This is a genomic window from Streptomyces gamaensis (assembly GCF_042656465.1).
Taxonomy (GTDB): Bacteria; Actinomycetota; Actinomycetes; order Streptomycetales; family Streptomycetaceae; genus Streptomyces; species Streptomyces gamaensis.
Genome location: NZ_JBHSPB010000023.1, coordinates 1 through 53,638, shown reverse-complemented (window position 1 = coordinate 53,638; position 53,638 = coordinate 1). Strand labels below are relative to the sequence as shown.

Annotated in this window: 56 protein-coding genes (1 of these 56 cut by a window edge); 27 read left to right on the top strand and 29 right to left on the bottom strand. The window is 71.4% G+C overall.

Annotation, left to right across the window (positions count from 1 at the left end; translation table 11 throughout):
- The 3 genes from glnA to ACFP1Z_RS28220 all read right to left on the bottom strand — a co-directional run.
- A protein-coding gene (gene glnA, locus ACFP1Z_RS28230; protein WP_390320490.1) for a type I glutamate--ammonia ligase crosses the window boundary here: on the bottom strand, positions 1-1,086 show its 5' portion. Its footprint begins 276 nt before the window's first position; the window shows 1,086 of its 1,362 coding nt (coding positions 1-1,086); the start codon lies at positions 1,084-1,086; its stop codon lies off the left edge, out of view.
- A gap of 125 nt (positions 1,087-1,211) precedes the next feature.
- A complete protein-coding gene (locus ACFP1Z_RS28225; protein ID WP_390320489.1) occupies positions 1,212-2,093 on the bottom strand; it encodes an alpha/beta fold hydrolase in 882 nt (293 codons plus the stop codon).
- Between the two features lie 142 nt (positions 2,094-2,235).
- On the bottom strand, positions 2,236-3,711 hold the full coding sequence (locus ACFP1Z_RS28220) for a glutamate/gamma-aminobutyrate antiporter GadC (RefSeq protein WP_390320488.1): 1,476 nt from the start codon (positions 3,709-3,711) through the stop codon (positions 2,236-2,238).
- Positions 3,712-3,860: 149 nt separating this feature from the next.
- On the opposite strand from ACFP1Z_RS28220, the gene ACFP1Z_RS28215 reads away from it, so the two are divergent.
- The 3 genes from ACFP1Z_RS28215 (at position 3,861) to ACFP1Z_RS28205 (ending at position 7,830) form a co-directional block, all read left to right on the top strand.
- Positions 3,861-4,325 (top strand): hypothetical protein, encoded by a 465-nt coding sequence (locus ACFP1Z_RS28215; RefSeq protein WP_390320487.1) that lies wholly within the window; start codon positions 3,861-3,863, stop codon positions 4,323-4,325.
- 68 nt (positions 4,326-4,393) lie between these two features.
- Positions 4,394-6,013, top strand: a complete 1,620-nt coding sequence (locus ACFP1Z_RS28210; RefSeq protein ID WP_390320486.1) for a multicopper oxidase family protein — start codon at positions 4,394-4,396, stop codon at positions 6,011-6,013.
- Between the two features lie 68 nt (positions 6,014-6,081).
- Positions 6,082-7,830, top strand: coding sequence for an NAD+ synthase (locus tag ACFP1Z_RS28205; protein ID WP_390320485.1), 1,749 nt, complete (start codon positions 6,082-6,084; stop codon positions 7,828-7,830).
- Between the two features lie 61 nt (positions 7,831-7,891).
- Here ACFP1Z_RS28205 and ACFP1Z_RS28200 read toward each other — a convergent pair whose 3' ends face one another.
- From ACFP1Z_RS28200 to ACFP1Z_RS28190, 3 genes are all read right to left on the bottom strand, one after another.
- Complete coding sequence (locus ACFP1Z_RS28200) at positions 7,892-8,911, bottom strand: endonuclease/exonuclease/phosphatase family protein (RefSeq protein ID WP_390320484.1); 1,020 nt, start codon at positions 8,909-8,911, stop codon at positions 7,892-7,894.
- Between the two features lie 242 nt (positions 8,912-9,153).
- A complete protein-coding gene (locus ACFP1Z_RS28195; protein ID WP_390320538.1) occupies positions 9,154-9,744 on the bottom strand; it encodes a TetR/AcrR family transcriptional regulator in 591 nt (196 codons plus the stop codon).
- A gap of 23 nt (positions 9,745-9,767) precedes the next feature.
- Complete coding sequence (locus ACFP1Z_RS28190) at positions 9,768-11,408, bottom strand: MFS transporter (RefSeq protein ID WP_390320483.1); 1,641 nt, start codon at positions 11,406-11,408, stop codon at positions 9,768-9,770.
- Between the two features lie 162 nt (positions 11,409-11,570).
- On the opposite strand from ACFP1Z_RS28190, the gene panB reads away from it, so the two are divergent.
- The 3 genes from panB to ACFP1Z_RS28175 all read left to right on the top strand — a co-directional run bounded on the left by panB (position 11,571) and on the right by ACFP1Z_RS28175 (position 14,434).
- Entirely contained in the window at positions 11,571-12,440 is an 870-nt protein-coding gene (gene panB, locus ACFP1Z_RS28185; RefSeq protein WP_390320482.1) for a 3-methyl-2-oxobutanoate hydroxymethyltransferase, read from the top strand.
- A gap of 132 nt (positions 12,441-12,572) precedes the next feature.
- Positions 12,573-13,601 carry an ATP-binding cassette domain-containing protein gene (locus tag ACFP1Z_RS28180; protein ID WP_390320481.1) on the top strand — a complete coding sequence of 343 codons (1,029 nt, stop codon included), beginning with the start codon at positions 12,573-12,575 and terminating at the stop codon, positions 13,599-13,601.
- A complete protein-coding gene (locus ACFP1Z_RS28175) occupies positions 13,598-14,434 on the top strand; it encodes an ABC transporter permease (protein WP_390320480.1) in 837 nt (278 codons plus the stop codon). Before ACFP1Z_RS28180 ends, ACFP1Z_RS28175 begins: the two co-directional genes overlap by 4 nt.
- 55 nt (positions 14,435-14,489) lie before the next feature.
- Here the strand turns inward: ACFP1Z_RS28175 and ACFP1Z_RS28170 are convergent, their stop codons facing one another.
- Positions 14,490-18,545 (bottom strand): AfsR/SARP family transcriptional regulator, encoded by a 4,056-nt coding sequence (locus tag ACFP1Z_RS28170; protein WP_390320479.1) that lies wholly within the window; start codon positions 18,543-18,545, stop codon positions 14,490-14,492.
- A 149-nt stretch (positions 18,546-18,694) separates the two neighbouring features.
- Here ACFP1Z_RS28170 and ACFP1Z_RS28165 point away from each other — a divergent pair, with 149 nt between their 5' ends.
- A complete protein-coding gene (locus ACFP1Z_RS28165) occupies positions 18,695-19,498 on the top strand; it encodes a site-2 protease family protein (RefSeq protein ID WP_390320478.1) in 804 nt (267 codons plus the stop codon).
- An 81-nt stretch (positions 19,499-19,579) separates the two neighbouring features.
- Here ACFP1Z_RS28165 and ACFP1Z_RS28160 read toward each other — a convergent pair whose 3' ends face one another.
- Both ACFP1Z_RS28160 and npdG read right to left on the bottom strand, forming a co-directional pair.
- Positions 19,580-19,780, bottom strand: coding sequence for a hypothetical protein (locus ACFP1Z_RS28160; RefSeq protein ID WP_390320477.1), 201 nt, complete (start codon positions 19,778-19,780; stop codon positions 19,580-19,582).
- Positions 19,781-19,905: 125 nt separating this feature from the next.
- Entirely contained in the window at positions 19,906-20,634 is a 729-nt protein-coding gene (gene npdG, locus ACFP1Z_RS28155; RefSeq protein WP_390320476.1) for an NADPH-dependent F420 reductase, read from the bottom strand.
- A gap of 106 nt (positions 20,635-20,740) precedes the next feature.
- Between npdG and ACFP1Z_RS28150 the strand changes: the two genes are divergently transcribed.
- The 3 genes from ACFP1Z_RS28150 to ACFP1Z_RS28140 all read left to right on the top strand — a co-directional run bounded on the left by ACFP1Z_RS28150 (position 20,741) and on the right by ACFP1Z_RS28140 (position 23,987).
- Complete coding sequence (locus ACFP1Z_RS28150; RefSeq protein ID WP_390320475.1) at positions 20,741-21,373, top strand: hypothetical protein; 633 nt, start codon at positions 20,741-20,743, stop codon at positions 21,371-21,373.
- A gap of 71 nt (positions 21,374-21,444) precedes the next feature.
- Positions 21,445-22,776 (top strand): MFS transporter, encoded by a 1,332-nt coding sequence (locus ACFP1Z_RS28145; RefSeq protein ID WP_390320474.1) that lies wholly within the window; start codon positions 21,445-21,447, stop codon positions 22,774-22,776.
- 761 nt (positions 22,777-23,537) lie between these two features.
- A complete protein-coding gene (locus tag ACFP1Z_RS28140; RefSeq protein WP_390320473.1) occupies positions 23,538-23,987 on the top strand; it encodes a hypothetical protein in 450 nt (149 codons plus the stop codon).
- A 613-nt stretch (positions 23,988-24,600) separates the two neighbouring features.
- Here the strand turns inward: ACFP1Z_RS28140 and ACFP1Z_RS28135 are convergent.
- Positions 24,601-24,900: a DUF397 domain-containing protein gene (locus ACFP1Z_RS28135; protein ID WP_390320472.1), complete on the bottom strand. Its 300-nt coding sequence runs from the start codon at positions 24,898-24,900 to the stop codon at positions 24,601-24,603.
- Entirely contained in the window at positions 24,860-25,792 is a 933-nt protein-coding gene (locus ACFP1Z_RS28130; RefSeq protein WP_390320471.1) for a helix-turn-helix domain-containing protein, read from the bottom strand. Before ACFP1Z_RS28130 ends, ACFP1Z_RS28135 begins: the two co-directional genes overlap by 41 nt.
- 133 nt (positions 25,793-25,925) lie before the next feature.
- Here ACFP1Z_RS28130 and ACFP1Z_RS28125 point away from each other — a divergent pair, with 133 nt between their 5' ends.
- Positions 25,926-26,150 carry a hypothetical protein gene (locus ACFP1Z_RS28125; protein WP_390320470.1) on the top strand — a complete coding sequence of 75 codons (225 nt, stop codon included), beginning with the start codon at positions 25,926-25,928 and terminating at the stop codon, positions 26,148-26,150.
- A 142-nt stretch (positions 26,151-26,292) separates the two neighbouring features.
- On the top strand, positions 26,293-26,496 hold the full coding sequence (locus tag ACFP1Z_RS28120) for a hypothetical protein (protein ID WP_390320469.1): 204 nt from the start codon (positions 26,293-26,295) through the stop codon (positions 26,494-26,496).
- A gap of 73 nt (positions 26,497-26,569) precedes the next feature.
- Here the strand turns inward: ACFP1Z_RS28120 and ACFP1Z_RS28115 are convergent, their stop codons facing one another.
- Positions 26,570-26,701, bottom strand: coding sequence for a hypothetical protein (locus ACFP1Z_RS28115; RefSeq protein ID WP_390320468.1), 132 nt, complete (start codon positions 26,699-26,701; stop codon positions 26,570-26,572).
- Between the two features lie 169 nt (positions 26,702-26,870).
- On the opposite strand from ACFP1Z_RS28115, the gene ACFP1Z_RS28110 reads away from it, so the two are divergent.
- Complete coding sequence (locus ACFP1Z_RS28110; protein ID WP_390320467.1) at positions 26,871-27,230, top strand: hypothetical protein; 360 nt, start codon at positions 26,871-26,873, stop codon at positions 27,228-27,230.
- 71 nt (positions 27,231-27,301) lie between these two features.
- On the opposite strand, the gene ACFP1Z_RS28105 is transcribed toward ACFP1Z_RS28110, so the two are convergent.
- Positions 27,302-27,544 (bottom strand): hypothetical protein, encoded by a 243-nt coding sequence (locus tag ACFP1Z_RS28105; RefSeq protein WP_390320466.1) that lies wholly within the window; start codon positions 27,542-27,544, stop codon positions 27,302-27,304.
- A 60-nt stretch (positions 27,545-27,604) separates the two neighbouring features.
- On the opposite strand from ACFP1Z_RS28105, the gene map reads away from it, so the two are divergent.
- Positions 27,605-28,462, top strand: a complete 858-nt coding sequence (gene map, locus ACFP1Z_RS28100) for a type I methionyl aminopeptidase (protein ID WP_390320465.1) — start codon at positions 27,605-27,607, stop codon at positions 28,460-28,462.
- A gap of 132 nt (positions 28,463-28,594) precedes the next feature.
- Entirely contained in the window at positions 28,595-29,260 is a 666-nt protein-coding gene (locus ACFP1Z_RS28095) for a biliverdin-producing heme oxygenase (protein WP_390320464.1), read from the top strand.
- 91 nt (positions 29,261-29,351) lie between these two features.
- Here the strand turns inward: ACFP1Z_RS28095 and ACFP1Z_RS28090 are convergent, their stop codons facing one another.
- Both ACFP1Z_RS28090 and ACFP1Z_RS28085 read right to left on the bottom strand, forming a co-directional pair.
- Positions 29,352-30,983: an HtaA domain-containing protein gene (locus ACFP1Z_RS28090; RefSeq protein WP_390320463.1), complete on the bottom strand. Its 1,632-nt coding sequence runs from the start codon at positions 30,981-30,983 to the stop codon at positions 29,352-29,354.
- Positions 30,984-31,080: 97 nt separating this feature from the next.
- Complete coding sequence (locus ACFP1Z_RS28085) at positions 31,081-32,499, bottom strand: HtaA domain-containing protein (RefSeq protein WP_390320462.1); 1,419 nt, start codon at positions 32,497-32,499, stop codon at positions 31,081-31,083.
- A gap of 129 nt (positions 32,500-32,628) precedes the next feature.
- Between ACFP1Z_RS28085 and ACFP1Z_RS28080 the strand changes: the two genes are divergently transcribed.
- The 7 genes from ACFP1Z_RS28080 (at position 32,629) to ACFP1Z_RS28050 (ending at position 40,522) form a co-directional block, all read left to right on the top strand.
- Positions 32,629-33,675 carry a heme/hemin ABC transporter substrate-binding protein gene (locus ACFP1Z_RS28080; protein ID WP_390320461.1) on the top strand — a complete coding sequence of 349 codons (1,047 nt, stop codon included), beginning with the start codon at positions 32,629-32,631 and terminating at the stop codon, positions 33,673-33,675.
- Between the two features lies 1 nt (position 33,676).
- On the top strand, positions 33,677-34,936 hold the full coding sequence (locus ACFP1Z_RS28075; RefSeq protein WP_390320460.1) for a FecCD family ABC transporter permease: 1,260 nt from the start codon (positions 33,677-33,679) through the stop codon (positions 34,934-34,936).
- Between the two features lie 132 nt (positions 34,937-35,068).
- Positions 35,069-35,929, top strand: coding sequence for a heme ABC transporter ATP-binding protein (locus ACFP1Z_RS28070; RefSeq protein WP_390320459.1), 861 nt, complete (start codon positions 35,069-35,071; stop codon positions 35,927-35,929).
- 168 nt (positions 35,930-36,097) lie between these two features.
- Positions 36,098-37,228 (top strand): iron uptake system protein EfeO, encoded by a 1,131-nt coding sequence (efeO, locus tag ACFP1Z_RS28065; RefSeq protein ID WP_390320458.1) that lies wholly within the window; start codon positions 36,098-36,100, stop codon positions 37,226-37,228.
- 43 nt (positions 37,229-37,271) lie between these two features.
- The gene (efeB, locus tag ACFP1Z_RS28060) at positions 37,272-38,582 is read left to right on the top strand and encodes an iron uptake transporter deferrochelatase/peroxidase subunit (protein ID WP_390320457.1); all 1,311 of its coding nucleotides are present in this window, start codon (positions 37,272-37,274) and stop codon (positions 38,580-38,582) included.
- Between the two features lie 69 nt (positions 38,583-38,651).
- Positions 38,652-39,506, top strand: coding sequence for an iron uptake transporter permease EfeU (gene efeU, locus ACFP1Z_RS28055; protein ID WP_390320456.1), 855 nt, complete (start codon positions 38,652-38,654; stop codon positions 39,504-39,506).
- Between the two features lie 5 nt (positions 39,507-39,511).
- A complete protein-coding gene (locus ACFP1Z_RS28050; protein ID WP_390320455.1) occupies positions 39,512-40,522 on the top strand; it encodes an SCO2278 family lipoprotein in 1,011 nt (336 codons plus the stop codon).
- 208 nt (positions 40,523-40,730) lie between these two features.
- Here the strand turns inward: ACFP1Z_RS28050 and ACFP1Z_RS28045 are convergent, their stop codons facing one another.
- Positions 40,731-41,447 (bottom strand): bifunctional DNA primase/polymerase, encoded by a 717-nt coding sequence (locus tag ACFP1Z_RS28045; protein ID WP_390320454.1) that lies wholly within the window; start codon positions 41,445-41,447, stop codon positions 40,731-40,733.
- Positions 41,448-41,575: 128 nt separating this feature from the next.
- Positions 41,576-42,190 (bottom strand): TetR/AcrR family transcriptional regulator, encoded by a 615-nt coding sequence (locus ACFP1Z_RS28040; RefSeq protein ID WP_390320453.1) that lies wholly within the window; start codon positions 42,188-42,190, stop codon positions 41,576-41,578.
- Between the two features lie 170 nt (positions 42,191-42,360).
- Between ACFP1Z_RS28040 and ACFP1Z_RS28035 the strand changes: the two genes are divergently transcribed.
- Both ACFP1Z_RS28035 and ddaH read left to right on the top strand, forming a co-directional pair.
- A complete protein-coding gene (locus ACFP1Z_RS28035; RefSeq protein ID WP_390320452.1) occupies positions 42,361-42,537 on the top strand; it encodes a DUF6243 family protein in 177 nt (58 codons plus the stop codon).
- A gap of 120 nt (positions 42,538-42,657) precedes the next feature.
- Entirely contained in the window at positions 42,658-43,479 is an 822-nt protein-coding gene (ddaH, locus tag ACFP1Z_RS28030; protein ID WP_390320451.1) for a dimethylargininase, read from the top strand.
- Positions 43,480-43,584: 105 nt separating this feature from the next.
- Here ddaH and ACFP1Z_RS28025 read toward each other — a convergent pair whose 3' ends face one another.
- On the bottom strand, positions 43,585-44,604 hold the full coding sequence (locus ACFP1Z_RS28025; RefSeq protein ID WP_390320450.1) for a small ribosomal subunit Rsm22 family protein: 1,020 nt from the start codon (positions 44,602-44,604) through the stop codon (positions 43,585-43,587).
- 564 nt (positions 44,605-45,168) lie between these two features.
- Positions 45,169-46,434 carry a multidrug effflux MFS transporter gene (locus tag ACFP1Z_RS28020; RefSeq protein WP_390320449.1) on the bottom strand — a complete coding sequence of 422 codons (1,266 nt, stop codon included), beginning with the start codon at positions 46,432-46,434 and terminating at the stop codon, positions 45,169-45,171.
- Between the two features lie 202 nt (positions 46,435-46,636).
- Here ACFP1Z_RS28020 and ACFP1Z_RS28015 point away from each other — a divergent pair, with 202 nt between their 5' ends.
- A complete protein-coding gene (locus tag ACFP1Z_RS28015) occupies positions 46,637-47,053 on the top strand; it encodes a hypothetical protein (RefSeq protein WP_390320448.1) in 417 nt (138 codons plus the stop codon).
- Between the two features lie 40 nt (positions 47,054-47,093).
- Here the strand turns inward: ACFP1Z_RS28015 and ACFP1Z_RS28010 are convergent, their stop codons facing one another.
- From ACFP1Z_RS28010 to ACFP1Z_RS27975, 8 genes are all read right to left on the bottom strand, one after another.
- Positions 47,094-47,861 (bottom strand): transglutaminase-like domain-containing protein, encoded by a 768-nt coding sequence (locus ACFP1Z_RS28010; RefSeq protein WP_390320447.1) that lies wholly within the window; start codon positions 47,859-47,861, stop codon positions 47,094-47,096.
- A gap of 61 nt (positions 47,862-47,922) precedes the next feature.
- Positions 47,923-48,423 carry a hypothetical protein gene (locus ACFP1Z_RS28005; RefSeq protein WP_390320446.1) on the bottom strand — a complete coding sequence of 167 codons (501 nt, stop codon included), beginning with the start codon at positions 48,421-48,423 and terminating at the stop codon, positions 47,923-47,925.
- Between the two features lie 101 nt (positions 48,424-48,524).
- Positions 48,525-48,998, bottom strand: a complete 474-nt coding sequence (locus tag ACFP1Z_RS28000; RefSeq protein WP_390320445.1) for a hypothetical protein — start codon at positions 48,996-48,998, stop codon at positions 48,525-48,527.
- 106 nt (positions 48,999-49,104) lie between these two features.
- Positions 49,105-49,257: a hypothetical protein gene (locus tag ACFP1Z_RS27995; protein WP_390320444.1), complete on the bottom strand. Its 153-nt coding sequence runs from the start codon at positions 49,255-49,257 to the stop codon at positions 49,105-49,107.
- A gap of 36 nt (positions 49,258-49,293) precedes the next feature.
- Positions 49,294-49,578, bottom strand: a complete 285-nt coding sequence (locus ACFP1Z_RS27990; RefSeq protein ID WP_390320443.1) for a hypothetical protein — start codon at positions 49,576-49,578, stop codon at positions 49,294-49,296.
- Positions 49,579-49,640: 62 nt separating this feature from the next.
- Entirely contained in the window at positions 49,641-50,474 is an 834-nt protein-coding gene (locus ACFP1Z_RS27985; protein ID WP_390320442.1) for a helix-turn-helix domain-containing protein, read from the bottom strand.
- Entirely contained in the window at positions 50,458-50,985 is a 528-nt protein-coding gene (locus ACFP1Z_RS27980; RefSeq protein WP_390320441.1) for a DUF6879 family protein, read from the bottom strand. The genes ACFP1Z_RS27985 and ACFP1Z_RS27980 overlap by 17 nt, the downstream gene beginning before the upstream one ends.
- A complete protein-coding gene (locus ACFP1Z_RS27975; RefSeq protein WP_390320440.1) occupies positions 50,969-51,175 on the bottom strand; it encodes a hypothetical protein in 207 nt (68 codons plus the stop codon). The genes ACFP1Z_RS27980 and ACFP1Z_RS27975 overlap by 17 nt, the downstream gene beginning before the upstream one ends.
- 153 nt (positions 51,176-51,328) lie before the next feature.
- Between ACFP1Z_RS27975 and ACFP1Z_RS27970 the strand changes: the two genes are divergently transcribed.
- Complete coding sequence (locus tag ACFP1Z_RS27970) at positions 51,329-51,730, top strand: hypothetical protein (RefSeq protein WP_390320439.1); 402 nt, start codon at positions 51,329-51,331, stop codon at positions 51,728-51,730.
- Positions 51,731-51,746: 16 nt separating this feature from the next.
- Here the strand turns inward: ACFP1Z_RS27970 and ACFP1Z_RS27965 are convergent, their stop codons facing one another.
- Entirely contained in the window at positions 51,747-52,115 is a 369-nt protein-coding gene (locus ACFP1Z_RS27965; protein WP_390320438.1) for a hypothetical protein, read from the bottom strand.
- Positions 52,116-52,384: 269 nt separating this feature from the next.
- On the bottom strand, positions 52,385-52,585 hold the full coding sequence (locus ACFP1Z_RS27960; RefSeq protein WP_390320437.1) for a hypothetical protein: 201 nt from the start codon (positions 52,583-52,585) through the stop codon (positions 52,385-52,387).
- A 123-nt stretch (positions 52,586-52,708) separates the two neighbouring features.
- On the opposite strand from ACFP1Z_RS27960, the gene ACFP1Z_RS27955 reads away from it, so the two are divergent.
- Positions 52,709-53,515, top strand: coding sequence for a hypothetical protein (locus tag ACFP1Z_RS27955; protein WP_390320435.1), 807 nt, complete (start codon positions 52,709-52,711; stop codon positions 53,513-53,515).
- Positions 53,516-53,638 lie beyond the last annotated feature (123 nt).

The window sequence follows — 53,638 nt, the reverse complement described above, 5'->3', positions numbered from 1 at the left end:
GGCCGCGAGCAGGACCGCGTAGGTCAGGTACGGATTCGCGCCCGAGTCGATGGAGCGGACCTCGACGCGCGTCGAACCGGTCTTGCCGGGCTTGTACATGGGGACCCGGATGAGGGCCGAGCGGTTGTTGTGGCCCCAGCAGATGTAGGAGGGGGCCTCGCCGCCGGCGCCGGCGGTGCGCTTGGAGCCGCCCCAGATGCGCTTGTAGGAGTTGACCCACTGGTTGGTGACGGCGGAGGTCTCGGCGGCGTGCCGCAGGAGGCCGGCGATGAAGGAGCGGCCGACCTTGGAGAGCTGGTACTCGGCGCCGGACTCGTGGAAGGCGTTGCGGTCGCCCTCGAAGAGCGACAGGTGGGTGTGCATGCCCGAACCCGGGTACTCGGAGAAGGGCTTGGGCATGAACGTCGCGTGCACGCCCTGCTCCAGGGCGACCTGCTTCATGACGATGCGGAAAGTCATGATGTTGTCGGCGGTCGACAGGGCGTCCGCGTAGCGCAGGTCGATCTCCTGCTGGCCGGGCGCGCCCTCGTGGTGGCTGAACTCGACCGAGATGCCCATGGATTCGAGCATGGTGATCGCCTGGCGGCGGAAGTCCATGCCGACGTTGGTGGGGGTGTGGTCGAAGTAGCCGGAGTTGTCGGCGGGCACGGGGCGGGTGCCGTCGACGGGCTTGTCCTTCAGCAGGAAGAACTCGATCTCGGGGTGGGTGTAGAAGGTGAAGCCGAGGTCGGAGGTCTTGGCGAGGATGCGCTTGAGGACATACCGGGGGTCGGCGTAGGACGGCGAGCCGTCGGGCATGAGGATGTCGCAGAACATCCGCGCCGTGCCGGGGGCCTCGGCGCGCCAGGGCAGGATCTGGAAGGTGCCCGGGTCCGGCTTGGCGATCATGTCGGACTCGTAGACGCGGGCGAAGCCCTCGATCGCGGAGCCGTCGAAGCCGATGCCCTCGTCGAAGGCCTGCTCCAGCTCGGCCGGGGCGACGGCGACGGACTTCAGATAGCCGAGGACGTCGGTGAACCACAGCCGCACGAACCGGATGTCGCGCTCTTCCAGGGTGCGGAGCACGAACTCCTGCTGCTTATCCATGTCTACCTATCCTTGCAGGTCGGACGGCTCCTGACGGCGGCGTCGGCGACGGCCGGGACTTGAGTATCGCCGCTCCGGGTTACCGGGGGGTTTCCGGCCGGAACCGGCTCCCCCGTGCATCGTACTTATGCCCGGATCGGTGGGTTGGCCAGCACGGCGGCGGCGACGGCCTGCGGACGGTCGTACATCAGCAGGTGTCCGGCGGGGGCGACGGCCTCGAAGCGGCCGTCGAGGAGCTCGGCCAGCGCCCGCTGCCGCTCCAGCCAGCGCCGCTCCAGCCAGGAACCGGTCCCGGGGGAGGCGGCCAGCACGGTCACCGGTACGGGTGGCAGGGGGTGCCGCTCGCGCAGCGCGTGCAGCTCGGCGGCGACGTCGCGGTAGCGGGCGTTCTCCATGAGCAGGGCGCGCGCCACCCGGCCCGTGCCGTACGTGCGCCGCACCAGCTCGGCGGGGGCCGGGTCCTGGCCGGTCACGGAGGAGGCGCGCACGGACAGGGCGCGCAGGGAGGGGCCGAGCGCGCGCGGCAGGCCGGCGGCGGCCAGGACCCGGCCGCGCGCCTCGGCGGCGGACGTGCGCAACTCGCGGGCGGGCGCGGGCCGTACGTCCTCCTCGACGCTGCCGTCGACGAGGACGACACCGGCGGTGCGCCCGGGGTGCAGGCGGGCGAACGCCTCCGCGTGGAAGCCGGCGAGGGAGTGGCCGACGACCGTCACCGGGCCGCCCAGGCCCAGGGCGTCGAGGACGCCCGCTATCCGGTCCGCCTCCCCCGCCGCCGTGGGCGGCTCGACGGGCGGGGCGCTGAAGCCGAGGCCGGGGCGGTCGAAGCGGACGACCGTGCGGTGCGGGGCGAGCAGCGGCACGACGGGCTCCCAGTCGAACCAGCTCATGCCGAGCCCGGGGCTCAGCACACAGGCCGGGCCCCGCCCCTCGCGCACCACGTGCAGCGGGACGCCGCCGACCCGCAGCATGCGCCCCGGCGGGCGCTCGATGCCGTCCGTGCCGCCCATGCCGTGCGTCCCCCTTCGGTCGTGCCTGCTCACCGCGCCAACGGACGGTCGGGGCGTGCCGGTTCCCGGGCCCGCGCGGTCCCACGCGAACCGTACCGGCCCCGGGGACGTCCGTACGCGCCCGCGGACCGCTCCCCGTCGGCTAGCCTTCGGCGGGTTCGCGGTGCTCCGCCGCCACCCAGTGCGGTTTGCGCAGCGCCAGGAACGACAGCGGCGCGAGGAAGCCGATCACCAGCAGGCCGCCGCCGACGGTGAGCAGATAGCTCCACACCGGCTGGTCGCCGAACTGCTCCGGCGGCAGGAAGCCGATGCACATCGCCGCCAGGGAGGACAGCAGGCCCACGCCCGCGACGAGCGGCAGGGCGGGGACGCGGAAGCCGCGCGGGCGCTCCGGCTGGGTCTTCCGCAGCCGCACGACGGCGGCGAACATCAGCAGGTACACCACGAGATAGATCTGCGCGGTGATCACCGAGAAGATCCAGTACACGCTGGAGACGTTCGGCACGAAGGCGTAGAGCAGCGCGATCAGGGTGGTCAGCCCGCCCTGGGCGACCATGATGTTGCGCTGCACGCCGTGCTTGTTGAGCCGCTGCAGCGCGGGCGGCAGATAGCCCTCCTGCCGGGCCACCATCAGCAGGCCCTTGGACGGGCCGGCCAGCCACGCGAGCATGCCGCCGAGCGCGGCCGCGACCAGCATGACGGCGACGACCTTGGTGAGCCAGCCGACCCCGAAGTGGTCGAAGAAGCCCTGGAACGCCTGCATCACGCCGCCGGTCAGCGTCAGGTCCTCGCCGGGCATGACCCAGCTGATCGCCAGCGCGGGCAGGATGAAGATCAGCAGCACGAGGCCGGTGGCCGCGAAGACCGAGCGCGGGAACTGCCTGCCGGGCTCGCGCAGCGAGGAGACGTGCACGCCGTTCATCTCCATGCCGGAGTACGACAGGAAGTTGCCGACGATCAGTACGAGGCTGCCCAGGCCCGTCCACGGCGGCAGCAGGTGGCCGCTGTCCATGGGCGCGGCGGGCGCGTTGCCCTGGCCGAGGAAGACCAGCCCGAGGACGACCAGGACCACGCCGGGCACCAGCGTGCCGATGACCAGGCCCAGGCTCGACAGGCCCGCGACCGCCTTCGTGCCGCGCGAGGAGATCAGCACGCCCGCCCAGTAGACGACCACGATCACGATCGCGACGTAGACGCCGTTGTCGGCCAGGCGCGGGTCGACGACGTAGGCGAAGGTACTGGCCACGTAGGCCAGCAGGCTCGGGTAGTAGGCGATCGTCATCGCGAACTGGCACCACACCGCGAGGAAGCCCAGCGGCTTCGACGACAGCCCCTCGCTCACCCACCGATAGACGCCGCCCGTCCACCCCGAGGCCAGTTCGGCCGAGACCAGGGCGGTCGGCAGCAGGAAGACGAGGGCGGGCAGGAGGTAGAGGAAGACGGCCGCGAGTCCGTACAGCGCCATCGACGGGGCCGGGCGCAGATTGGCGACGGAGGCGGTGGTCATCATCGCGAGGGTCACCCACGAGATGAACTGGGTCCGCGTCGCGGCGGGGGCGGGGGCAGGGGCAGCAGCGGTGAGGGGACGTTCGTCCCGCACCTGTTCCGTGCTGGTCATGTGGGGTCGAGCGTTCCTTCAGGGCTGTGCAGAGAGCTGTGCGGAAAGTTGTAACGACCCATAATCCAGCCTTGGGGACCCTGCGCGCACATCGGATACCCGCAGGGGGTAGGGTCGCGCCGCGAGGTCACGACGGGCGGAGAGGCGCGATGCACGAGCAGCGGGGGGCCACCGCGTGGTGCGGTCGGCTGCTGCTGTTCGCGGCGCTGCTGCTCGGGATCGTGACGATGCACACGCTGGGGCACCCGCGGCACGATGCGGCTGCCGCCGCGCACGGTTCCGGGGCGCACGCTGGATCCGCCGCGCAGCACGCGCACGAGACCGAAGCACACCAGGCCGTGCCTGCGCTGCACGCTGCGCCCGTGCGTCCCGCACCGGAAGGCGCCGCTCAGCCCGCCCCCGGCGGGCTCGGTATGGACCCCTCGTCCGTCTGTCTCGCCGTGCTCGGTGCCGGGCTGCTGCTCCTCGTGCTGCGCGAGCTCTTCCGTGCCGCCCAGCGGCGATTCCGCGCGCCCGGAGTCCGCATCCGGGCAGCGCTGTTGCGGGCCCTGTGGCCCATTCCGCCCCCGCCCCGGGGCAAGTCCCTCGCCCGGTTGTCGGTGCTGCGTACGTAGGTCGCGCCGGCGCGCTCGCGCCTGCCCGTACGTACCACCAACCGGCAACACCCGAAAGGGACTTCACCATGCGTACCCCCACCCGCCGTTCCGTCCTCGCGGCCGGTGCCGCTCTCGCCGGGGGCGGTCTGCTCGCCGCCTGCGGGAAGGGCTCCGACGGCGCCTCCCCCACCGCGTCGGCGGCGTCCGCCGGCTACGTCGCCCCCGACGGGCCGGAGGTCGCGGCCGCCGAGGCGCGGCGCGGCTCCGGGCCCGTACGGGAGGCGGCGCTGACCGCGACGCGCGCGCGGCTCGACCTGGGCGGCGGTGTCGCCGTCGACTCCTGGGCGTACGACGGGCAGCTGCCCGGCCGGGAGATCCGGGTCTCCGCCGGGGACACCCTCGCGCTGACCCTGGCCAACCATCTGCCCGAGCCCACGTCCGCGCACTGGCACGGGCTCGCGCTGCGCAACGACATGGACGGCGTCCCGGGGCTGACCCAGCAGGCGGTGAAGGCGGGGGCGTCGTTCACCTACCGCTTCACGGTGCCGCACCCGGGCACGTACTGGTTCCACCCGCACTCGGGCGTCCAGCAGGACCGCGGCCTGTACGCACCGCTGATCGTCGAGGACCCGAAGGAGCCGCTGAAGTACGACAAGGAGTGGGTCGTCGTCCTCGACGACTGGGTCGACGGTGTGGACGGCAGCACCCCGGACGCGGTCCTCGCCGAACTCGCCCGCGGCATGGGCGACATGGGCGGTATGCACCACGGCGGTGGCCACGACATGAGCGGGATGGATCACGGCGGCGGCCACGACATGGGCGCGATGTCCGGGATGTCCATGGCGGCGGCCGGCTCCCCCTCCCCTGCGCCCTCCGGCCCCTCCCGCATGCTCATGGGCGCCGACAGCCCCCTCCTCGGCGGTGACGCGGGCGACGTGGCCTACCCCCACTACCTGGTCAACGGGCGCACCGCCGCCGATCCGCAGACATTCACGGCCAAGCCCGGCGACCGGGTGCGGATCCGCTTGATCAACGCGGGCGGTGACACCGCCTTCCGGGTCGCGCTGGGCGGTCACCGGATGACGGTGACGCACACCGACGGCTACCCGGTGGAGCACGCGCAGACGGATGCGCTGCTGCTGGGCATGGGCGAGCGCTACGACGTCCTCGTCGAGGTCCAGAACGGGGTGTTCCCGCTGACCGCGCTCGCCGAGGGCAAGAAGGCCTCGGCGCTGGCGCTGCTGCGTACGGGCGGGGGCGCGGCGCCGGACGCGTCCGTACGGCCCCGGGAGCTGGACGGCACGCTGCTGACCGCCGACCGTCTCAGGGCGGCCGAGGGCGCCCGCCTCGGCGGCCGCAAGCCGGACCGTACGGTCCCGCTGCGGCTGACCGGTTCGATGGCGAAGTACGACTGGGCCGTCAACGGCAAGAAGTACGCGCCGGACCAGCGCTACCCGGTGGCGGCGGGCGAGCGCGTCCGGCTGGCGTTCGTCAACAACACCACCATGTGGCACCCGATGCACCTGCACGGGCACACCTTCGCGCTGCCCGGCGGCGGGCCGCGCAAGGACACCGCGATCGTGCTGCCCGGGCAGCGCCTGGAGGTCGACTTCGACGCCGACAACCCGGGCCTGTGGATGCTGCACTGCCACAACGTCTACCACGCGGAGTCGGGGATGATGACCGTCCTCGGGTACACGAGGTGACGCCCGGCACCTGACGGTCCCGCCGACGCCGGAAGAGATCGCGTCAGAGTGACGGTTACCCTTGAGGCGTGCCACAACTTCGCCTCGCTCTGAACCAGATCGACTCCTGCGTCGGCGACCTCGCCGGCAACGCCGATGCGATCGTCCACCGGACCCGGCGCGCCGCCGAACAGGGAGCCCATCTGGCGGCCTTCCCCGAGATGGCGCTGACCGGCTACCCCGTCGAGGACCTCGCGCTGCGGCCGTCCTTCGTGGAGGCCAGCCGGGCGGCGCTCACGGCGCTCGCCGGGCGGCTCGCGGAGGAGGGGCTGGGCGAGCTGCCGGTGCTCGTCGGCTACCTCGACCGCAGCGAGCAGGCGCGGCCCCGCCTGGGCCGGCCCGCCGGGTCCCCGCTGAACGCGGCCGCCGTGCTGCACCGGGGCGCCGTCGCGCTGCGCTTCGCCAAGCACCACCTGCCGAACTACGGCGTCTTCGACGAGTTCCGCTACTTCGTGCCCGGCGAGACGATGCCCGTGATCCGGGTGCGCGGCGTGGATGTCGCGCTGGCCATCTGCGAGGACCTGTGGCAGGAGGGCGGCCGGGTGCCCGCCGCCCGGACCGCCGGGGCCGGGCTGCTGCTGTCGGTCAACGCCTCGCCGTACGAGCGGGAGAAGGACGACACCCGTCTGGAGCTGGTGCGCAAGCGCGCCCAGGAGGCCGGCTGCACGACCGCCTACCTGGCGATGGTCGGCGGGCAGGACGAGCTGGTCTTCGACGGCGACTCCATCGTCGTCGACCGGAACGGCGAAGTGATCACGCGGGCCCCGCAGTTCGAGGAGACATGCCTGCTCGTCGACCTCGATCTGCCGGCCGCCGGCGAGGTCCCCTCGGGGGTCGTGGACGACGGGCTGCGGATCGAGCACGTGACGCTGTCCGCGGAGCCGGTGGCCGCGTACGAGCCGCTGCCGCCGGCTCCGGCGCCGCACCTGGGCGACGACGCGGAGGTGTACCAGGCGCTGGTCACGGGCCTGCGCGCGTACGTGACGAAGAACGGCTTCCGCAGCGTGCTGATCGGTCTGTCCGGCGGCATCGACTCGGCGCTGGTCGCGGCCATCGCGTGCGACGCGGTCGGGGCCGCGAACGTGTACGGCGTGGCGATGCCCTCGCGGTACTCCTCCGAGCACTCCGTGGGCGACGCCGAGGAGCTGGCCCGGCGCACCGGGCTGAACTTCCGTACCGTCCCCATTGCCCCCATGTTCGACGCGTACATGGGCGCGCTGGGGCTGACCGGGCTCGCCGAGGAGAACCTGCAGTCGCGGCTGCGCGGCACGATGCTGATGGCGATCTCCAACCAGGAGGGCCACATCGTGCTCGCGCCGGGCAACAAGTCCGAGCTGGCGTGCGGCTATTCGACGCTGTACGGCGACTCGGTCGGCGCGTACGGGCCGATCAAGGACGTCTACAAGACGTCGATCTTCCGGCTCGCGAAGTGGCGCAACCAGGCGGCCGCGGAGCGCGGGGAGACGCCGCCGATCCCGGAGAACTCCATCACCAAGCCGCCGAGCGCGGAGCTGCGGCCGGGCCAGGTCGACACGGACTCGCTGCCGGACTACGACGTGCTCGACGCGGTCCTGGAGCTGTACGTCGACGGAGACAGGGGCCGGGCGGACATCGTCGCGGCGGGCTTCGAGCCGGAGCTGGTCACGCGCGTGCTGCGGATGGTCGACACGGCGGAGTACAAGCGCCGCCAGTACCCGCCGGGCACGAAGATCTCCGCGAAGGGCTTCGGCAAGGACCGCCGCCTGCCGATCACGAACCGCTGGCGCGAGTCCTCGTAGGACGGCGCACGCACGCCGCGGGGCCCGGACGTCGCCGTCCGGGCCCCGCGCTCGTATGCCGTCAGAGCTTGACGCGCGCCGCCACCGGCAGGTGGTCGCTGCCCGTCTCCGGCAGGGTCCAGGCGGTGACCGGTTCCACGTCGCGCACCATGATCTGGTCGATGCGGGCCATGGGGAACGCCGCGGGCCAGCTGAAGCCGAAGCCGCTGCCGGCGACGCCCTGCGCCGAGCGCATCTGCGAGGTGATGGGGGCCAGCGAGCGGTCGTTCATGGTGCCGTTGAAGTCGCCGAGCAGGATGACCTTCTTGACCTGCTCGCCGGCGATCGCGCGGCCGAGGGCCTCGGCGCTGCTGTCGCGCTGCCCGGCGGTGAAGCCGGCGTTGAACTTCACGCGCACGGACGGCAGATGGGCGACGTAGACCTTCACGGCGCCCTTGGGGGTGCGCACGGTGGCGCTGAGGGCGCGGGTCCAGCCCATGCGGATGTCGACGGGCTGCGCGTCCTCGACGGGATACTTGCTCCAGACGCCGACGGTGCCCTGCACCGAGTGGTACTTGTACGTGCCGGCGAGCGCCTTCTCGTAGACGGGCACGGCGGAGGGCTTGAGCTCCTCCAGGGCGAGGATGTCCGCGCCGGAGGCGGCGACGTCCTTGGCGGTGGTGACGGGGTCGGGGTTCTCGGCGTTCACGTTGTGGCTGACGACCATGAGGTCGCCGCCGCTGCCGGTCTTGTCGGTCAGCAGCCCGCCGAAGAGGTTCGTCCAGGCGATGGCGGGCAGCAGCAGCGCGATCAGCGCGGTGGCCGAGCGGCGCAGCACGGCGAGGACGAGCAGGACGGGTATGCCCAGGCCCAGCCAGGGCAGGAAGGTCTCGGTGAGGCTGCCGAGGTTGCCGACCTGGTTGGGCAGGTGGGTGTGCAGGATCATCACCAGGCCCAGCAGCACGGCGAGGGCGGCGAGGACGATGCCGCGCCGCCAGACACCGGGGCCGCGCCAGCGCCGGGCGAGGCGCCGGACCCGGGTGCCGGTCCCCCGCGGACCGGTTCCTTCGCGGTCCGTCTCCGCCATGTACCCCTGCGCCATCGGCTGTCCCCAACTCCTCGTCCCCTGCGGCCCCCGGTCCACCCGAACCATAGGTGATCTTGCGCGGTGCGCTGCGGGGGCATGGCCGACGCTCCCCGTCCGGGGAGCGTCGGTGGGGAGGACGTACGGGCCGTCGGCCCGGGTTCCGGCGCCCGGGCCGTACTGGAGTGCTGTGACAGAACGGGCATATTCGAGGCGGGGCAGGGCCGTTGTCCGACAGGTGGGCCTGTTCCGCGCGGGGACTACGTCCGGGGGCGGACCCCTTCGAGCACCGTGTCCACGATCTGCTCGGAGAGCCCCTCGGGCAGCTCGCGCCAGGCGTGCAGCACGGCGCGGGAGAGCATGGGGCTGACGAACAGGTCGGTGAGCAGGTCGACGTCCACGTCGGCACGGATCTCGCCGGTGGCCATGCCACGCCGCAACACGGCGTGGATGGCCTCGCGGCGCGCGGTGACGACCGTCTCGTGGTACTCGCGCCACAGTCCGGGCTGGGCCTGCATCTGCGTGATGAGGGTGCGCAGCAGCGCGGAGGAGCGGCGGGCCAGGCCCCGGCGGCGCAGGAACTCCAGCACGACGACGAGGTCGTCGCGCACGGTGCCGCCGGGGGGCTCGGGCTGGGGCTCGTCCAGGGAGCGCAGCACGTCGATCATGAGGGCTTCCTTGCCGGCCCAGCGCCGGTAGACGGTCGCCTTGCCGACGCCGGCCTCGCGGGCTATGCGCTCGACGGACAGCTCGCCGATGGTGACGCCCTCCTCCAGCAGCCGCAGGACGGTCTCGATGACGGCACTGTCGACGGCGGCGTTGCGCGGCCGTCCGCGGGTCCGCTCACGCATGGCGGGGGCCGCCTCCTTCGTGCTCACGCGTCCGCTCCCGCCTCGGCCGTACGGGCGGGCGCGGCGCTCTCCCCGGGGCGGGGGCCGCCCTTGCCCGGCAGGAACAGGGCGACGACGAGCGCGCCGAGCAGGGCGACGGCGGTGGAGCCGATGACGGTGACGTGCATGGCGTGGATGAAGGCGTCGTTGGCGGGGGCGACGAGCTCCTTGCCCGCCGGGCCGAGCTGCCCGGCGACGCCGAGGGTGGCCTCGATGGACTCGCCGGCGGCGTGCCGGGCGGAGTCGGAGAGGCCGGGCACGGCGGCCAGCCTGTCGGCGATGCCGTCGCGGTAGGTGGTCGACAGCAGGGAGCCGAGGACCGCGACGCCGAGGGCGCCGCCGATCTGCCGGAAGGTGTTGTTGACGGCGGAGCCGGAGCCGGCCTTCTCCCGCGGCATCGACTGCATGATCGAGACGGTCGCGGGCGGCATGATGTGCGCCATGGCGGAGCCCTGGACGAAGAAGATCACTTCCAGGATCCAGATCGGGGTGCCGGCGTCCAGCAGCAGGAAGCCCGCCATGGTGGCGGCGACCAGCACCATGCCGACGGCGCACACGGCACGCGCGCCGAACCTGCGGACCGCGTGCCGGGCGCGCGGCGCGAAGAACATCTGGGCGGCGGCGAGCGGCAGGAGCAGCAGCCCGCTCTGCAGCGGGGTGTAGCCGCGCACACTCTGGTTGTAGAAGACGATGAAGAAGGTCGTGCCCATCAGCGCGAAGAAGACCAGCGAGATGGAGGAGACGGCGGCGGAGAAGGCCGGGTTGCGGAAGTAGCGGACGTCGATGGCCGGGTGGTCGGTGCGCCGCTCGTGCAGGACGAACAGGACGAGCACGAGCAGGCCGCCGCCGACGGTGCCCCACACCTCGGGATCGGTGAAGTCGGCGAGCTGTCCGGCCTTGATGATGCCGTAGACGAGCAGGACGAGGCCGACGACGGACAGCAGCACGCCGACGGGGTCCAGCCGGCCGGGGCTGGGGTCCTTGGAGTCGGGCACCAGCAGCACCATCGCGATCAGTCCGGCGACGACGATGGGCACGTTGACGAGGAAGACCGAGCCCCACCAGAAGTGGGTGAGCAGGATGCCGCCGGTGATCGGGCCGATGGCGATGGCCAGGCCGACGGCGCCGGCCCATATCCCGATGGCCCTGGGCTGCTCCTCGCGCTCGAAGACGTTCATGATGATGGCGAGGGTCGCGGGCATCACGAACGCGCCGCCGAAGCCCATCACCGCGCGGAAGGCGATGAGTTCGCCGGAGGATCCGGAGAAGGCGGAGAAGACCGAGCCGATGCCGAAGACGGTGATGCCGAAGAGCAGGGTCTTCTTGCGGCCGTAGCGGTCGCCCAGGAGTCCGGCGGTGAACAGTATTCCGGCGAAGACCAGCGTGTAGGCGTTGATGGCCCACTCCAGCTGGCTCTGGGTGGCGCCCAGGCCGTCGGGGGCCGGGGAGGCGATGGTCTTCATCGCCACGTTGAGGATCGAGTTGTCCAGCACGACGATCAGCAGGCTGAACAGCAGGACGGCGAGGATCGCCCAGCGTCTGCGGTGCACGGCCTCGGGCACCTTGCGCGCGGGGGCCTCCGCGGGGGACGCGGACGGGGACGGGGGTCTGGGCGTACTGGCCATACGGCCCACCCTAGACCTTTTTCGATACGGCACCGTCTCGTATTGGAAAAGTCGACGGAAAGCCCGGGCGAGCACGCGGGGCGGGGCGTGACAGCATGGAGGTGATCCGGGGACGCCGCGACGGCGCCCCGAGACGACGACGGACAACAAGGAGCCAGTGCCATGACGCACGCCTTGCACACACCCGACAGCAGCCCCGCCAACCCCAAGGCGCTGTACGGGGGATCGAGCTCGCGGCGCATCACCGTCCGCGACATCGCCGCCGCCAAGGAGCGCGGCGAGAAGTGGCCGATGCTCACCGCCTACGACGCGATGACGGCCTCCGTCCTCGACGAGGCCGGCATACCCGTCCTGCTCGTCGGCGACTCGATGGGCAACTGCCACCTGGGCTACGACTCCACCGTGCCCGTGACCATGGACGAGATCACCCTGCTGTCGGCCGCCGTGGTGCGCGGCACCCGGCGCGCCCTGGTCGTGGCCGACCTGCCCTTCGGCTCGTACCAGGAAGGCCCGGTCCAGGCGCTGCGCAGCGCGACCCGGCTGGTGAAGGAGGCCGGGGTCGCGGCGGTGAAGCTGGAGGGCGGCGAGCGCTCCGCCGAGCAGATCGCCCTGCTCGTCGACTCCGGCATCCCGGTCATGGCCCACATCGGGCTGACCCCGCAGTCCGTCAACGCCTACGGCGGCTACCCGGTGCAGGGGCGGGGCGACGAGGCCGCGCACCGGCTGCTGCGCGACGCCAAGGCCGTGCAGGACGCGGGCGCGTTCTCGGTGGTGCTGGAGCTGGTCCCGGCCGAGCTCGCGGCCGAGGTCACCCGCACCCTGCACATCCCCACGGTCGGTATCGGCGCGGGCCCGCACTGCGACGCGCAGGTGCTGGTGTGGACGGACATGGCCGGGATGACCGGCGGCCGGGTGCCGCGCTTCGTCAAGCAGTACGGGCAGCTGCGCACGGCCCTCGGGGAGGCGGCCCGGGGCTTCGCGCGGGACGTCGTCGACGGGACGTACCCGGCGCCGGAGCACTGCTTCCACTGATACCCGCGTGAGCCGGGCCACCGCGCCGACAGCCCGTACGGGACGGGCTGTCGGCGCGGTGTCGGTGCTCTGTCGGCGGGCTGTCGGTGGTCTGTCGGGGCGTTGTCAGTGGGTGCTGGCACCGTGGAGGGCATGACGCGAAACGACACCTCGACCCGCGGCGGGAACGCCGTCGAAGTCCGGGGCCTGGTCAAGCAGTTCGGGGGCCCGACAGGCACCCGGGCGCTGGACGGGGTCGACCTGGACGTGCGCGAGGGCACGGTCCTCGGCGTGCTCGGCCCCAACGGCGCCGGCAAGACCACGCTCGTGCGGATCCTGTCCACGCTGATCCGGCCGGACGCGGGCACCGCCCGGGTCGCGGGCTTCGACGTGCTGACCCAGCCCCGGCAGCTGCGCCGGGCCATCGGCCTGACCGGGCAGTACGCCTCGGTCGACGAGAAGCTCTCCGGCTTCGAGAACCTGTACATGATCGGCCGGCTCCTCGACCTCTCCCGCAAGGAGTCCCGCTCCCGGGCCGCCGAGCTGCTGGAGCGGTTCTCCCTGACGGAGGCCGCCAAGCGCCCGTCCGGGCAGTACTCGGGCGGTATGCGGCGCCGGCTCGACCTGGCCGCCTCCATGATCGGCCGCCCGGCCGTGCTCTATCTGGACGAGCCCACCACGGGCCTGGACCCGCGCACCCGCAACGAGGTGTGGGAGGAGGTCCAGCGCATGGTGGGCGCGGGCAGCACGGTCCTGCTCACCACGCAGTACATGGAGGAGGCCGAGCAGCTCGCGCAGGAGCTGACGGTCATCGACCGGGGCCGGGTGATCGCCGGCGGCCGCGTCGCGGAGCTCAAGGCGAAGGTCGGCGGGCGCACCCTCCAGGTCCGCCCCGCGGACCGGGCCGAACTGCCCCGGATGGCGGGCGCGTTGGCGCAGGCGGATCTCGACGGTGTGGCGGGCGCGACGGTCGACGCGGCGGAGGGCGTCGTCAACGTGCCGATCGTCAGTGACGCCCAACTGACCGCCGTGGTGCGGCTGCTGGGCGAGCGCGGCTTCGCGATCGCCGGGATCAGCACCCATCTGCCCAGCCTCGACGAGGTGTTCCTGGCCATCACCGGCCAGAAGACCTCCACCCCGGCCGACGAGAAGAGCGACGAACTGCAGGAGGTCGCCGCATGAGCGCGGCAACGGCAACGGTGACGGAGAGCGCCGCGCCCGTGGCGGCGTCCGGCGAGGGACGGATCGGCCCGCGCGGCCATCTGCGGCACATCGGGGCGCTCGCGCGCCGCAATCTGCTCCAGATCAAGGCGGACCCGGAGTCGATGTTCGACGCCCTGGTGATGCCCGTCATCTTCATCCTGCTGTTCACCTACGTCTTCGGCGGCGTCGTCGCCGGCAAGGGGAACCAGGCCGAGTATGTGAACTACCTGGTGCCCGGCCTGATGGCGATGATGGGCATGAACGTGTCGATGGCCGTGGGCATGGGCATCAACGAGGACTTCAAGAAGGGGGTGATGGACCGCTTCCGCACCCTGCCGATAGCCAGGTCCTCCGTCCTCGTCGCGAAGATCGTCGTGGAGACCGGGCGGACGCTCGTGGCCTGCACGATCCTGCTGGGCATGGGCTTCCTGCTGGGGCTGAGCATCAAGACCTCGGTGCTGGAGCTCCTGGCGGCGGTCGGGCTCGCCCTGCTCTTCGGGGCCTCCCTGATGTGGATATTCATCCTGCTGGGCCTGACCATGCGCAACGCGCAGGCGGTGCAGGGAGTGGCCATGCTCGTGCTGATGCCGCTGCAGTTCGGCAGCTCCATCTTCACGCCGCCGACCTCGATGCCGGGCTGGCTGGAGGCGTTCACGAAGTACAACCCGCTGTCCAACCTGGCCGACGCCGCACGCCACTTGATCAACGGCGGTCCGCTCGGGCACTCCGTGTGGATGACCCTCGCGTGGGCCGTGGGCATCACGGTCGTCACCGCGCCGCTGGCCGTCAAGCGCTTCCGCGACAAGACCTGACGGTCCGTCGGGGAAGCGGGGGCTTGCCGGAACGGCCGTACGGCCGGGGCCCGCGTCAGACGAAGGCGGCCGCCTCGACGGGGGTGAGGCGGCTGCCCTCGGCGCGGGCACGCCCGTACGCCTCGGGGCCGAGGGCCGCCAGCGCCCCCGCCTCGGCGCGTTCGCGGACCTCGCGGACGACGGAGGGCTCGTAGTAGCCCCGGGGCAGGGCCGTGCTCGCGGCGCCCAGCAGCCGGGCCGCGCGCACCGCGTGCTCCGCGCCCCCGGGTGCGCCGTCCGCGAGTGCGGCGCGGGCGAGTTCGGCGTGGGCGAGCGCGCCGTGGGTCAGCTGCGCCGCCGGCAGCTGACCGGCGACGAGCGCCACGAGCGGGTCCCGCGACTTCTCCAGCGCTTCCCGCACCTTCGGCAGGGCGTCCCGCGGCCGGCCCTCCACGATGTCCACCCAGGCCAGCAGCCCGGCCATCATGCCCTGGAACAGGTCGATGTGCCGGTTGCCGAACTCCCGCAGCAGATCCTCGAAGAGCACGCGCGCCTCCCCGGCGCGGCCGCTGCGCACCAGGACGACACCGAGCACGACCCGGGCGAAGAAGTCCCCGTCGCTGCTGGTCTGCTGGGCGCCGGCCACGGCCTCGCGCAGCATGGCCTCGGCCTCCGCGAAACCGATCGCCCCGGACTCCAGGAGGGCGTCGGCGAGCCGGGCGCGCAGCAGCGGCACCTGATTGTTGGCGCCCAGGTCCCGGGCGCTGTCGATCGCGGCCCGGTAGTCCTCGGCGGCGGCCTCGAACTCCCCGCGCCGCTCACGGGACTCGGCCCGGCCGGACAGGGCCTCGGCCACGCCCCAGGCGTCACCGAGCCGGCGGAAGAGCGCCAGGCTCTCGTCGGCGTCGCGGGCGCCCTCCGCCCAGTGATCGCGGTTCTCGTTGCGGAACTTGGCCCGCATCTGCAGGATGTGGGCCAGCTCCCAGTCGTAGCCGAGCTCGCGGCACAGCCGCTCCAGACGGTCCAGGCTCCGGTCGAGCCCGGCGAGGTCACCGACGAGCAGCCTGGCGTAGAACCACATCATGCCCGGCACCCGGCAGTTCTGCGGCAGGCCCGGTTCGTAGGTGTCGATGATGGCCCGCAGCCGGCGCTGTACCGCCTCCTCGCCGAAGACCCTCATGTCGGTCTCGGAGTTGGCGAGAGCGATCAGGTGCACTCCGCGCCGGGCCTCCTGCAACAGCTCCGGTCCCATCGGCGGCGGCGCGGCGGTGCAGCTCACGTACAGCGGCGGGGCGGGCTCGACGGGCTCCGCGAAGGGGTCCGGGCCCAGGGCGGCGGCCGCGCCCCCCAGGGTGCGGCCGTCGGCGCGGTGGTCGCGCAGCTGCCAGAACCAGCCGAGGGAGAGCACCAGGCACAGGGCCTCCTGCTCGTCCTCGGCGGCGACGGCCCGGCGCAGCGCGGTGCGCAGGTTGTCGTGCTCCAGCTCCAGACGGTCCAGCCACTCCGCCTGGCGGGGGCCGCGCAGCAACGGGTCGGCGGTACGGGCGAGTTCACGGTAGTGGACGAGGTGGCGGCGCTCGGCGGCGGTCCGGTCGCCGGCCTCGGTGAGGCGTTCGGCGGCGTACTCGCCGACGGTCTCCAGCAGCCGGTAGCGCATCGCGCCGTCGGCGGCGGGGGCGGCGACCACGAGGGACTTGTCGACGAGCGACCCGAGAAGGACGGCGACATCACGGGACGAAACCTCCCCGTCCTCCCCCTCCTCCCCGTCGTCCGAGCACACCGCTTCGGCGGCGGCGAGGTCGCAGCCGCCGGAGAAGACGGACAGTCTGCGCAGCACGGCGCGTTCGGGCCCGTCGAGCAGGTCCCAGGACCAGTCGACGACCGCGCGCAGCGTCTGCTGGCGGGGCAGGACGGTACGGCTGCCGGAGGTCAGCAGTCTGAAGCGGTCGTCGAGCCGGTCGGCGAGGCCGCGCGGGGTGAGCAACCGCAGCCGGGCGGCGGCCAGTTCGATGGCCAGGGGCAGTCCGTCGAGGCGCCGGCAGATCTCGGCGCACGCCTCCGGATCGTCCTCGGTGCGGAAGCCGGGCCGGGCGGCGGCGCCCCGGTCGGCGAGCAGCCGCAGCGCGACGGGGTCGGGCAGCGGCTCGACGGGCCGCACGGACTCGCCCGGTACGGCGAGGGGTTCGCGGCTCGTGGCGAGCACGGTGACGCCGGGGCAGTGCGCGAGGAGGGTCTCGGCGAGGCGGGCGGCGGCGTCCACGACGTGTTCGCAGTTGTCGAGGACGAGCAGCATGCGGCGGGCCGCGCAGTGCTCGGCGAGCCGTACGAGCGGGTCGAGCGCGGAGGCGTCCCCGGCGGCGGCCCGCAGGCCCTCGGCGGAGGCGGCGCGCACGACGGTCTCGCGGGCGCCGAGCGCGGTGAGCACAGCTTCCGGAACGGTCTCGGGGTCGTCCAGCGGCGCGAGTTCGGCGAACCACACCCCGTCCGGCCACGCCCCGCCCCCGGCGGCGGCCTCGGCGGCCTCCTGCGACAGCCGCGTCTTCCCGGCCCCACCGGGCCCGAGCAACGTCACCAGCCGGTACCGCGCGAGATCCCCCCGGATGAGACCGATGTCGTCCTCCCGCCCGACGAAGGAGGTGAGCCGGGCACGGAGATTTCCGGGCGGGCGGGTCGCCCTGCCGGGCGCGGGTGCGCCGGCGCCGCGGGCGGGAGCTCCGGCGCTGCCGGGGAGCGCGGCGTGTTCGCCGCCGGGCGCGGCGGCACGACCGGTGCCGCCGACGGCGGTCACCGCGTCACCGGACGCGCCGGAGCCAGCCGTGGGCGGCGCCGTGGCCTCGCCGGGCACGGCCGGGGCGGACGCGGCGAAACCCTCGCCGGAGACACCTGCGGGTGCGCCGCCGGGACGCGCACGTTCCCCGTCGGCCGGGGCGGCACGACCGGCGCCACCGGCGGCAGTCACCGCGTCACCCGACGCACCGGAGCCCGCCGTCGGCGACACCCCGGCACCGCCGGGCACGGCCGGGGCGGCGGCGCCGAAGCCCGCGCCGGGGACGCACGCCGGTGCGCCGGCGGCGGAGTCCGGAGTTCCGGCACCGCCAGGTCGCGCGGCACGCTCCCCGCCGGCCGGGGTGGACGCGGCGAAATCCTCGTCGGGCACACCCGCGTGCGCACCGTCGCCGGCGTCGCGAGCTCCGGCGCCGCCGGGACGCGCGGCACGCCCCCCGCCCGCCGGGGCGGACGCGGCGAAACCCTCGTCGGGCACACCCGCGTGCGCACCGCCGCCGGCGTCGCGAGCCCCGGCCCCGCCGGGACGCACGGCACGCCCCCCGCCCGCCGGGGCGGAACCCGGTTCCGGGGCGGCCGGGGCGGCGGCGGACGCCGGGGGGCCGCTTCGCGCGGGCGCGCCCGGTGTTTTCGGGCCCAGCAACTCCGTGTGCAGGAGGCGGAGTTCCGGGCCCGGGTCCGTGCCGAGGCGGTCGGCGAGGAGGGTGCGTATCTCCTCGTACGCGGCGAGGGCCGCCGCCGGGCGGCCCGTCGCGCGCAGGGCGCGCAGGCGCAGGGCCTGGAGGGGTTCGTCCAGCGGGTGGTCGGCGCACAGTTCCGTCAGCTCGGCGAGGCTCTCCGCGGCCCGGCCCAGGGCGAGGGCCGCGTGCAGCCGGACGCGGCGCACGTCCAGCAGCCGCGCCTCGTAGCGGCCCGCGACCCCCTCCCGGTCCGGCAGGTCCGCGAGGGCGGGGCCGCGCCACAGGGCGAGGGCGTCGTCGGCGAGGGCGCCCGCCTTGACGGGGTCGTCGTCGGCGAGGGCGCCCGCCGCCTCGTCCGCGAGCCGGGCGAAGCGGTGCAGGTCGACGTCGTCGGGTTCGGCGCACAGCCGGTAGCCGCCGGCCGCGGAGCCGACCGCCTGGTGGCCGAGGGCCCGCCGCAGCCGGCCGACCAGGGCCTGCAGCGCCCCGGCCGCGTCGGCGGGCGGCTCGTCCTGCCAGACCTCGTCGATGAGCGTCTCGGTGCCGCGGGTCCGCCCCGGGTGCAGGGCGAGCGCGGCCAGGAGCGCGCGCAGCCGGGCGCCGCCGAGGGCCACGGGGTGGCCGTCGGCGGTGTGGGCCTGGGTGGTGCCGAGGATGCCGTAACGCACGGTCCCATTCTCCACCGGCGGGAACCGGCCGGGCCCCGCGCCCGTTGCGAGCGGGAGGACCGGCAACCGGCCGGGCGCGGCCGCCCGGTACGTTGCGTACACCCGGGGGCGTCCCCGGAGCTCACCCACTGCAACAGGAGCACTCTGGTATGTCAGCAGCGACCCGCGGCGAACGGGGCGTGAGCCCTGTCTTCCTCGCCCTCGTCGCCATCATGGCGGTTTCCATATGGGCGGTGTGGACGGACTTCTCGGCGAGCCCCGGTTTCGCCGTGTTCCTGTTCATCGTCTCGGGCTGGCTCGTCTCGCTGTGCCTGCACGAGTACGCGCACGCCCGTACCGCCCTGCACGGCGGGGACATCTCCGTCGGGGCACGGGGCTATCTGACCCTGGATCCCCTCAAGTACACCCACGCGATGCTGAGCATCGTGCTCCCGCTGATCTTCGTGATCATGGGCGGGATCGGTCTGCCGGGTGGCGCGGTCTTCATCGAGCGGCACCGGATCCGCAGCCGCTGGAAGCAGTCCCTGGTCTCGGCGGCGGGCCCGCTGACCAATGCCGTCTTCGCGGTGATCGTCACCGCGCCGTTCTGGCTGGGCGCAATGGACGGGGTGCCGGACACCTTCCGCTACGCGCTCGGTTTCATGGCGCTGCTCCAGGTCACGGCGGCGATCCTGAACTTCCTGCCGGTGCCGGGCCTGGACGGCTACGGGGTGATCGAGCCGTGGCTGTCGTACGGGATCCGCCGCCAGGTGGAGCCGTTCGCTCCGTTCGGTCTGCTCGCGGTCTTCGGCTTCCTGTGGATCCCCGAGGTCAACTCCGCCTTCTTCGACATGATCGACGCGGTGCTGCGCGGTCTGGGCGTCACGGAGTGGGACACCTTCTGGGGCCGGGAACTGTTCCGCTTCTGGCAGGGCACCCCGGACATACCGCCGCTGCACACGGTCGGCTTCTGACGGACCGCTCCGCGCTGGCGGCGGGTCCCACCGGCGGTGCCGGGCCGGCCCCGGCCCGGGCTCCTCGACGGCGGCAGCGGTCTACTGGGCTGCCTCGCCGGCGAGGCGCGCCGCCTTGTCGTTCTTCGTCTTGCGGATGTAGTACCAGGCGATGTTGGAGGAGACGCCGATGAGCAGGATCCACACGCCGCCGACGAGCCAGCTGCCCCGCACGAAGGAGATCACGGCCGCGGCGGCCGCCAGGGCGCAGACGGTGAAGGCGTAGAGGGCGAGGCGGGGCATGGGGGTCGGCTCCTGTCCGGGGTTCGCGGGGAGGGACGTTCCCGCTCATTGTCCCCCACTCCCTCCCCGCGGCCGGAAGCGGGCGGCCCGGTCGGCCCGCTTCCGGCGGAGGGATCACACGCCGGTCACACGTCGGTGAGGCGCAGGCCCGCGTGCGCCTTGTACCGGCGGTTCGCGGAGATGAGGTTGGCCACCAGCGACTCGACCTGGTGGGCGCCCCGCAGCCGGCCCGCGTAGACGCCGCGCATGCCGGGGATGCGGGCGGCGAGGGCCTGCACCAGGTCGGTGTCGGCGCGCTTGTCGCCCAGCACCATCACATCGGTGTCGATCTCGGCGACCTCCGGGTCGGAGAGCAGCACGGCGGACAGGTGGTGGAAGGCGGCGGTGACGCGGGACTCCGGCAGCAGGGCGGCGGCCTGCTGGGCGGCGCTGCCCTCCTCGGGCTTGAGGGCGTAGGCGCCCTGCTTGTCGAAGCCGAGCGGGTTGACGCAGTCGACGACGAGCTTGCCGGTGAGGGGCTCGCGCAGCGCCTGGAGGGTTCTGGCGTGCCCGTCCCACGGCACGGCGACGATCACGATGTCGCTGCGGCGGGCGCACTCGGCGTTCTCGGCGCCCTCGATGCCCAGGCCCAGTTCGGCGGCGGCCGTCTGGGCCCGCTCGGCGGCGCGGGAGCCGATGATCACCTTCTGGCCGGCCTTGGCGAGCCGGTAGGCCAGGCCGCGGCCCTGGTCGCCGGTGCCGCCGAGGACACCGACCACCAGGCCGGAAACGTCCGGAAGTTCCCAAGGGTCCTTCGCGGCGGGCTTCTTCGCCCCGTCCGGGGCCTGGCTCTTGCTGTCGTCCGCAGTAGTCATGACAGCGATACTGTCACGCCGGATGTTCCGGTGACCGCTCCCGTAAGGGTGAGATGCCCCGCAACTCCCCTTGCCGGTCGGCAGGGTTGCGCCAGGATGCGGGGGCATGGACGCCGTACGGGTCGCGCTGCTGCGCGAAGTGCTCGCCGGGACCGACTGGTTGCACGACACCCGGTGCTTCGCGGGCGCGCTGCGCGGCTCCGTCGCACGGCACCGGGGCGGGCTGCTGCTGGTGGGCAGCGAGGAGTACGAGCCCTGGCACCTGGCCGCGCACCTGGACGACGAGGCCGCCTGGTCCGATCTGCCCGAGCTGTCCCCGACGCTCGTGCGGCACCGGGTGCCGCCGGGCGCCGCCGCGCATCTGTCGGTGGGCCTCGGCCGGCTGGAGGCGGTGCGGCGCGGCGAGACCCTCCTGGTGGTCGCGGCGGAGGAGCCCGGCGCGGGCCTGCTGGAGCGGGTGTCCGACGCGCGGCGCGGCGGGGCGACCGTCCTCGCCCTGGACGGCGCCCCCGACGGCGCGGGCGCCGAACTGCGCGCCCTCGCCCACGAGGCGCTGCCCGGCCTCGCCGGCCCCGAGGACCCGGCGGCCGCCGTCCTCGACCTCGACACCGTCCAGCATCTGGTGAGCGCCGCCGCCGGCGAGAACCGCCTGCCCGCGCCGGGCGGCCGCCGGCGTTTCCGCGACCGGCTGGCCCGGCTCGCGGACCAGCTGACCGCGCCGCCCCCGCCGCGCTGGTAGTCCCCGGCCCGCGCGCACCCCCGGCGAAAATCGTTTGCCCATGCGATCGCCGCGCCGGAACATGGCCTCTCGTGACCGAGCACGACCCCCCTTCCTCAGCCCCCGCATCAGGCAGACCCTCCGGCCTGCGCGCCCTCCTCCCCGACCTCGCGCCCTGGAAGTCCTCCCGCGACTTCCGCCGCATGTGGATCGCGGGCCTGGTGACCGTCTTCGGCACCTTCCTGACCTTCATCGCGGTACCGCTGCAGCTCAAGGAGCTCACCGGCTCCGCGCTCGCCGTCGGCGCGATCGGCGCGGTCGAGCTCGTACCGCTGATCGTCTTCGGTCTGTACGGCGGCGCCCTCGCCGACGCAGTGGACCGCCGCAAGCTGATCCTGTGGACCGAGGCGGGCCTCGGCGTCCTGTCCGTCCTGCTGCTGCTCAACACCGTGCTGCCGCAGCCGATGGTGTGGCCGCTGTACGTCGTCGCCGGTCTCGTCAGCGCCCTGTCCGGGCTGCAGCGCCCGGCCCTGCAGGCGATCGTCCCGCGCGTCGTCGCCCACGAGCAGCTGCCCGCCGCCGTCGCCCTGAACTCGCTGCGCTGGCAGATCGGCGCCATCGCGGGCCCCTCGCTGGCCGGCGCGGTCATCGCGTACGCGGGCGTGCAGTGCGCGTACCTCCTGGACATCGCCAGCTACGTGGTCTCCGCGGCCCTGCTGTTCGGCCTCTCCCCGCAGCCGCCGTCCCACGACGCCGACAAGCCGTCGCTGCGCGGCATAGCCGAAGGCGCGCGCTACGCGTGGAGCCGCAAGGAACTGCTCGGCACGTACGCCGTCGACATGGTCGCGATGCTCTTCGCCTTCCCCAACGCGATCTTCCCGTTCCTCGCGGACGATCTGGACGCGCCCTGGGCGCTGGGCCTCATGTACGCGGCGGGCGCGGCCGGTTCCCTGGCCGTGACCCTCACCAGCGGCTGGGTCTCCCGCATCCACCGGCACGGCCGCATGGTCGTCGCCGCCGCGCTGGGCTGGGGCGCGGCGATGGCCGTGGCGGGCTGGATGCACAACGTCTGGCTGGTGCTGCTGTGCCTGGCGGTGGCCGGCGGCTGCGACACCGTCAGCGGCCTGTTCCGCTCCGCGATCTGGGACCAGACCATCCCGGACCAGCTCCGGGGCCGCCTCGCCGGAATCGAGATGCTCTCCTACTCGGTGGGCCCGCAGCTGGGCCAGGTACGGGCGGGCGGCATGGCGTCCCTGACCAACGTCCGCGCGTCGGTGTGGGCGGGCGGGCTGGCGTGCGTGGCCTCGGTGGGGCTACTGGCCGCGTCACTGCCGCAGTTGATGTCCTACGACGCGCGCACGAATCCGCACGCGGTACGGATGCGAAGGCTTCGCGGGACTTCGGGGGTGGTGGAGGCGGCGTAGGGGTGCGGGATGCTGCGGGCTTTCCCCTGTCCCGCCCCTACCACGATCCGCACCGCGTGCGTGGACGACTACGTCACCACCGGGTTCCCCGCGTCCCGCGGGAAGTACGCAGTTCACCCGCGTCACCGGGATACCCGGCTACGACGCGCAGCCCGAGATCGACCCCATCGTGGCGGAACAGACCACGAGCGCCGACGACGTTGCGGCATAGAACCGTCCCGAGCACGCTCCCGCACGCGGCACGCAACTGCGCCTGCAACAGGCGATATTGACCCTGGGGGCTGTCTTGGCCCCGGCTGCATAGACGCTCGCCCGGCGAGGGTCAGCTCCAGGTGATCAATCGGTCATCCGAGGCCGCTCCGTGCTCCACGCAGGCGTAGAGCGTATTCGTGGGACTGCAGATGCGACCGGTATCAGTAACCGCACGCCGAGTCGCGAAACGAGTATCCGCACCAGAGCGAAACGTCGCGGGCAGGGAGCGGGCCTCCCGACTACTCGTCCGCACCGCCATAAACGACGCAAATTTGGCCAACAAAACAAGCCGCCGCTGGCTTGAATTTCTCCGTTTGGCGCGACGAACCGCGGGAAGTCGGAAGCCGGCTCGACCAGATTCAGCCTCGCACACCCGAAGACAATACACATATGAGCCATTCGACATCCAGAGAACCGGAAACCAGATTGTCTCATTCCACCCTAATTGACGCCGCCGCAATTCCGATTTCATTCCGAGCGCAAGCAACGTCTTCCACAAAGGAGTGACAATGCGCATCGCACAGAAAATCCTCACGGGAATCGCGGCAGTCTCCTTGTCCTGCGCCACCCTCTTCGGGTTGTCAGCAGTTCCGGCGCAGGCCGTCAGCACCTCTCCGATAAGCGGTGTCGCGACACCCTCAGCATCGATCAGCGGCAACGAGTACTCGGTACGCACAACCTTTTTCAACAGGAATGGGGAAGACGTACCTTTGCGCGAAGGAAATCTGGACTTCGGCTACAGGCACATCCAAGACAAGCACCCCGAGAACGATTACTCCCTCTACGGATGGATACACGAAACGCTTGAGGGCGGCACATATAAGGATGACAAATACGATCACACCAAGGTCATCGTCAGAGGCCTCCTGGTGACCGGCCAGACGTTCAGAGTGGTCTACTCTGAACGCGAGGCACCCGATGGGCGGCCGGTTGGCATCGTTACAGCTTATGTCGAATGACAAGCACAAAGGGGAACAGTGGAGCACACGGAACGCTACGAGGCAGAGCAGGACCAGTGGCTCTTGCGGTTCCAACAGGACTTGGAACCGCGTCTGCGGAACGACCTCGCTTCGGAGGAGAGTTGCGGCATCGCACAGGAAATAACCCTAGATAGGCGGAATGAGGGGGTTTGGATATCCGCTTCTTTCTCCATGGATACTCATCCTGGAATCACCTTCGTTTGGGGCCGGAGGGTCATGCCGGACCTGAGTGACACGTGGGACCCTGAATTCGCTGCCATGCTCTTTTGCACTCATCTCGTCGAGTGGTTCCACACAGAAGCTAAGCGAAGCACCCCCGGCGTGGACGGCTTTATTCGAAGTTGACCGCCTGCCCGTATGGCCCCCCACCCGGCCCGTACCACTACGGAAGGGCCTCCGGGCGCCCCGAGCCACCCCGGATCGCTGCCTGCGGTTTCAAGTCCGCCTGTCCCGCTTCAGCGGGCCGCCGTCCGCCAAGTGGCCCCGGTGTCAGCGGCCGCGGCCATGACGGCAATAGATCCGGAGGGCATCCCCGGACGGGGTCTGGGAGAGCCAGCTGGGGAGGTGTAGAACAGGGGAACAAAATACCAAATCACACTACGGACTTGGCGCACCGGACAGGCGCGACGAACGACGCCCAGGCCGCCGTCGGCGCGGCGAGCGGGGCCCGGTCCGGGTGCTTGCCGTCCCGGACCGGAACGAAGCCGGAGGGGGCGAGTGCGGGGGCCCATTCGAGGCATTGGCCCCCGTTCCCTTCGCTGTAGCTGGACTTCTCCCATACGATCGATGAGGACCGGACGAATGCCGTCCATGCTGGGGCGGAGACGGCGAGCGCCGGGCCGCCCGGGCGCTTACTGTCCCGGACGGGAACGACGCCAGTAGGCGCGAACATGGGGGCCCACTCGACGCAAGTTCCGCCGTTGCCCTGGCTGTAGCTGGACTTCACCCATATTGCGTGGGTGAGGTCGAGATGGTTGCTCATGTCTACATGCCTCCATAACGTGCCGGATCAGAGAAAGGGAGTTGTCGAGGGACAGGGCGTTGGCGCGCATCCGGTCGTATGCCGCGCATGCTTCGGCGACGGCTTCTGCCGAGTCATTCAACTGCCCTCGCGCATACGTCTCCTCATACAGGACTTCGGTTCGGTTCTTGCGTGTGAGCAAGATAAACGGCGTTGCACGAGGCACAGATCCGCTGAACGGGAACACCTGGACAGTGATGCGCGGGTGCTCAGCTACCGCCGCCAAGTGCTGGAGCTGTCCCCGCATAACGTCAAGGCCACCCATGCTGGACCACAGCGCGGCCTCATGCAGAAGGGCCCACAACGACGGTGGGCTCGGGCTGTCGAACACCTCCCACCGTCGCATTCGTTCCTCTACGCGCTGCTCAATCCGGTGGGCAGGGTCGTTCGGACGAGCCGCCCGGTAGACGGCTTCGGCGTACCCAGAGGTCTGCAGGATGCCCGGGACCAGGATCGGCGAGTAGTCACGAATTACCACCGCCTCACGTTCCGCCTGTAGGTACGGGATCAGCCATGTCGGGTTGCTGGCATCTGCCGCCTTCCGCCGCATCCGCGCATAAACCCCCGGCGTCCCGAACACCCTGTCGCACTGTTCCGCGAACACCTCGCTGGCCAGCTGGTGCCCGGTCTCCACTTTGCTGACGTACGGCTGCTGGAAGTGCAGCTCCACGGCCAGATCCGCCTGGGACAACCCCCGCGACTCGCGGGCGATCTTGACCTCCCTGCCGAACTCGGCCGCCGGCGGAACCGATCCCTCGATCATGCGTTCAACTCCCTGATTCCACATGGGACTTGGCATGCAAAATAGCCTGTTCAGGCACGCCGCACCCCAGGAATCTGAACCCCACAGTTGATGCCCGCCCACAGGGCACGGGACACTCGGAGGTTCGAACAACATGACGGTGGACGGCGCCAGTTGCGCCAGCTGCGACAAGCTCAAGAGGGCCCGTGACAAGGCACTTTCCGGAGCGCGTCACGAGACGGCCGGGCGGCTGTCCGAAGCCCTGGAGCGGCACCGGCGCTCCGCACACCCGCCGCAGCACTTCATCCGAAAGGAGACATTGAGCGAACGCGTCGCGGCCGCCAACGCGCTGAGCCGGAAGGCGGCGGACCGGTGGTAAGCGCCACCGCCCCCGCGTCCCCGGCGTGCCGGGAATGCCTGCGCCTCATCGTGCTGCGGGCCACCGCGCGGCGCCTGGATCCCCCGAGCAAAGTGGCCCGGATCGAGGCCGAGTTGGAGCGTCACCAGCGGGAGGCACACCGGTGACCGCACCACGCCTGCGTCCGATCGTGACCGTCCCGCACACGTCCGGCCCGAGCGTCATCGCCCCCGGGGACACGGACTGCCGCGCATGCGTCCGCCTCACCGCCGCCAGGTACGCGAGCACCGCCCGGGGCGACTGGGCGACGGTGGCCCGGCAGCGCGAGGAGATGTACGCGCACTGGGCGGCCGTACACGGCACATGAACCAGGGAACCCCCGGCGGCTGCGCCGGGGGTTCCCGTGTCGTGTCGCGACGGAACAGCGGAGTCCCTGCCGACTAATGCAGCACGTACAGGAACGGCACGAAGAAGAACGCCGCCGTGATCAGATACGCGAGCCCCCACCGGTAGCCTTCACCCCGGTCCCGGCTGATCCACTGACCGCTCTGCTCGTCGTAGTAGGGCCCCATGCGAGCAGCGTACTGAACCGGCCCCCGGCCCGTCCGCCCCTTGTCGCAGACACAGCTCTCGACGCAACGTTGTTCGCGGCACGCCCCGGGCCTCGATAGCCTGGACGACTCCTCCAGGATGCGCGACACCCAGCGCGTCACGGACCACCACACGGTCAGGAGCTCCCGCATGAGTGTGCACCCCTTGACACCCGGTGACGGGCCGACCGTCGAGCGCCCCAAGAGAACGCTCGCCGCCCTGAAGGAAGCGCTCGCACAGGTGGCGCCCTCACAGCTGCCCGTCATGGAAGCGGAGCGGGACGAAGTCTTCACGCTGGCAGCCGAGACGCAGTCCGTGGGGCCGGTCAACGGCTTCCTCTTCCGCTGGGCCACCGTGGTCGAGATCGAGCGGCACCCGGAAGTCGCCCGCCGTCTCCACCGAGCCGAGCAGGCGGTACGCATGGCGGGCGACGAAGAGACCATGCGCGCCGCGATCCAGGAGGTGGCGGAGATCCAGGCCGCGGCGCGACGGGCGGTCGAGGGTGGCTGACGGCTGGAGTCGGGAGTACTGACAGCCGGACACCGAACCTTGCTGAGGTCATGCCGGGCGGACGGGCGCCCCTAGCGGCCCGTACCGCCTTCCGTGTCCGCACCCCCGGGCTCGTCACGCCACCGCGGATCCTCGTCCCACTCCTCGTTGCGCTCGTGTGCCGTCTCCATCGCGTGGGCGGCTTCCTCCCGCGTCCCGTACGGGCCGAGGCGGTCGGCGGCGCGGCACTGGGGGCCCTCCTCGACCGTGCGGTGCTGGAGGCAGTAGTACCACTCGCCGGGCTTGCCGGCCGGGCGGCGTTTGAACAGTGCCATGGGGGCTCCTCACTCTCTCGCCCTCATCGTCCCCGATCCCCGCTGGCTACACTCGCTGGCATGTCTGGCCAGTCGCTTCTCACTCCGGGGACGCTCTCCCCCGCCCGTCCCGTCCCCGCCTCGATCCCGCGTCCCGAGTACGTGGGCAAGGACGCCCCGACCCCGTACGACGGACCGGAGGTGCAGGACGCCGAAACGATCGAGCGGATGCGGATCGCGGGCCGTATCGCCGCGCGGGCGATGGCGGAGGCCGCGAAGCACATCGCGCCGGGGGTGACGACGGACGAGCTGGACCGCGTGGCGCACGCGTACATGTGCGACCACGGGGCGTATCCGTCGACGCTGGGCTACCGGGGTTTCCCGAAGTCGCTGTGCGCGTCCGTGAACGAGGTGATCTGCCACGGCATCCCGGACTCGACGGTGCTGCGCGACGGCGACATCGTGAACCTGGACGTGACCGCGTACATCGGCGGGGTGCACGGCGACAACAACGCCACCTACCTGGTGGGCGAGGTGGACGAGGAGTCCCGGCTGCTGGTGGAGCGCACGCGCGAGGCGCTGAACCGGGCGATCAAGGCGGTCAAGCCGGGGCGCCGGATCAATGTGATCGGCCGCGTCATCGAGTCGTACGCGAAACGCTTCGGCTACGGCGTGGTGCGTGACTTCACGGGCCACGGCATCAACTCGTCCTTCCACTCCGGCCTGATCGTCCCGCACTACGACAGCCCACACCACGACACCCTGATCCAGCCGGGGATGACCTTCACGATCGAGCCGATGCTGACGCTGGGCACGTACGAGTACGACATGTGGGACGACGGCTGGACGGTCGTGACGAAGGACCGCAAGCGGACGGCGCAGTTCGAGCACACCCTGGTGGTGACGGACACGGGTGCGGAGATCCTCACCCTGCCGTAAGGTTTTTACCGACAGCTTGTCGGGAAGCAATTGACTTAGGTAAGCCTAAGTAGGGAGAATCGGGGTGGTCGCACGCCTTCGCGCGCGGCCGCCCCGTTCTCATACCGTCACTCGGTTCCCCGGAGGTCCGCCTTGGACGCGTCCGCCACCCCCACCCCGTTCTCCACGCTGATCCGTACGGCCTCGCACGAACAGCACACGGAGGCCGAGACCTCCTCGTTCATGAGCGACCTGCTCGGCGGGCGGCTCGGTGTCGACGCCTACCGGCGCTACACCGAGCAACTGTGGTTCGTCTACCGGGCGCTGGAGTCCGCGTCGGAGGCGCTCGCGCAGGACCCGGTCGCGGGCCCGTTCGTCCTGCCCGAACTGGCGCGCACCGCCGAGCTGGAGCGCGATCTGGCCCACCTGGGCGGCCCGGACTGGGCGGCGGGCCTGGCCCCGCTGCCGGCGACGGCGGCGTATGTGGCCCGCGTCGAGGAGTGCGTCCGCTCCTGGCCGGCCGGCTATGTCGCCCACCACTACACGCGCTACCTCGGCGACCTCTCCGGCGGCCAGATCATCCGGGGCACCGCCGAGAAGACCTGGGGCTTCGCCCGCAAGGGGGACGGCGTGCGCTTCTACGTCTTCGAGGGCATCGGCAACCCGGCCGCGTTCAAGCGCGCCTACCGCGGGCTGCTGGACGCCCTGCCCGTGGACGACCTGGAGAAGCAGCGCGTGGTGGACGAGTGCAAGCGCGCGTTCGCGCTGAACACGGCCGTCTTCCGGGAGCTGGGGCGGGAGTTCCCGCTGAGCGCGTAGCTCCTGCCGCCTGTTTTAGGACGAACACCCGCGGGCCCGCCACCTTCCGGTGGCGGGCCCGCTTCGTCCCGTGGGGGGAGATCAGGGGTGATCAGGCGGCCATGCGGCCCGTGCGGCGGCGTGCGACGTACGTGGCCGCGCCGCCCGCGAGCAGCAGGGCGCCCGCGCCGCCGAGCAGCGCGCCGGTCGGGGTGCTCGCACCCGTGTTGGCGAGGGTGCCGGTCCCGCTGCCGGTGCCGCCGGTCACGCTGCCGGAGCCGCCGGTCGTGCCGCCCGTGGCGCCGGTGCCCGTGGTGCCGCCCGAAGTGGCGCCGTTCGCCGGGAGCTTGGCGTTCTTGTCGACGGCGACGGCGAGGGTCACGGGGTCGAGGGCGGTGCCCGCCGGGTACATCGGCTTGTTGTTGTACGTGAATGCCTTCTCGCCCTGTGCCGTGAGTGCGGCCTGGACGCCGGAGAGGGTCACGACCCCGTCCTTGGCCTTGAGCGCATCGGCGGGGAGCTTGAGGTCGGCGAGCGGCAGGTCCTTGCTGACACCGCTCTTGGTGGTGACGTCGGCGGAGAGCGTGCCGGTGGTACCGGCTGCCTTGACCTTGAAGTTGCTGAAGGTCAGGTCGAGTTCGCCGCCGTGGCCGGTGAAGCGGAGTGCCCCGGCGAACGTGGCGTTGACGGTGGCCTTGGCCGCGTCGTAGTCGCCGCCGGCCTTGGTGAAGCGGTAGCCGTCGCCGGACTTCACCGCACCGGCGGAGAGTTCGGCCTTGCCGCCCGCGATGGGGCCGGTGATGTACTTGCGGAAGGTCTCCTTGACACCCCAGTCGAGGTTGCCGTCGAGGATCTGGCCGGAGGCCGCGGCCTTGTCGCCGCCCGGCTGCGGCTTGGGGTCCTGGCCCTTGCCGGCGTCCTTGCCGGCGTCCGTCTGCGTACCCTTGCCGGCGTCGGTCTGCGTGCTCTTGTCCGCGCCCTTGTCCTCGCTCTTGCCGGTGTCCGTCTGCGTGCCCGCGTCCTTCCCCTTGCCGGTGTCGGTCTGCGTGCCCTGGTCCTGGGAGCCGGATCCGGAGGACGCGGGGGCCGCCTTCACCGACAGGGTGGCGGTGTCGAGTTCGGTGCCCTCCTGGTACATCGGCCTGCCCTTGTAGGCGAACGCCTGCGCGCCGGCGGCCGTCAGCTTGACCGGGATCTTCGCGAAGGTCATCGCGCCGTCGGCCCCCCTGCCGGGCTTGACGGCCGACAGGTCGAGCGAGGCGATGGCCACGTCGTCCTGGGACTTGCCACCGGTGGTGACGTCGGCGGTGATGCTGCCGTGCTTGCCGTCGTCGGCCTTGAGCTTCAGGTCGGAGAACTTCAGGTCGAGTTCACCGCCGTGGCCGGTGAAGCGCACGCTGCCCTTGAAGGTGGTGCTGACGGCGTGCGTCGCGACGTCGTAGGTGCCGGTGCCCTCGCCGAAGGTGAACGCGCCGTTGCCGCCGGCCTGCCGGGCCCCGTCGGCGGTCTCGATCTTCCCACCGGCTATAGGGCTGGCGACGTACTTGCGGAAGGACTCCTTCACCCCCCACTCCAGGGTGCCGTCCTTCAGCTCGAACTTCGGGGCGCTCTGCCCCATGCCCTTCGGCTCGGCGGCGCCGGCCGCGGGCGCGGTCAGCGCGGTGGCGCCGAGGGCCGTCGCCGTGGCGAGGACGGCGAGGGCGGCGCGCCGGGCCGTGCGGGGGCGGCGTGCGGTGGTGGTCATCGTCGGGTCTCTCCTTGGGAGTTGGGGGGCCGCGCCGGCCGTGCGTGGTGAGGGGAGGCAGCGGCCGGCGCGGGGTCTGGGGAGGGGGTGTACGGGGTCAGTCCTGCGGGCCGGGGGACGTGCTCGCGGCGGACCGCCGGCGGCGGACGACGGCGTACGCACCGGCGGCCACGGCGAGGACGCACGCCGCGGTCGCGGTCACCGGCACCACGGGGCTGCCGGAGGAGTCCGAGGAGCCGGGGGCGGCGGAAGCGGCCTGTGTGGCGGGGGCGGCGGACGGGGTGGGGGTCGGCTGCGGTGCGCTGCCCAGGTCGGGCAGCGGCGGGAGCTTGGCCTTGCTGTCGAGGGGGACGGCGAGGGAGACGGGGTCCATGTCCGCGCCCTCCTGGTAGACGCCGCCGAACGCCTTGGCGCCCTGCGCGGTGAGTCTGGCCGGGGCCTCACTGACAGCGGCGAGTCCGTCCTTCTCGGCGAGGTTCGCGGCGTCGAAGGTGACGAGGGGGACGGCCTGTTCGGTGCCGCCGCCCTGGGTGACGTCCGCCGAGAGGACCCCCTTGCCGTCCTTCACGGCGACCTTGACCTGGCCGAGGGCGAGGTCGAGGTGGTTGCCGGTGAAGCGCAGGGTGCCGGTGAAGGCGGCGTCGAGGGTCTTGGCGTCCGCGTCGTAGCGGCCCTTGCCGTCGGGGAAGCGGAAGAGGGCGCCGCCGTCCTGGGCGCCGTCGGCCAGTTTCCAGGAGCCCTGGGCGATGGGACCGGTGACGTACTCGCGGAAGGTGCGGCGTACGCCCCAGTCGACGGCGGCTCCCGTGAACTCGCCCTTTTCCGGTGACGATTCGCCTACGTTTTTCTCCTCCGGACGTGAGGGAATCGTCTTCGGTTCCGCCGCGAGCACGTCGGCGGACAGGGCCACGGGGTCCAGCGGGGTCCCGGCGGTGTAGTAGCCGGCGAAGGCCTGGGCGCCCTGCGCGGTGAGGGTCGCGGGGATGTCGGCGAGGGTCACGGCCGTACCGCCGCCGCGCAGGTTCACGCCGCTCAGGTTCAGGGAGGCGAGGGGGACTTGGCTCGTGGCGGTGACCTGGCCGCTGCCCTTGGCCTTGCTGCGCATGTCGGCGTAGAGGGTGCCGCTGCCGCCGGAGATCTTCACCGTGGGGCGGCTGATGGTCAGGTCGAGCTCGTTCGAGCCGTCCGCCTTCCGGTGGCCGGTGAAGTGGACGCCGCCGGAGAAGGCCGCTTCGAAGGCGCCGCTGCCGGGGTCGTAGGAGCCCTTGGCGGAGTGGAAGCGGAACTGGCTGCCGCCGGTGGTGGCGGCGCCGCCCTGGAGTTCCCAACTGCCCTGTGCCACGGGCCCGGTGACGTAGCTCTGGAAGGAGGACTTGATGCCCCAGTCCAGGCGGCCCCCGGAGACGTCGCGGGCCTCGTCGGCGTGCGCGGTGCCCGTGTACAGCAGTGCCGACACCAGGGCCGCCGGCAGCGCCGCGAGCGCGGCGAGGGGGACGCGGAGGGGTCTGGACGGCATCGAGGGCCCCTTTCGGGCGGCACGCGGGCAGGGTTCGGCACCCGCCACAGGCTGGCGGTTTAGGTAAGGCTAACCTAAGGTAATCCGGAGCGGATCGGAAACCCCCGGCCGGAGCGAAAGGCAGGAACCGTGCATCAACGGCAGTCGGCGGCCACCCCGTCACGTACCCCACGCCGCGTCGGCGCAATCGCCGCCCTGCTCGCCGTGGTCGCCGTACTGTCCGGCTGCGGCGGCTCCAACGGCGCCTCGGGCAAGGGTAGTCCGACCAGTGGGAGCCCGGCCGCGCAGGCCGTCGCCGACCGCGTCGAACCGCTCGCGCGGACCCCGGAGCCGCGGCTTCCGGCGACCGTGAAGTCCGCCGACGGCCACGAGACCACCGTGACCAGCGCCGACCGTGTCGTCCCGCTCACCGGCGCGCTCTCCGAGATCGTCTACTCCCTCGGCCTCGGGGACCACGTCGTCGCCCGCGACATCACGGCCACCTTCGAGCAGGCGAAGAAACTGCCGGTCGTCACGCGCGCCCACGACGTGTCGGCGGAGAGCGTGCTCGCGCTCCGGCCCACGCTCGTCCTGGCCGAGACCACGACCGGCCCCGCCGAGGCCATCGAGCAGATCCGCTCCGCCGGCGTCCCGCTCGTCGTGCTCGACCCGGCCAAGAAACTCGACGACGTCGGCCCCCGCATCGACAAGGTCGCGGCCGCGCTGGGCGTACGCGACGCGGGCGACGAACTGCGCAAGCGCACCGAGGACCGGCTGGACGCCGCGCGGAAGGACATCCCCCCGGGTGCCGCCAAGCCGCGCGTCGCCTTCCTCTACCTGCGCGGCCCGGCCTCGGTGTATCTGCTCGGCGGCGCGGGCTCGGGCGCGGACTCCCTCATCGAGGCGGCGGGCGGCGTGGACGCGGGCAAGGAGTCCGGGCTGAAGAAGGACTTCACCCCCATCACCAGTGAGGCCCTCGCGAAGGCCGCGCCCGAGGTGATCCTCGTGATGAGCAAGGGACTCGACTCCGTCGGCGGCGTCGACGGCCTGCTGAAGATCCCCGGCGTGAGCGAGACCCCGGCCGGCCTGGACCGCCGCGTCGCCACCGTCGACGACGGCGTCCTGCTGAACTTCGGGCCGCGCACGGATGCGGTGCTGCGCTCGCTGATCACGCAGATCCACGCGAAGGGGAAGTGACGTGACCGCTCAGGCCCCGCTCCCGGCCCGGGAGCAACGGGTGCTCCCGGGCCGGGAGAAGACGAACCACGAGCCGGGCGAGGCCGCGACGGAGGCCGAGGCCGCAGCGGACGGCGCCGGCTCCCCCGCCGAGGCGGCCAACTCCCCCGCCGCCGAAGGCCGTCCGGCCGGGCCGGTCGCCGGGCCGGCGGCCGGTTCCGACTCCCCCGCCCCCACGGCCGGTTCCGCCGCGCGGCGCCGTACCGCGCCCCTCCTCGCGGCCGGTATGGCCGGCGCCCTGCTCCTGCTGTGTCTGCTGTCCGCGGGGCTCGGCGCGTACGACATCCCCCTGGGTGATGTTCTGGGCTCGCTGCTGCACCGGGCCGGGCTCGGTGGTGCCGCGCTCGACCGTGTCGGCGAGAGCGTGCTGTGGAACGTGCGGCTGCCGCGCGTGGTGCTCGCGCTGCTCGTCGGGGCCTCGCTGGGGTGCGCGGGCGCGCTGATGCAGGGCGTGTTCGGCAATCCGCTCGCCGAGCCCGGCGTCATCGGGATCTCCTCCGGCGCGGCGGTCGGCGCGGTCGCCTCGATCGCGCTGGGCGCGAGCTTCCTCGGCAACTGGACCGTCACCGCCTGCGCGTTCGCGGGCGGCCTGCTGACCGTACTGCTGGTGTACGTGCTGGCCCGTTCGGGCGGCCGTACGGAGGTGGTCACCCTCATCCTCACCGGCATCGCCGTGAACGCCTTCGGCGGCGCCCTCATCGGGCTGTGCGTGTTCTTCGCCGACAACGCGCAGATCACCCAGATCACCTTCTGGCAGCTCGGCTCGCTCGCGCAGGCGACCTGGCCGAAGGTGCTGGCCGTGGCGCCGTGCGCGCTCGCCGGGCTCGCGGTCGCCCCGCTGTACGCGCGCCGGCTGGACCTGCTCGCGCTCGGCGAGCGGCCGGCGCGCCATCTGGGCGTGGACGTCGAGCGGTTGCGGCTCGTCCTGGTCCTGGTGGTGGCGCTGCTGACGGCGGCCGCCGTGGCGGTGGCCGGGATCATCACGTTCGTGGGGCTGCTGGTGCCGCACCTGCTGCGCATGGCGGCGGGCCCGGGCCACCGCTTCCTCGTCCCGGGCAGCGCGCTGGGCGGCGCGCTCGTCCTGGTCGCGGGCGATCTCGCGGCCCGCACCGTGGCCCAGCCGGCGGAGCTGCCGCTGGGCGTACTGACCGCACTGTTCGGCAGCCCGTTCTTCTTCTGGCTGCTGCGCAGGACACGCCGCAAGCAAGGGGGTTGGGCATGACAGATTCCGCTGAGCACGTGCCCTGCCGGGGGTCCGGGGGTTGTCCCCCGGGCAAGCACAGCTGGCTGCTGCGCAGGACCCGCCGCAAGCAAGGGGGTTGGGCATGACCCGCCGCAAGCACGGAGGTCGGGCGTGACGACGCGCGTTCTCAAGTCCCTGTTCTCCTCCCGTACGCACCGCGTGCCCGCCCCCCGCCCCGCCGGAACCGTGCTCGCCGAGGCTCGCGCCCTGCGCGTACGCGTCGGTGGGCGGGACGTCCTCGACGGTGTCGATCTGGCCGTCGCGGCCGGTGAGGTGCTCGCCCTCGTCGGCCCCAACGGCGCCGGGAAGTCCACCCTGCTCGCCGCGCTCGCGTGCGACCTGCCCGCCGGGTCCGGCGAGGTACGGATCGACGGCGCGCCCGCCGGCGGCTGGACGGCGGGGGAACTCGCGCTGCGCCGGGCCGTGTTGCCGCAGTCGGCCGAGCTGTCGTTCCCGTTCCCGGTCGAGGACGTCGTCCGGATGGGCCGCGCGCCCTGGGCGGGTACGGCCGCGGAGGACGAGGACGGGGAGGCGGTGCGCGCCGCGATGGCCGCCGCCGAGGTGACCGGCTTCGCGGGCCGGGCCTTCGGCGCGCTCTCCGGCGGTGAACGGGCCCGCGTGGCGCTCGCCCGCGTCCTCGCGCAGCGCACCCCGCTGCTGCTGCTCGACGAGCCGACGGCGGCGCTCGACCTGCGCCACCAGGAACTGGTGCTGCGGATCTGCCGGGAGCGGGCGGCCGCCGGGGACGCCGTGGTGGTCGTGCTGCACGACCTGGGGCTGGCCGGCGCGTACGCGGACCGGGTCGCGGTCCTGCACGAGGGCCGTATCGCCGCCGACGGCCCCCCGGCCGAAATATTCGCTCCGGAGTTGCTCGGCCGTGTCTATATGCAGCCGGTCGATGTCATCGCGCATCCGCACTCGGGAGCGCCTCTGGTGGTCCCGAGGCGGGAGGGACGAGATTTTGCCCGGTGAGAGCAGAATCACCTGCCCCGGGGGAATCGAGCCAGGTAAGCCTCAGGTAAGTTAGGCCAGCCTAAATCGGACAGGCTGTTTTCGGCCACGCCTGCGCCGCGGCCGAGCCGCGCCCAGCCGTGCCGACGCCCGTACCGGTGCCCGCCCTCTCGTAAGCCTGGAGCTCCCATGCGCGTTCTCCGCTCCTCCGCCATCGCCGCCGTCGCCGCGGCCACGGCGCTCGCCGCCCTGACCGGCTGCGCCAAGAAGTCGGACGACAAGGACTCGAACGCCGTCGACGTCACCGCGACCGACGACAAGTGCCAGGTGTCGAAGACCTCGTTCGCGGCCGGCCACGTGAAGATCAACGTGCGGAACCAGGGCGCCAAGGTCACCGAGGTCTACGTCTACGCGCCCGGCGACCGCATCGTCACCGAGCGGGAGAACATAGGCCCCGGCACCCGGGCCGAGATCACCGCGACCATCAAGGCGGGCGAGTACGAGATCGCCTGCAAGCCCGGTATGAAGGGCGACGGCATCCGGCAGAAGATCACCGTCACCGGCGACGGCGCGCAGGCCAAGAGCGACCCGGAGCTGGACAAGGCGGTCGCCGAGTACCGCAAGTACGTCCAGGAACAGGCCGACGAAACCCTCCCCGTGGCGCGGAAGTTCGCCGACGCCGTCAAGAACGGCGACGTGGACGGCGCCCGCAAGCTCTACGCGCCCTCCCGCGTCGGCTGGGAGCGCACCGAGCCGGTCGCCGAGTCCTTCGGCGACATCGACCCCAAGGTCGACGTCCGTGAGGACGGCCTGGAGAAGGGCCAGGAGTGGACCGGCTGGCACCGGCTGGAGAAGTCCCTGTGGGAGACCAAGCAGATCTCCGACGAGGACAAGAAGCTCGCCGACCGGCTGATGGCCGATCTGGAGGACTGGAGCAAGCGCGTCGGCACCGCCGAGATCACCCCGACCTCCATGGCCAACGGCGCCAAGGAACTCCTCGACGAGGTCTACCGGAACAAGATCACCGGTGAGGAGGAGCGCTACAGCCACACCGACCTGGCGGACTTCGAGGGCAACGTCGACGGCGCCCTCAAGGCGTACGAGCTCCTCAAGCCCGTCGCCGGCAAGCACGACCCGGCCCTGGTCAAGGAGTTGGACCAGCAGTTCGCCGCCGTGAAGCAGGCCCTGGACGCCTACCGCGAGGGCGACGGCTTCAAGTCCTACGACACCGTCGGCCAGGACGACCGCAAGAAGCTCTCCGACGTCGTCAACGCGCTCTCCGAGCCGCTGTCCAAGCTGGCCGCCGCCGTCGCGAAGTGACGTACGGCGCAAGGAACTTCGCGGAACACACGGGCACCCTTTCATGAGCGACGCACAGCAGAACAACGCACAGCAGAACACCGGCACGTCCGCCGCGCGGCACGAGGAGCGGGACGGCGGGGTCTCCCGCCGCTCCCTCCTGGGCCGGTTCGGCGCGGGCCTGGCCGTGGGCGCGGCCGTCGCCGGCGGCGGCACCGCGGCCGTACTGAGACTCGGCGACGGCACGGAGCCGGCCGCCGCGGCCGGGGAGGCCGTGCCCTTCCACGGCGCCCACCAGGCCGGTATCGCCACCCCCGTCCAGGACCGGCTGCACTTCGCCGCGTTCGACGTCACCACCACCGACCGGGACGCGCTGATCGCGCTGCTCAAGGAGTGGACGGCGGCGGCCCGGGCGATGACGGCCGGCCGCGAGGTCGGCGGCGGCGCCACCGTCGACAACGAGGAACTGCCGCCGGACGACACCGGCGAGGCCCTGGGCCTCAAGCCGTCCCGGCTCACCCTGACCTTCGGCGTCGGCCCCGGCCTGTTCACCAAGGACGGCAAGGACCGCTTCGGGATCGCCGGCCGCCGCCCGCAGGCCCTGATCGACCTGCCCGCCTTCCCCGGCGACAACCTCGACCCGGCGCGCAGCGGCGGCGATCTGTGCGTGCAGGCGTGCGCCGACGACCCGCAGGTCGCCGTGCACGCGATCCGCAATCTGGCGCGCATCGCCATGGGCCGCGCCGTGATGCGCTGGTCGCAGCTGGGCTTCGGCAAGACGTCCTCGACGACGCCGGACGCGCAGACCCCGCGCAACATGATGGGCTTCAAGGACGGCACCCGGAACATCGGCGGCGACGAGACGGGCCGGCTGGAGAAGCACGTGTGGGTCGGCGAGCAGGAGGGCCCCGCGTGGCTGGCGGGCGGCTCGTACCTGGTGGCCCGCCGGATCCGGATGCACGTCGAGACCTGGGACCGGGCCTCGCTGAAGGACCAGGAGGACACCTTCGGCCGCACCAAGGCCGAGGGCGCCCCGCAGGGCCTCTCCCGCGAGCACGACGAGCCGAACCTGAAGCTGATGAAGCCCGACGCGCACGTCCGGCTCGCGCACCCCGACAGCAACAACGGGGTGACGATCCTGCGCCGCGGCTACTCCTTCACCGACGGCACCGACCGGCTCGGCCGCCTGGACGCGGGCCTGTTCTTCATCGCCTACCAGCGTGACGTGCGCGACGGCTTCGTGCCGCTGCAGAAGAAGCTCGCGGCCAAGGACGCCCTCAACGAGTACATCCAGCACGTCGGTTCGGCCGTCTTCGCCGTCCCGCCGGGCGTCCGCGACCACGACGACTGGTGGGGCCGGGCGCTCTTCTCCTGAGCGGCCCGCCCCTTCGAAAACTCCCCGACTCCCCGCACGCCCCCTCAATTCGACGGAAGGGGAAGCCGCATGTTCGGCAACTACCTGATCGGCCTGCGCGAGGGCCTGGAGGCCGGCCTGGTCGTCTGCATCCTCGTCGCCTACCTCGTCAAGACCGGCCGCCGCGACGCGCTGCGCCCGGTCTGGCTGGGCATCACCACCGCCGTGCTGCTGAGCATGGGCTTCGGCGCCCTGCTGCAGTACGGCTCGCACTCGATGACCTTCGAGGCGCAGGAGATGCTCGGCGGCTCGCTGTCGATCGTCGCCGTCGGCCTCGTGACGTGGATGGTCTTCTGGATGCGGCGCACCGCGCGGCACCTGAAGAAGGAACTGCACGGCAAGCTCGACGCCGCGCTCGCGATGGGCACCACCGCCCTGGTCGTCACCGCATTCCTGGCCGTCGGCCGGGAGGGCCTGGAGACCGCGCTGTTCATCTGGACGGCCGTGCAGGCCACCGACGACGGCGTACGGCCGCTGATCGGCGCCGTCCTCGGACTGCTGACGGCCGTGGTGCTGGGCTGGCTGTTCTACCGGGGCGCCCTGCGGATCAACCTGGCGAAGTTCTTCACGTGGACCGGCGGCATGCTCATCGTCGTCGCGGCGGGCGTGCTCGCCTACGGCTTCCACGACCTCCAGGAGGCCGACGTCCTGCCGGGCCTCGGCAGCAGGGCCTTCGACATCAGCGAGCAGATCCCCGTCGACAGCTGGTACGGCACCCTGCTCAAGGGCGTGTTCAACTTCCAGCCGGACCCCACCTGGCTGCAGGTCGCGATGTGGACGCTGTATCTGGTGCCGACCCTCGCGGTCTTCTTCGCCCCGGGTAGGGTGGCGCCGACCCCGGCGGCCGGCAAGGAGCCGTCGCAGGAGCCGGCCAAGGAGTCGTAGGCACGATGAGACCCCGGTCGATCGGACCCCGGTCGTACGGTCACCGCCGCCGGCGCGCCTTGCTCGCGCTCGCGGCGGCGTTGCCGTTGCTGGCGGCGACCGGATGCGTGACCGTGCACGGCGAGCGGGAACTGCTCCCGGCGGTCTCGCGGGACGAGGCACCGCAGGTCCTCGAGGCGTTCAACGACGGCTACAACGAGGCCTACAGCAAGCTCGACCCGGCCGTCATCGACCGGGTCGAGACCGGCCCGCTCGCCGAGATCGGCCACGCCGACATGACCACCCAGAGCGCGCTGACCCCGGGCGGGAACCCCGGCTATCCGGTGCTCGTCCTCGACGACGCCCGCTTCACGATCCCCCGGCAGGCGGGCTGGCCGAAGTTCTTCCTCGCCGACACCCGCAGCAACCGCGACGGCAACCGCTGGTTCGTGCTCTTCACCCAGGAACGGGCCCGCGCGCCGTGGAAGGCCGCCTATCTGTCGATCCTCAGCCAGGACAAGGTGCCCGAATTCGCTCTCGACAAGGACGGCTGGGCCGAGCCCGTACCCGCCGTACGCGGCGCGGACCCGAAGCTCGCGTTCGCCCCGGACGAGGTGAGCAGCACGTACACGACCTACCTGCGCACCGGCGACGAGAAACTGTTCGCGCCCGGCCGGCGCACGTCCGAACTGCGCGAGGAACGCGAGAAGCTGCGCCGCACCCCCACCTTCTGGACCGACTACATCGACGTACCCGAGCACGCGCCCGCCTTCCCCGCGCCCGCGCTGCGCACGAAGGACGGCGGGGCGCTGGTGTTCTTCACCGCGCACCACCACGAGAAGCGCACGATGGCCCAGGGCGTACAGCCGACGATCGCCGACCGGCGCACCCAGTCCCTGCTGAACGGGGAGCCGAGGACGGCGGTGACGTTCACTCGGGTCGCGGAGTCGGCGGTGCGGGTTCCTTCGAAGGCGGCGGGGGGCCCGATCATGATGCTGAACAGGATCGAGGGGTTGACGGCGGCGAAGGGGGAGTGAGCACGTACAGCCCGTCCGGCGTTTGAGGACCGGGGTCTGGGGCGGAGCCCCAGTTTCGGGAAGGGGCGGGGAGGGGAAGCAATCGTTCCCGGGCGCCGGGTCGGCGGGGGTCCGGGGGCGGAGCCCCCGGGGGTAAGGAATCATTCCGGGTGACTGGGGGTCCCCCTCTGGGGGAGGGTGGGCGGGCAAGGCCCCCGGAAACGGCGCTTCAACGCCCCAGCGGCCAAGCCGCAGACTCATGCTGCCCCGCATACCGCGCACACGCATCCGTCAACGCCTCCAGCAACGTCAACGGATCCGGCAGCCCCCGCTCCGGCCCCTGGATCCAGACCACTCCCTCGTCACCGGGCAGCCGTGACGGCGGCAGCAGTACATAGCTGCCCCGGCAGTGCCAGCGCAGCCCGGGATGCTCGTCCATCGTCTCGGGGTGGCAGTCGAGCTCGCAGGGCCACCACTCGTCCTCGTCGTCGGGGGTGCCGCGGGTGGCCGTGAAGAAGAGCATGCGGTCGGGGGCGACGGTGGCGACGGGGCCGAGTTCGACGCCGGCCGCTGTCAGCCGTTCCAGGGCCTGCCGGCCGGCGGGGGCGGGTACGTCGAGGACGTCGTGGGCGATGCCGGTGGCGGTCACGAAGTTGGCCTCGGGCTGGGCGCGCAGCCATTTGACGACCTTCTCGGGGTCGGTCGTGGCGAGGGTCTGCCAGGCGAAGGAGACGGGGTGCCGGCCGGGTGTCGGACAGCCGATGCGCTCGCAGGAACAGCCGTAGCCGGAGGGGTGCGCGGCCGGGGCGAGCGGGAAGCCGGCCGCCGCGGCGGCCAGGAGCAGATCCTCGCGGGCCGCTTCCGCCGCCGCGCCCGTGCCCGTGCCGCCGCCCGCTTTGCTCCTGGGACGGCGCAGCCACTGGGAGAACCTGCTCTTGCGTTCCATCTATCCCCTCGCTTCGACCGCGGCCTTGCGGTCAATGCTGCCACCATCGCGGGCCCCGTGTGACCGCCGGACCGGTCCGGGGGGTGTGACACGGGCCGCTCGCGCGCTCCCGGGGCGGCCGCGGGGTGTCAGGGGCGGGGGGTGAGTCCGCGCAGCGCGAGGTCGACGATCGCGTCCGCGTAGGCGTGGGTGAGGGGCAGGGTGCGGTTGTGCCAGCGGTGGAAGAGGGGGCCGACGAGGAGTTCGAGGGCGGTGCGGGGGTCGACGCCGGGGTCGAGCTGTCCGGCTTCCTGGGCGGCGCGCAACCGCCGTACGTACGCCTGCAGCTGGGGTTCGAGCACCTTCTCGGTGAAGGCGGTACCGAACGCCTCGTCGTTGACGGTCTCGGCGGTGAGGGCGCGCATGGGCTCGTTGAGGCGGGCGTCGTTGAGCTCGTCGACGGTGGCCCGCAGCACGGTCTTCAGGTCGGCTTCCAGGTCGCCGGTGTCGGGCAGTTCGACGGCGGCCGGGTCGAGGGCCTCCCCGCCGGCCCGGTCGAGGACGGTGGCCTCGAAGAGCACGGCGGCCTTCGAGGGCCACCAGCGGTAGATGGTCTGTTTGCCGACGCCGGCGCGGGCGGCGATGGCCTCGATCGTGAGCTTGGCGTAGCCGGTCTCGGCGACGAGTTCGAGGGCGGCGTCGAGGATCGCGCGGCGCGAGCGTTCGCTGCGGCGGGAGGGGTCGGGCGGGGTCCTGCGGTTCATGGCGGCATCCTAGGCCAGGACTAGGCGAGACGTATCGTCTCGATTCACCTTGACAAGACGCGGCGTCTCGTTGAACCATGAGGGCACGACGAGACGCACCGTCTCGCCTACTGCACGACAAGACACGACAAGCACGACAAGGACCGCAAGGCACGTCGGAAGGAGACCCCATGCCCCGGGGAAACGCAGGCAGCATGCTCGGAGTCGGCGGCACCCGCAGCAACCTCTCCCGTACCGCCCTGCGCGGCGGCGCCCGGGCCGGACAGGGCGGGGCCCGCCTCGACGCGGCCGCACAGAAGCGGGAGTTGTTGCGCGCGTTGCGCGAAGGACGAAGCGGAAGCCGCTGAGCACGGCCGGGCCACCGGTAAACCACCCGTAAGGTTCATGCGCCAAAGACGGCGCAGCAGCGACGATTTGGGCACGTGCCACATCCCGCACGTGCCCAACACCACCGTGAGGAGCCCTCCTTGCGTACCGTCGTTGCGCGCGCCGCCGCTCCGAGGCGCTATCTGATGTGCCCGCCGACCTACTTCAGGGTCACCTACTCCATCAACCCCTGGATGGATCCGGGCAAACCGGTCGATCTGCCACTGGCTCTCACCCAGTGGGAGGACCTGCGGGACCGCTATCTCTCCCTCGGTCACACCGTGGAGGAGCTCGACCCGCACCCCGACCTGCCCGACATGGTGTTCGCCGCCAACGGCGCCACCGTCGTCGACGGGCGCGTGCTCGGCGCCCGCTTCGCCCACCCCGAGCGCTCGGCCGAAGCGGCCGTGCACACCGAGTGGTTCCGCGCGCACGGCTTCACCGAGGTGCGCGAACCGGAGCACATCAACGAGGGCGAGGGCGACTTCGCCGCCACCGCCTCCTGGCTGCTCGCCGGCCGCGGCTTCCGCAGCAGCCCTCTTTCGCACCCCGAGGCACAGGAGTTCTTCGGCAGACCCGTCGTCGGACTCGACCTCGTCGACCCCCGCTACTACCACCTCGACACCGCGCTGTGCGTCCTCGACGGCGACGAGGTCATGTACTACCCGGGCGCGTTCTCCCCCGGCAGCCGGGCCGTGCTGCGCAGGCTGTTCCCCGACGCGCTCATCGCCGAGGAGGAGGACGCGGCCGCCCTCGGCCTCAACGCCGTCAGCGACGGCCGCCATGTGCTGCTGCCGCAGGCCGCCGTGGGCCTGTTCGGGCCGCTGCGCGAGCGCGGCTACGAGCCGATCGGCATGGACCTGGGCGAGCTGCTGAAGGGGGGTGGGAGCGTCAAGTGCTGCACGCTGGAACTGCGTTGCTGACCAGCGCACCCCCACGGGCATGCGGCGGCCCCTCCGCGAAGGGCCCCTCCGCGAAGGGCGCCGCCGCGCGCGTCGGTCCTGCGCCGGTCCTGCGTCAGTTCCGCGTCAGTCCTGCTCCGGCGGCCAGCTCCCGCCCCAGTCCGCGTCGCGTGCCGCGCGGTAGAGGGCGCCGTGCCGCTTGGTGACCGTCTCCCGGGCCAGGCCCTCGCCGGGCGTGCACAGCTCCAGCAGTACCTGGCCCTTGCGGATCTGCGGCCGGCGCACGATACGGGCGGGCGCCCCGGGCAGCGCCGTGGCCACGTCCTCGCGCACGGCCGCCACGTACGAGAACTTCTCGTCCTCGTACGCGAGCGAACCGCCCTTGACCTGCCGGTGCAGCGAGGAGCGGCTCACCCGCGCCGCGAAGTGGCACCAGTCGGTGCCCGGTCCGATGGGGCAGGCGGCGCTGTGCGGGCAGGGCGCCACCACGGTGAAGCCGGCCGCGATCAGCCGGTCGCGTGCCTCGATCACCCGCAAGTAGCCCTCGGGCGTGCCCGGTTCGACGACGAGCACGGCGCGCGCCGCGCGGGCCGCCGCGTCGGTGACCGCCGTGCGGTCGGCGGCCGTCAGCTCGCCCAGCACGTACGAGACGGTGACCAGATCGGTCCCCTCGGGCAGGGCGAGGCCGCCGCCGATCACCCGGCGCTGCCAGCGGGCGCCGCGCAGGGCGGCACTGTCCGCGCCCCGGGCCAGCTCGGCGCCGAGCGCGAGGGCCGGCTCGGCCCAGTCCAGCACCGTCGTCTCCCGCTCACCGCCGGGCCAGGCCGCGGCCACCGCCCAGCTCGCCGCGCCCGTACCGCCGCCGACGTCCACGTGCGAGGCCGGTACCCACTCCGGCAGCCGCTCCCGGAACGCCTCCAGCGCCGAACGCACGGCCTCGAAGGTCGCGGGCATGCGGTAGGCGGCGTACGCGACGACGTCGGAACGGCCGCGCAGCACCGGCGCGTCCGTCGGCGTCCGCCCCCGGTAGTTGGCGATCAGCCGCTCGACGGCCTGCGCCGCCTGCCGGGGCGGCAGCCCGTCGAGCAGCTCGGCGAGCACGGCACGCAGGTTCTCGCCGGTGCGGGGGGAGGGTGGGGCATGCATTTGATGGAGTCTATGCGGGTTTCCGGGACGGTACGGACGGGTGCGCGCGGAGGCGGGGGAGGTAAGCGGAACGCCTGCGCGGCGGGCGGGGGGTACGGGCGGGGCCGGGGGCGTACGGGCCGGGGCCGGGTGCGTACGGGCCCCGAGGCCGGGGGCGTACGAGCCGGGGCCGGGAGGCGTACGGATCCGGAGGCGCAGCCGGACGTGCCGGGAGCGGATTCGCACCCCGCGAAGGCGTCGCAGGCGGCTCGCCGGGACCGGCCGACGGCCCGCCACCCGGAACCACGGACGACACCCCGGGCGGAACCGGGGCCGGGAGCATACGGACCCGGGGCCCGCGCGGCGGGCGGGCGGGGCGTACGGGCTGGGGTCGGGGCATGCCGATCGCAGGCCCAGGGCCAGCGGCATACGGACCCTGGGCAGCGGGCCTACGGCCCGGTCGCACGACCGGACACGCCGGGAACGGACTCGCACCCCGAGAAAGGCGTCGCGGGCGGCCCGCCACCCGGAACCTCGGGGCGGCGCCCCAAGCGGAACCGGCCGCCCGCCGCGCAAGGCGTCCGTTCAGCCGGCCGTGCGCCGCCACGGCCGGCACAGCGCCACGAAGCTGACCGTGGCGGCGAGCGCGCACCCCAGCTGGACGACGGCCATCGGCACCGCCGTGTGCTCCCCCGCGATGCCCACGAGCGGCGAGGCCACCGCGCCCAGCAGGAACGTGGACGTGCCCAGCAGCGCGGACGCCGAACCGGCGGCGTCCCGGGAGCGCATCAGGGCCTGCGCGTTGGTGTTCGGCATGGCCAGCCCCATCGCCGACATCAGCACGAACAGCCCGGTCGCCACCGCCGCCAGCCCGGCCCCGCCGAACACCCCGGAGGTCATCGCCAGCAGCGCGCCCGAGGCCAGCGTGATCACGACGAGGCCGGCGGCGAGCGCCTTGTCCAGGCTGACCCGGCCCACCAGGACCTTGCCGTTGAGCTGTCCGACGAGGACGAGACCGATCGAGTTGACGCCGAACAGCAGGCTGAAGGTCTGCGGCGAGGCCCCGTAGATGTCCTGCACGACGAACGGCGACGCGGAGATGTAGGCGAACAGCGCGGCGAAGGCGAAGCCGCCGCAGAGCATGTAGCCGGTGAAGACCCGGTCCCGCAGCAGCGAGCCCATCGTCCGCAGCGCCTCCCCCACGCCGCCGGAGTGCCGCCGCTCCGGCGGCAGGGTCTCGTGCATCGTCCGCCACACCAGCAGCGTCAGCAGCACCCCGATGACCGTCAGCACGACGAAGACCCCGCGCCAGTCCGTCAGCCGCAGCACCTGCCCGCCGATGAGCGGCGCGACGACCGGGGCGACACCGGAAATCAGCATGAGCGTGGAGAAGAAGCGGGCCATCGCCACCCCGTCGTACAGGTCGCGCACCACGGCCCGCGCGATCACGATGCCGGCCGCCCCCGCGAGCCCCTGCAACAGCCGGAAGGCGATCAGCAGTTCCGCGCTGGGAGCCACCGCGCAGACGGCGGTCGCCAGCACGTACACCACCATCCCGGCGAGCAGCGGCCGCCGGCGCCCCCACTTGTCGCTCATGGGCCCGACCACGAGCTGGCCCAGCGCCATGCCCAGCAGACACGCGGTGAGCGTGAGCTGCACGGTGGCGGCGGGGCTGCGCAGCACCTCGGTGACCTCCGGCAGGGCCGGGAGGTACATGTCCATCGACAGCGGCGGAAGGGCGGTGAGACCGCCGAGGACGAGGGTGACGAGCAGACCGGTGCGGCGGGCGGCGGATATCCGGGGACGGTCGGTGGCGGGGTCGGCTGCGGCCGCGGTGGCGGGGTCGCTCATGAACGGTTCTCCGTGAGGGGGCGCGGGCGGAACCCTCCATGGTGCCATGACCACAAGCATTGGATGCCCACTACACAGATCCGGCCTCCCTCTCCCCCGGAAACATGTCCGAGATCCTCCCCCTCAACAGGCAACCTCCGCACCGGATTTCACGTGTTCCACGGTGAAGGCCTCGAAACAGCCCACGAAGGAGGAACACGCAATGAACCGTGCATACCGCCTCGCCCTCGTCGGCACCGTCACCGCCGCCGTCCTCGCCACCGGGGCCGCGGCCGCGGTGGCCGCCCCCATATCCACGGCCCCCACGGCCGCCGCCTCGGCCGCCTCCACCACCGCTGTCGCGGCGAAGCCCGCCCTCACCGCCAAGCCCAGCACCGCCTCCGTCAAGGCCTGGCAGGAGTTCCGGGTCAACGGCAAGGCCACCGCGATCAAGCCGGGCACGGTCGTCACCCTGCAGCAGAAGCAGGGCAGCAAGTGGGTCTCCCTCCCCGCCCGCGTCCAGGTCAAGAAGGACTCCACCTACTCGATGCGCGTCAAGCTCGGCATCAAGGGCAAGAACTCCCTGCGCATCGTGGGCGGCCAGGCGGTCTCGCCGGTGTTCACGGTGACGGTGCGCTGAGCCCGCCCGACTCCACAGCGGTCCGGGGTGCCGGGGCGCGCTACCGCCCGTCCGCCCCGGACCGTCCGGGCCCGTACCACCACGCCCAGAACTTCCGCTCCAGCTCCTGCGCCCCGCCGCATCCGGCCCCGTACGTCCGGGCGAACCGCAGCGCCGCGTCGATGACCTCGAAACCCGCCTCCGGTTTCGCCGACTTCCGCTCCAGGAACCGGTCGATGTCCGGCACCGGCCACGAGGAGGACAGGACGTGCGCCGGATCCAACCGCAGATCGGCGTGGCCCGTACCGTCGAAATCGACGCGCGCGGACGGCGGGTTGAGGTGCGCCGTGCCGGCGGAGAGCGCGTAGTCGTCACTGGGATCGCAGCGCAGCCACCGCCCGTCGAGATGGACAGCGGCGAAGAAATGACGCGACCTCTCGTCGCACATCTCCCGGAACACCGGGAACCAGGCAGGGCCGAAATACTCCTTGCCGTTCACGACAAGTACCCCGAATCCAGCGGGAATCCGCTGCGACCGCAGTATCGCGCACAACAGATTCGCCTTGTTGGAACAGGACCCGCGCCGCAGCCGCAGGGTCTCCGACGCCGTCAACGTCCAGTCGTGCAGCACCGCGTACTCGACCTCGTCCTGCACCCACCGAAACAGCCGCACCGCCTTCTCCCGGCCGCTCCCCGCCCCGGCCGTGATCCGCGCGGCGGCCCGCACGACCTCCTCGGAACCGGCGTCGCAGAAGCGGGTGCCGACGAGGAAAACGGGGTCCAGGGGCTCTTCGTGGCCGGCCGGAACCTCTGCGAACTGACGCCCCATCACCGTATCCCCCGTAGCACCCGATCAACTCAAACGACCCGAACAGCCCGTTTAATTGTCCTCAATCGTTGAAGAAGTCCCGCAGCATGTCCTCCAGTTCACCGAGGGTGTCCTCGGTCCTGCTGGCACCCATACTGCTGAGCATGCTGACGCATGCAGCGGCGTAGTCCCCGAGATCCACGACGAGGTCGTAGTACGCCTCCTCGTCCTCACGGAACGTCCGCACCATCAACTCGGCCGCCGCCTTCATACCGGGCGGCCCCGTCAGCAACGCCTTGAGCATCTCCACAACACCTGAGCCGCGCTCTTCACCCACCTCACCGAGGGCCCCGTCAAGACTGTCGACCAGAGCCGCCGGGTCCGTCTTCCGCTGCTCCGCGAGCCAGGCGGTCAGCCCCGCGGCCGCCACACCCGCGCCGATGGCGAGCTGGTTGATGTTCTCCAGCCCGCCCTCCGCCAGATCGGCCTTCGCGGCCCGGAGAACCACCTGACAGGCCGGCGAATCCGTCCGCCGCCGCGCCTGATGCGATGCGGGATCCATCGAAGCGCGCAGCAGCTCCATGACAGGACCGTGTGATGAGCTCATGCCTCCATGCTCGCGGTTCCCGCAGGCGCCCGGGGCGGAACGGGCAAACTTGGGAGGCCCGTTGCACCCAGTGCCAGTCAGCCAGGAGGCAGGGGGCAACTCAGCTCCGGATCCGGACAGTTCGGGGAGCACGTCACCAGCGCCACCGACAGGAACAGGGTCCCACGCAGGTAGAAGCCGAGCGACACGTCGCCTCCCTGTGCCAGTCGCTCGGCGGCGGAGGCGGTGAGGACGGCCAGCCGGGTCGTGTCCTGGTCGTGGCCGGAGGCGAATCGAGGCGCGTACTCGGTGAGCCGGTCCCCCAGCCATTGCGCGGCCTCCTTCGGCTCGCCCCACGTCCCCTGAACCATCTTGGGCGGCTTCAGCAGCCACAGGGCCGTTTCGATCGGCGGTACGTCAGTGGTCCTCCAGTCCGCGACGGCTTCCCGGTACCGCTGCTGCACCTCGTCGGGACTGGTGACGGTTGGCGCGAGGGACGGCGGTGGGCGGCGGATGCTCTCCTTGTCGAAGGCTGCCTTCTCGCCGGTCCAGAGGTACCCGTGAACGTGCAACTGGTCTTCCTGTCCAGGAAAGTTGGAGGCGGCCCCCACCTCCTCCGAGAAGGCGAGGGCCGCCGATCACACGGGCAGTCGACTGGGACTGCCATGGTGGGACCGGTCAGGCCGTGAGGTTGAAGCGGCCCGGGTCGATACCGGCCGCGTCCAGCTCGGCGGTGGTGAAGCGCAGCGGCTCCATGTCGGGCCGCTTGCTGTCGCCGCATGCCTTGGCGAACCGGGCACCGTCGAGGTTGAGCCCGTACAGGTCAGCCATGATGAAACCTTCCTGATAGATGGGACGGACACCGGGCTAGGCATCGTCAGCGTCACGCTGACAACGCTTCGCCGACTCCGCGTAGATCAGGGCATCGACCAGCTTGCGGACCGTGGCCATCGGCACAGTGCCCAGGTACACGCTCGGCTCGCCGGAGAGAGAAGCGCGGCCCATCAACTGGGGCCACGAATCCCTGTCGCCGACCCTGATGTCCATCTCCGCCAGCACTCGTCCGAGCATGAAGGCGGCGTCATCAGCCTTCTTCTTGCCTGCCAAGAAGGCATCGGCTTGTTGTGCAGTCTTCTCGGTGTCCGTGGTCATGGGCACATCGTTGTGGCGTCAGGCTTGACTGGTCCAGTTTTATGCGAGTCTTCGCTTAAAGATCACGACCGGCAGAAGGCTGCCCACTCGGTGAGGAATTCCCTGGCCTGCTCCCCGAACACGGCATGAGCCTCGTGCACGGAAAACTCGTCCAGGTATGCGGAAACGTCCCTGTGGTCCCTGAAGATGAGGACTCCGGTCGGGGTCTCCACTGTGGCCATACTGTCGCCGTAAACCGTGAAGACGCTCAACGGGCCCGGTTTCACGTCGTGCCCGATCGGGATCACTCCGATGCGGACGTTCGGCAGGTGCGTCAACGAGGCGAGGCGGTCGATCTGTACAGCCAGCGCATCGGGCGGGATGAGGGGCCATCTGACGGCCTGCTCGGTGAGGACGAACCTGAACTGCTTCGACCTGTCGTAGAGGACTGTCTGGCGTTCCAGCTTCTTCGCGATGGTCTTGCTCTGGTCTCCCGGAACGTCCGCGATACTCGCTCTCACATAGTCCGGCGTGGCCAGGAGGCCCGTGATCATCGTCGGCAGGAAATACCGGAACTCTGTGGATGACTTCTCGAGGCCGGCCAGTTCGTTCTGCCGTTTGTCGAGTCCTCGGCGAAGCAGGGAACGGTCGCCCTGCCATTCGGTGTTCGCGATCCTCGCGAGGGCCGTGACCTCGGAAATGAGCTGCGAGGGAGCCTCAAGGGCTCTCAGTATCAGCTCGACGTCGACGAGGTTCGGGGTTGTCTTTCCGCTTTCGATGTTGCTGACCTTGGTCTGAGACGTATTGCAACGCTGAGCGAGCCGAACCTGTGAGAGTCCGGCTCGCTTGCGAAGCGTCTTCAGCGTTGCGGCCAGGTCAGCCTTGGACTGGCCCAGCTGCTCAGGTTCGAACGTCAAGGCCCTTCACGTACTCCTCGAAGGGCACCGACTCCGCCAGCGCGATCCGCTGGTACTCCCTGTACGGCTCCGGGTCGCCCTCGTACACTTCCCGGCTGATCTGGGTGCCGTCGGGTGCGTAATGCATCAGCACCACTTCCGACCTGTCGAACATCCAGAAGTCCTGGACACCGGCCAACGGGTTCTCCCTGTCGGTCACATCCATGATTCGGATGTCTTCACCGGCCCATGCATGCGGCTCGTAGTACATGAACTCGTACCGGAGATAGTCCGAGAGCGGCCGGGTCACGATGTGCACGCGCCCCTTCGTCTTGCCCTCACGACGCACCCGCTTGAGGTCGTCGGTGTACTCGTTGGAGTAGGCATGAGGGTCGAGACGCTCACCTGCGAGGAACTGCCGGATCTCTTCGTCTTCCTGCGGCACCCTGTAGACCGGCAAGGTCTCCAACCGCCATGCCTCGCTCCGGAAGTTGAGGAACTTGGCGTCCCACTCCTCACCATCCAAGAGCACGGACAGCCTCCTTCAGTACGCTCTCGGGGATCTCCACGAGCCCTTCGCCCTGGGGAGGCGTGAAGGCGTCGGACACGTCGCCTTGGACGAGGATGGAGCCCGTGCCCGTCCGGTAGACGTTCGGGCAGTCGTTTTTGTTGCAGGTCCCGGAGCCAGTCCCGGTGAGCCGCGTCAGTCCCTCACGCGCCATGGTCCGCCCCTCTCGACAGGGTCCGCCCCTGCCCTGGGACGACGCTAGGGGTGACGGGCCAGGGCCGTCTATGCGAGAACGCCGGTATGCGCGAAGTCGGGTAGTTGATCACTGGCTCGGCGCAGAGGCCAAGGAGGGCTACCCTTCACTGCCATGGTCGACGCCTTCGTCACCAGCGACGAACATCCCGCCTACGGCATCTGCCCATCACGCCGGTTCCCTCTCGGAGGGTTCGACGTGGCCGAACGCCCCTCACGCGAGTACCCGTTCAACCCGGCGGACGGGCACAGGTACACGGCTGCCGGCGTACCCGTCTGCGTCCACCCGGAGAAGGTCGGAGTACCACCCGGGAGATACGCCACCGACGGCGCGCCGCTGTTCTCCGAGCTGCGGCTGCCGACCGCTTCAGCCGACCTCGACCGCTACTTGCGCGACCTGATGCACAGCGCAGCGCCCGGAATGCTGGAACAGCTCATCGATCAAGCCGTCGAGCAGATCCCTCACGTGTTCCCCGAAGTGGACGTGGTCCAGGCGTTGCGCCGTGCGCTGGGTTAGCCAGCCGTGCGGTCGGCTAGCCAACTGTTGTGAAGCCAGGGGCGAATGAGTCACCCGCGACCTCACGGTGCGCCGCCCGGACGATCTCCCCGGCCTCCCGTACGGCCCGTGCCCGGACGTCGGCGTCCTCGCTGTTCAACGCGGCCTCCGCCGCGTGCAGGCGTTGCGCGGTCCGTGGATGGCGCTCGATCTCGACGACCACTCCCCACCGCCGGTAGAACATCCGGATCGGCAGGACGCTGTCGTCCTCTCCCGCTTGGACGAACGCCTTCTGCATCTCGTCGAAGAACTCTGGCAACCGCGACGGCACCACAACGGCCACGGCCCGACGCAGCCCCGGCAGAGTCAGCTCCGGCATGGGGATGAGCGGAGCGTCAGGCTCCATCTGCTGCACCGTCATGCGCACCCTTTCCGGCCAGGTATCCAGCACCAGAGTAGCGCCGACACACGCGCCCCGAAGGCGCCGGACGATTCTCCCCACGGCCCCGGAAAAGCGCCTACCGGAATCTGTTTCCGCAGGTCAAAGGGGTAAGGGAATGGCCAAGGGCCATCACAGTATGACGCCCCTCGGTGCGAACCTTAGTTAGAAACCAGCCCCGGCAGCAGGCACTTGCACTTGTGTGCTTCCTATCCAGCCAGAGGGACGCGCCAACTTCAGGCCCATGTGCCGAGACTGCCGAGGACTGCGAGCAGCAGGGTCAAGGCTACTCCGACGGCTGCCGAGCCGCGCATGATGCAGGTCGGCAGGCTGGCACCGTCCCATCGAGCCAGCAAGCCCGTAACCATGCCGACGATGATCGCCGCCAGCGCAGTCGCCAGGACGAGCAGCAGCCTGACGCCGAATGACAGTCCCACCTGAACCTCCGTTGCACACAGTCGAGATGAACACAGCCAGCGTCCGTGCGCATCGGTGGCTGAGCTACCATTCAGGACTACAACGAAACTTCTCAAGACTATGCAGGACTCTGGGGGTAGCTCATGGGGAGACGGCCTGGGCCACTTGACCCGTCGAACCCGCTGCACGCCTTCGCCCTCGGCCTCGTCGAGCTTCGCGACACAGCTGGGCCAGCGGGGCGAGTCAAGGAGACGTGCACTGGGGCAGGGATCGGCCGCAGCACTTACTACGCGTGGCTGGGCGGCAAGCAGCTGCCCGGCCGAGACGCCCTGGAGGTCGCCGTCCGCTTCTGGGGTGGCGATGTCGGCGAATGGATGATGAAGCGCCGACAAACGGAGAAGCTCCTTGCAGAGGAGGTAAAGAAACAAACGGAACGGGCCTTGCTTCGAGGATCCCCAAAGTTCAGATCAGGAGCGAATTTTGGGGAAATTACCTCGGTTGCGATCCACAATCCTGCAACTATCCATCCAGCACAGCCTCGCGGGACTGAGAAACAGGTCAATCAAGCGCGTGGGCTTCTGCGTGCACTAGGGTTCGACACCGAAGGCTCTAACGAAAGATCGGCATACGTGTTGCTGGCTCTGCTGATGTTGGGACCTGACACGCAATGGCACAACGCGGGGCAACCCATACTCCGAGTCCCTGAAATCATGCAATGGATTCGCGACATCTACAAGAAAGAATACGCCCCCAACACACGAGAAAGCATTCGTCGATTCACGCTGAAGCAGTTCATTGAGCGTGGAATTGTTATTCAAAATCCAGATCGCCCCGACCGGCCAATCAACTCTCCGAAGTGGTGCTACCAGATAAGCCAGGAGACTTATCAGATAGCGCGAGGTGGAGAGTGGTTGCCCGACCGTTCCGCTGACGCCAAAGAGGACGGCTAGTGCGTCGTGATTCCGTTGGCGTTACTTGATCTCGTGTGTCTCGTTGCTGCTGGCATGGAGCTCTCCGTTGAACAGGCCGCCGAGTTGCGGGCGTTGGCGAACAGCCGGGATGTGTCCGCGGAG

Excerpts from the sequence above, each read along its gene's own strand:
- ACFP1Z_RS28225 (WP_390320489.1), bottom strand. The coding sequence starts at position 2,093 with ATGGGCGGCACGGACGGCATCGAGCGCCCGCCGGGGCGCATGCTGCGG.
- ACFP1Z_RS28220 (WP_390320488.1), bottom strand. The coding sequence starts at position 3,711 with ATGACCAGCACGGAACAGGTGCGGGACGAACGTCCCCTCACCGCTGCT.
- ACFP1Z_RS28215 (WP_390320487.1), top strand. The coding sequence starts at position 3,861 with ATGCACGAGCAGCGGGGGGCCACCGCGTGGTGCGGTCGGCTGCTGCTG.
- ACFP1Z_RS28210 (WP_390320486.1), top strand. The coding sequence starts at position 4,394 with ATGCGTACCCCCACCCGCCGTTCCGTCCTCGCGGCCGGTGCCGCTCTC.
- ACFP1Z_RS28200 (WP_390320484.1), bottom strand. The coding sequence starts at position 8,911 with ATGGCGCAGGGGTACATGGCGGAGACGGACCGCGAAGGAACCGGTCCG.
- ACFP1Z_RS28195 (WP_390320538.1), bottom strand. The coding sequence starts at position 9,744 with ATGCGTGAGCGGACCCGCGGACGGCCGCGCAACGCCGCCGTCGACAGT.
- ACFP1Z_RS28190 (WP_390320483.1), bottom strand. The coding sequence starts at position 11,408 with ATGGCCAGTACGCCCAGACCCCCGTCCCCGTCCGCGTCCCCCGCGGAG.
- panB (WP_390320482.1), top strand. The coding sequence starts at position 11,571 with ATGACGCACGCCTTGCACACACCCGACAGCAGCCCCGCCAACCCCAAG.
- ACFP1Z_RS28180 (WP_390320481.1), top strand. The coding sequence starts at position 12,573 with ATGACGCGAAACGACACCTCGACCCGCGGCGGGAACGCCGTCGAAGTC.
- ACFP1Z_RS28175 (WP_390320480.1), top strand. The coding sequence starts at position 13,598 with ATGAGCGCGGCAACGGCAACGGTGACGGAGAGCGCCGCGCCCGTGGCG.
- ACFP1Z_RS28165 (WP_390320478.1), top strand. The coding sequence starts at position 18,695 with ATGTCAGCAGCGACCCGCGGCGAACGGGGCGTGAGCCCTGTCTTCCTC.
- ACFP1Z_RS28160 (WP_390320477.1), bottom strand. The coding sequence starts at position 19,780 with ATGCCCCGCCTCGCCCTCTACGCCTTCACCGTCTGCGCCCTGGCGGCC.
- npdG (WP_390320476.1), bottom strand. The coding sequence starts at position 20,634 with ATGACTACTGCGGACGACAGCAAGAGCCAGGCCCCGGACGGGGCGAAG.
- ACFP1Z_RS28150 (WP_390320475.1), top strand. The coding sequence starts at position 20,741 with ATGGACGCCGTACGGGTCGCGCTGCTGCGCGAAGTGCTCGCCGGGACC.
- ACFP1Z_RS28140 (WP_390320473.1), top strand. The coding sequence starts at position 23,538 with ATGCGCATCGCACAGAAAATCCTCACGGGAATCGCGGCAGTCTCCTTG.
- ACFP1Z_RS28135 (WP_390320472.1), bottom strand. The coding sequence starts at position 24,900 with ATGTTCGCGCCTACTGGCGTCGTTCCCGTCCGGGACAGTAAGCGCCCG.
- ACFP1Z_RS28130 (WP_390320471.1), bottom strand. The coding sequence starts at position 25,792 with ATGATCGAGGGATCGGTTCCGCCGGCGGCCGAGTTCGGCAGGGAGGTC.
- ACFP1Z_RS28125 (WP_390320470.1), top strand. The coding sequence starts at position 25,926 with ATGACGGTGGACGGCGCCAGTTGCGCCAGCTGCGACAAGCTCAAGAGG.
- ACFP1Z_RS28115 (WP_390320468.1), bottom strand. The coding sequence starts at position 26,701 with ATGGGGCCCTACTACGACGAGCAGAGCGGTCAGTGGATCAGCCGGGAC.
- ACFP1Z_RS28110 (WP_390320467.1), top strand. The coding sequence starts at position 26,871 with ATGAGTGTGCACCCCTTGACACCCGGTGACGGGCCGACCGTCGAGCGC.
- ACFP1Z_RS28105 (WP_390320466.1), bottom strand. The coding sequence starts at position 27,544 with ATGGCACTGTTCAAACGCCGCCCGGCCGGCAAGCCCGGCGAGTGGTAC.
- map (WP_390320465.1), top strand. The coding sequence starts at position 27,605 with ATGTCTGGCCAGTCGCTTCTCACTCCGGGGACGCTCTCCCCCGCCCGT.
- ACFP1Z_RS28090 (WP_390320463.1), bottom strand. The coding sequence starts at position 30,983 with ATGACCACCACCGCACGCCGCCCCCGCACGGCCCGGCGCGCCGCCCTC.
- ACFP1Z_RS28085 (WP_390320462.1), bottom strand. The coding sequence starts at position 32,499 with ATGCCGTCCAGACCCCTCCGCGTCCCCCTCGCCGCGCTCGCGGCGCTG.
- efeO (WP_390320458.1), top strand. The coding sequence starts at position 36,098 with ATGCGCGTTCTCCGCTCCTCCGCCATCGCCGCCGTCGCCGCGGCCACG.
- efeB (WP_390320457.1), top strand. The coding sequence starts at position 37,272 with ATGAGCGACGCACAGCAGAACAACGCACAGCAGAACACCGGCACGTCC.
- efeU (WP_390320456.1), top strand. The coding sequence starts at position 38,652 with ATGTTCGGCAACTACCTGATCGGCCTGCGCGAGGGCCTGGAGGCCGGC.
- ACFP1Z_RS28050 (WP_390320455.1), top strand. The coding sequence starts at position 39,512 with ATGAGACCCCGGTCGATCGGACCCCGGTCGTACGGTCACCGCCGCCGG.
- ACFP1Z_RS28045 (WP_390320454.1), bottom strand. The coding sequence starts at position 41,447 with ATGGAACGCAAGAGCAGGTTCTCCCAGTGGCTGCGCCGTCCCAGGAGC.
- ACFP1Z_RS28040 (WP_390320453.1), bottom strand. The coding sequence starts at position 42,190 with ATGAACCGCAGGACCCCGCCCGACCCCTCCCGCCGCAGCGAACGCTCG.
- ACFP1Z_RS28035 (WP_390320452.1), top strand. The coding sequence starts at position 42,361 with ATGCCCCGGGGAAACGCAGGCAGCATGCTCGGAGTCGGCGGCACCCGC.
- ACFP1Z_RS28025 (WP_390320450.1), bottom strand. The coding sequence starts at position 44,604 with ATGCATGCCCCACCCTCCCCCCGCACCGGCGAGAACCTGCGTGCCGTG.
- ACFP1Z_RS28020 (WP_390320449.1), bottom strand. The coding sequence starts at position 46,434 with ATGAGCGACCCCGCCACCGCGGCCGCAGCCGACCCCGCCACCGACCGT.
- ACFP1Z_RS28015 (WP_390320448.1), top strand. The coding sequence starts at position 46,637 with ATGAACCGTGCATACCGCCTCGCCCTCGTCGGCACCGTCACCGCCGCC.
- ACFP1Z_RS28010 (WP_390320447.1), bottom strand. The coding sequence starts at position 47,861 with ATGGGGCGTCAGTTCGCAGAGGTTCCGGCCGGCCACGAAGAGCCCCTG.
- ACFP1Z_RS28005 (WP_390320446.1), bottom strand. The coding sequence starts at position 48,423 with ATGGAGCTGCTGCGCGCTTCGATGGATCCCGCATCGCATCAGGCGCGG.
- ACFP1Z_RS27995 (WP_390320444.1), bottom strand. The coding sequence starts at position 49,257 with ATGGCTGACCTGTACGGGCTCAACCTCGACGGTGCCCGGTTCGCCAAG.
- ACFP1Z_RS27990 (WP_390320443.1), bottom strand. The coding sequence starts at position 49,578 with ATGACCACGGACACCGAGAAGACTGCACAACAAGCCGATGCCTTCTTG.
- ACFP1Z_RS27975 (WP_390320440.1), bottom strand. The coding sequence starts at position 51,175 with ATGGCGCGTGAGGGACTGACGCGGCTCACCGGGACTGGCTCCGGGACC.
- ACFP1Z_RS27970 (WP_390320439.1), top strand. The coding sequence starts at position 51,329 with ATGGTCGACGCCTTCGTCACCAGCGACGAACATCCCGCCTACGGCATC.
- ACFP1Z_RS27965 (WP_390320438.1), bottom strand. The coding sequence starts at position 52,115 with ATGGAGCCTGACGCTCCGCTCATCCCCATGCCGGAGCTGACTCTGCCG.
- ACFP1Z_RS27955 (WP_390320435.1), top strand. The coding sequence starts at position 52,709 with ATGGGGAGACGGCCTGGGCCACTTGACCCGTCGAACCCGCTGCACGCC.